Origin of the sequence: Phaeobacter sp. CAU 1743, assembly GCF_039839315.1 — a bacterium.
GTDB classification, from domain to species: domain Bacteria; phylum Pseudomonadota; class Alphaproteobacteria; order Rhodobacterales; family Rhodobacteraceae; genus Phycobacter; species Phycobacter gallaeciensis_A.
On the sequence record NZ_JBDOQR010000008.1, the window covers coordinates 57087 to 110601 of the forward strand.

Here is a 53515-nt window from a genome sequence, read left to right on the forward strand (position 1 = left end):
TTCCGGGTTCACATCGGCCATCAGCGCCGACAATCCACGTCCCAATCCGCGAGGTTTGTTCTTTTTTTCTGTCATGGTGCCCTCCCCTTTATGCTGCCAGTCTTTGATGATTGGCGACTATTTCTTCTGCCAGTGCCCGGTACGCCCGCGCCCCCAGCGAGTTCGTATCGTAGTTCAGGACTGGTAGCGCATAGGACGGCGCCTCGCTCACCCGTACATTCCGGGGAATCACAGTCCGGAAAACCAGCTCACCCAGGTTGTCACGCGCATCCTGTTCAACCTGTTGCGAAAGATTATTGCGACGGTCGTACATCGTCAGCACCACACCTTCGATCCTCAGATTCGGGTTTGCCGCTTGTCTCACCTCGCGGATCGTCAGCATTAACTGCGATACGCCCTCAAGCGCGAAGAACTCACTTTGCAGCGGGATAAGAACCGAATGCGCGGCGACCATGGCATTCACTGTAAGCAGGTTCAGCGAAGGCGGGCAATCGATCAGGATGTAATCCCATTCGTATTCGTCCATCGCCGTCTGTCGCAGGGCGTCATGCAATAGGAAGCTACGTTTTTCGTTGGACACCAGTTCGATATCGGCGGAACTCAGATCCACCGTCGCTGGAATAACGCAGAGATCCTCGATCTCAGTTGTCCGAATAACCTCGGACAGCGGCGCATCATCAACCAAAAGATCGTAGGTAGTGTAATCCCGATCATCGGCCTCAATTCCCAGGCCGGTGGATGCATTCCCCTGCGGGTCCAAATCAACGACCAAGACACGCAATCCGCCTTCGACCAGGGCCGCGGCGAGGTTTATTGCCGTCGTTGTCTTACCTACTCCACCCTTTTGATTAGCAACCGCGATGATACGTGGCCCATCCGGGCGGGATAAGTCAGACACGAGCAACTCCCTCTATTTTCAGTACGACCGCGTCGGGTTCAGTTAAACTTGTAATCGGTTCGAAATCGAATCGCCATCGTTGCCGCGCGTTATCCACTTCTTTTTTCCAGTTTGCACCTTTTGGGAACAAGGCGGTGCCTGTCGGGCTGAGGTGACGTTCAGAAAACTCAAGAAGAAGCGACAGATCCGCAAGCGCCCGCGCAGACAGAACATCCGCATTTTGCGGGTCCGCTTGCTCTATTCGCTTTGAAATTACGGTAAGTTTCGCCCCGCACTCCCGTGCCGCCGTACGCAGGAAGGCCGACTTTCGTTGATCCGATTCGATCAGCGTAACCTTGGTATTCGGAGATTCCTCTGCCGCCATAATAGCGACGATAACACCTGGAAGGCCACCGCCACTTCCTATATCAACCCAGTGGTTTGGCGGAGAAACACATCGGAAAACCTGGACCGAATCGATGATATGACGGGTCCAAAGGTCATCCAGGCTGTTCCGGGAAACTAGGTTGATCTTCGGATTCCATTTTAGCAAAACTTGTTCGAATATTTTCAGCCGGTCGAGTGTTTCACGTGAAACATTTAGCCGTTCCAACAAAGCTTCGGTTGTCATGCAGTACGGCTCCGTAGGGTGGAACTTTTCCGCAACCTTGCCAAAAGCAGGGCCAGTGCAGCCGGCGTCATCCCATCCAGACGTGCTGCCTGCGCCAGGTTTTCAGGCCGGGCTCGCTCCAGTTTTTGTTGCAACTCGTTGGAAAGACCTTCGATCCCGACGTATTCAAAATCCCTCGGGATTAGATAGCTCTCATCCCGCTTTAGCGCTGCGATCTCCCGCTCCTGCCGGTCGATGTAATTTGCATAAAGCGCGTCACGCTCCAACTGGCGTCGTGTTGCAGTATCGCTGTTCGCGAGTTCAGGTAGCAAAGGAAAAAGATCTTCGAACGACACATCGGGAAACGCCAGGACGTCCAAGCCGGTCCGTTTATTGCCATCCTGATTAACGCGGATACCAGCCTCGGAAACCTGTTTTGGAGTGAACACCGACTTAGTCAGAACACCACGCGCAGTATCCAGGCGCTCCATCTTCTTTTGGAACATTTCTTTGCGGGCCTGCCCCGCGCAACCAACATCAATCGCCAGAGGCGTGAGCCGTTGATCCGCATTGTCGGCCCGGAGGGACAAACGGAATTCCGCGCGGGAAGTAAACATCCGGTAGGGTTCCGTCACGCCATTCGTGGTTAGGTCATCGACCATAACCCCAATGTAGCTGCCGGAGCGACCAAAGACGATCGGGTCTTCCTCCCTGCTCCGCCGCGCAGCATTGAGGCCTGCGACCAGGCCCTGCGCAGCGGCCTCTTCATATCCGGTTGTACCGTTAATTTGTCCAGCCAAGAACAAGCCGGAAACTTCCTTGAGTTCCAAACCCAGTGTTAGCGCCCGCGGATCAATGTAATCGTACTCAATGGCATATCCGGGTTGAATGATCTTGGCGTCTTCCAGGCCAAAGATCGAATGCACGTAGTCCTCTTGCACATCCACCGGCAAGCTCGTCGAAATCCCGTTTGGATAAACGGTGTTGTCGTCGGCGCCCTCTGGTTCCAGAAAGATCTGGTGCGATGTTTTATCGGCAAACCTGACGACCTTATCTTCAATCGAGGGGCAATACCGCGGTCCGACCCCTTCGATATGACCGCCGTACATAGCAGATCGTTCAAGGTTTTCCCGAATGATCTCATGCGTCTTTTCGTTGGTGTGCGTGATTCCACAGGACACCTGTTTTGCGCTCACCTGGGTGGTTGAAAAGGAAAAGAACGTTGGATCATCATCCCCGGGCTGCGATTCCAATTCATCCCAACGAATCGTTGTTCCGTCCAACCGAGGCGGCGTACCGGTCTTGAGGCGTCCCAACGGTAATTCAAAGCTATCGAGACGCTCTGCCAGGCTGACCGACGGCTTATCGCCCATACGGCCGCCAGGTCGCGACACATCTCCGATATGAATAACACCACGCAGGAACGTCCCAGAGGTAAGAATGACAGCCTTCGCCGGGATTTGAGATCCATCAGCCAAGACGACGCCGGTTACCGTTTGGCCGGACATGATGAAATCGGTCGCTTCACCTTCGATAATGTCGAGACAGTCCTGCTGTTCGGTAAGCTTGAGCATCTCCCGACGATAGATTGCTCGGTCGGACTGGGCGCGAGGGCCTTGGACGGCCGGTCCCTTCCGCCGATTCAGGAGTCGGAACTGAATGCCGGCAAGGTCGGCAACACGCCCCATGACGCCGTCAAGAGCGTCAATTTCCCGCACGAGGTGACCTTTGCCCAAACCGCCAATAGCCGGGTTACAGGACATCACGCCAATGCCTTCGCGTTTCAACGTGATGAGGGCGGTGTTTACACCCATCCGAGCGGCCGCATGAGCAGCTTCGGTGCCGGCGTGGCCACCGCCGATTACAACAACGTCATAGGCTGAATGTTTCACGTGAAACACTCCTCATTTTCCAAGGCAGAAGCTCGAGAAAATCTCATCTAGGAGATTTTCAACTCCGACACGTCCAACCAACAGTTCAAGCGATCGGATTGCTGATCGCATATCCTCAGCCGCAAGATCATAATGCTCCGGTCCCAGCTCGAGAACCGATTGCGCCTGATGTAAGCTCTTCAACGCGGAAGACAAAGCCTCCCTGTGGCGATTTCGGGTGGAGATCCCTGGATGAGCCGAGCGCGACTTCAAAACCGTCGCAATGTGCTCAACTAGCCTATCGATCCCCTGCCCCGTTTTCCCGGAAATTGCATCTTCCGCATCATCCCGAGCATCCGCTTTTGGCAGCAGGCGAATATCTCCGTCCTGCATTTCCACGTCAGGCGTTTCGCTAGCTTCTGCCAGAAATACACGGATATCAGCATTCTCAGCCCTCTTCCGCGCCAAGGCAATACCAATGCTTTCGACGTGATCCTCGGTATCGCGCAGGCCGGCTGTATCCAGAAGTGTGACCGGAAGGCCAGCAAGATCCATCTTCACTTCGATAATATCCCGCGTGGTGCCAGCGTATTCCGACGTAATGGCTGCCTCACGTCCCGCAAGCGCATTCAGCAGTGTCGACTTCCCGACGTTTGGAGCACCAACGATGGCCACCTCAAACCCAGAACGGATGCGTTCGGCGATTTTGACGCCAGCGACCTCGGTTTCCAAATCCTTTTGAACGCCTGCGAGGAGGCTCGATACCTCGGGCGTAACATCCACCGGAACCTCTTCATCCGCGAAATCAATGGTGACTTCGATCAAAGAGGCTGCCCGGATCAGGTCGCTCCGCCACCGTTCGGCCAGTTGCCCAATTGCCCCAGACAGCACTACCTGGGCCTGTTTGCGCTGCGCCTTGGTTTCGGCATCGATCAAATCGGCAAGACCCTCGACCTGCGCCAGATCCAGCTGACCGTTCTCCAGCGCGCGACGCGTGAACTCACCCGGTTCTGCCTGACGCAATCCGTCGATTTCGCCAAGCGCATCCAACACAGCAGAAACCACTGCCGTACTACCATGCACCTGAAATTCAACGACATTTTCACCGGTAAAGCTATGCGGTGCGGCGAAACTCAGTACCAGCGCCTCATCCAGAGGATCACCTGCCGCATCCGTCAGCACCCGCAGTCCCCGTCCAGGAACCGGCACCGCAGTTACGCAAAGCGCGTTCATCGCCTCCAGCGCCTGTGGGCCAGAGACACGAATAACCGATACCCCGGCCTTCCCCTGAGCAGAGGCCAACGCAAAGATCGTATCCATGTGTGGCCGTCCTTTCCTGAGCCGCCGGGTCCTAGGTGTTCATCGAATCGAAGAATTCAGAGTTGGATTTGGTTTGTTTAAGTTTCGACAGCAGGAATTCAATGGCGTCCGTGGTACCCATCGGGTTGAGAATTCGCCGCAAAACAAAGGTCTTAGCCAGATCCCCCTTGTCGACCAGCAGGTCTTCCTTCCGGGTGCCCGACTTGAGAATGTCGATCGCCGGGAAGACGCGTTTGTCGGCAATTTTACGATCCAGGACCAGTTCGGAGTTACCGGTGCCTTTGAATTCTTCGAAGATGACCTCGTCCATGCGGCTGCCGGTATCGATCAGCGCGGTTGCGATAATGGTCAGCGATCCGCCTTCTTCGATGTTCCGGGCAGCACCGAAGAAGCGTTTCGGCCGCTGCAGGGCGTTGGCGTCGACACCGCCGGTCAGAACTTTCCCCGAGGACGGAACCACGGTGTTAAAGGCCCTACCAAGTCTTGTGATCGAGTCCAAAAGAATCACAACATCTCGTTTATGTTCCACCAGACGCTTAGCCTTTTCGATGACCATTTCCGACACCGCAACGTGGCGCGTGGCGGGCTCGTCAAAGGTGGAGGAAACGACCTCTCCCTTGACCGAGCGCTGCATGTCGGTGACTTCTTCGGGGCGTTCGTCGATCAGCAGAACGATCAGGTAACATTCCGGGTGGTTTTTCTCGATCGAGTTCGCAATGTTCTGCAAAATCACGGTCTTACCGGTCCGCGGCGGCGCCACGATCAGGGAGCGCTGACCCTTACCGATGGGCGCGACCAGGTCGATCACACGGGCGGATTTATCCTTGATCGTTGGATCTTCGACTTCCATTTTCAGCCGCTCATCCGGGTACAGCGGCGTCAGGTTATCGAATGCGATCTTGTGACGGGCCTTTTCGGGCTCTTCAAAGTTAATCTTGGTGACGTTGGTGAGCGCAAAATAGCGTTCATTTTCCAGCGGCGCCTTGATCTGCCCTTCGACGGTATCACCCGTGCGCAGGGAATACTGACGAATCATGTCAGGCGAGACGTAGATGTCATCGGGACCGGGCAGATAGTTCGCTTCGGGCGAGCGCAGGAAACCGAATCCGTCTTGCAGAACTTCCAGAACGCCGTCGCCGGCAATGTCCCATCCTTCATCTGCGCGTTCACGCAGGATCTGGAACATCATCTCGCCCTTGCGCATGGTCGAGGCGTTTTCGATCTCCAGATCTTCAGCCATGGACAAAAGGTCCTTGGGGCTTTTCGCTTTCAGATCGGAAAGATTCAGGGATTGGACGGTCATCTACATACAGCCTTTGCGTCCCCGGCATCGGGGAGAGGTGTCATTATCAAATCGGAAGACACGAATGCCCGGACGGGCCCGTTGAGGGCCATACATAGGGGCATGTCCACGATGAGTCAAATACCGCCTCAGAGGCCGCCTGAGGCAATGCTTGCAACTGTGGCACGCCCGACCCTGTCAGGGGCGTAAGATCGGCCTCAGAACTTGAAAATGACCGATATGACGATGACCACCATCAGGAGCGTCGGCACTTCGTTTGCCATCCTGAACTGTCTTCCCGTCAGGCGGTTCCGCCCGGCTTCGAAATCCTTGATGCGCCAGACAAGCCAGGTGTGAAACAGCGTCATACCGATTACACAGGCGCCTTTGGTCCAAGGCCATATATAGGACCAGTCGATCATCCCTGGCGTAAAGACGATGAAAAGGCCGGCGAGCCAGGCGGTGTGCATCGCAGGGCGCATGATCACCTTCATGAGCTTCTGTTCCATGGTCAGGAACACCGGACCCGTCTGTGGCACCTTCTCAGCCTGCTCCACGTGATACACGAACAGACGTGGGAGATAGAAGAGACCCGCCATCCAGCTGAGCACGGCCATGATATGGAGCGACTTTGCATAGGGGTACAGGGTGTACATCCAGTCTGTCAGGTCCATGCGTGTCTTCTCCGCCGTTCGTTTGGGTCACCCTAAAATAAATAAGAAAGATTTAAAGGATGATGTTTTTGTAGGGCCCCCTGTTTTCCGTGGATTACTGAGTGCTTCCTTCCCTTATCCCCAGCGTGGACAAGATTCCACCAGCTGGCGGCTTGAAAGGGTATAAGAATCCTTAACGGCCTTTGTTTTATGGATCGTTAAGTGTTTCTTAACCTTGAGCATCATGGGGATAACTAAGGGATCGATTGTGAAGTTCTGGGATATCCCCGGGTTTGAAGTTATCCCAATCCACGCGGGATGGATGCGGGTGAAACTGGGATGGAATCCGGGCTTTGCCTGTGGGCTTGCCAAAACCGGGGAAAACCATACAAAACGTCCTTAACTTCCGAACCGCTTTCCCACGGGGTTTTCCACATGACTGCCCACATCGTGCTCGCCTCCGGGTCCAGTATCAGGGCCCAGCTGCTGCGGCAGGCAGGCATTCCCTTTGAAACAGATGTGCCGCGTCTTGATGAAGATAGCATCAAGGCAGCCTTGCTGGCAGAGGGCGCGCCGCCCCGGGATATCGCCGATGCCCTGGCCGAGGCAAAAGCCCGCAAGATCAGCAGTAAACATCCCGGTCAGATGGTGATCGGCTGCGATCAGGTGCTTGATTTCAGGGGAAAACTTCTGTCCAAACCGCGTTCTGCCGAAGAGGCGCTGTCGCAGCTTTGTGAGATGCGCGGACAGCGGCATATGCTATTGTCCGCGGCGGTGATCTACCGCGATGGAGAACCATTGTGGCGCCACGTTGGTCAGGTCCGGTTGCTGATGCGCAAAGCCTCGGATGAGTATCTGCGTGATTATGTGGCCCGCAACTGGGACAGCATCCGCCACGCCGTTGGCGCCTACAAACTGGAAGAGGAAGGCGTGCGGCTGTTCGCCAGTATCGATGGTAGCTATTTTAATGTCTTGGGCCTGCCGCTGACTGAACTTATAAACTACCTTGGACTGCAGGGGATTATCGATCAATGAATGCCGTGAAGATACCTCTGGCCGGGGTCATTGGATGCCCGGTGGCCCATTCACGTTCGCCGCAGATCCAGAACCATTGGCTCCGCAAATACGGAATCGCCGGACATTATGTGCCGATGCACGTGGAACCGCAGGATCTTGAAACCGTGATCCGCGCGCTGCCAAAGGCCGGCTTTGTCGGGGCTAATGTGACCTTACCACACAAGGAAACGGTGATGGCAATCGCCGACAAGGTTACGGATCGTGCCACGCTGATGGGGGCGGCGAACACGCTGATCTTCCGCGAAGATGGATCGGTTCTGGCTGATAATACAGATGGGTATGGCTTTATCACCAATCTGCATCAGGGTGCACCGGATTGGAAACCGGACGCAGGTCCTGCGGTGGTTCTGGGCGCCGGCGGCGCCTGCCGCGCGGTGGTTGCCTCGCTGATCGAGGCTGGCGTGACCGAGATCATGCTGACCAACCGAACCCGAGAACGTGCGGACAAGCTGCACAAGGAATTCGGCAAACGTATCAAGGTTGTGGATTGGGTTCTGGCTGGCAATATCGTCGAAGAAGCCGCGCTGGTGGTGAATACCACCTCACTCGGGATGGAAGGGAAGCCGCGCCTGAGGGTGCCGATGGACGGTTTGCGCCCGGGCTGCGTTGTGACCGATCTGGTCTATACCCCGCTGAAAACAGATATGTTGCAAGCCGCAGAGGACGCAGGTTGCACCGTTGTCGACGGTCTCGGCATGCTGCTGCACCAGGCTGTTCCGGGCTTTGAACGCTGGTTTGGCAAACGGCCCGAAGTGGATGAGGAAACACGGGCGGCAGCACTGGCATGACGTTTAAACTGGGTCTCACCGGCTCCATCGGGATGGGCAAAAGCACCACGGCAAAGATCTTTGCCGAACTGGGCTGCGCGGTCTGGGATGCGGATGCGGCGGTGCATCGTCTTTATGCGCCAGGCGGCGCTGCTGTCGCACCGATGCAGGCGCAGTTCCCGGAGGCAATTGTCGACGGTGCGGTGGATCGGAGTGCGCTGAAGGACATCATTGCCCGTGACCCCTCTGCCCTGCCCCGGATCGAAAAGATCGTGCATCCGCTGGTCGGGGAAGATCGTGCCGAATTTCGCCGTACTGCTGCCAGCGATATCCTAGTCTTCGATATTCCGCTGTTGTTTGAAACCGGCGGTGAGGCTGCGATGGACGCGGTGGCCTGCGTCACCGTGGATGCGGAAACCCAGAAACAGCGGGTTCTGGACCGTGGCACAATGACGGTTGAGCAATTCGAGCAGATCCTGCAGAAACAGATGCCAATCGAAGAGAAACGCGCCCGCGCCGATTACGTGATCGAGACTGACACGCTGGAACACGCCCGCGCGCAGGTGGAACAGATCCTGGCCGAGATCAGGAGAAAGATGGCAGATGCGTGAGATCGTTCTGGATACCGAGACCACGGGGTTTGATCCGTTTTCCGGGGATCGGATCGTCGAAATCGGTGCGGTGGAACTCTATAATCACATGCCCACCGGCAGGACCTATCACGAATACATCAACCCCGAGCGCGACATGCCTGAAGAGGCTTTTGGCGTGCACGGCATCGGTCCGGACCTGCTGAGCCCGCCGCAGACGCCGGCACCGGGGGCGGTCACGCTGCGCGATAAACCGGTGTTCGCCAAGATCGGTCAGGGGTTTCTGGATTTCGTCGGTGATGCGCGGCTGGTGATCCACAATGCCAGCTTTGACATGAAGTTCCTGAACGCGGAACTGGGCTGGATGAACCTGCCGCAATTGCCGATGGAACAGGCGATCGACACGCTGGCCATGGCGCGCAAACGGTTTCCCGGCTCACCGGCAACACTGGATGCCCTGTGCCGCCGGTTCAGCATCGATAACTCCAACCGAACGCTGCACGGCGCGCTTCTCGACTCGGAAATCCTGGCCGAGGTCTATCTGGAGCTGATCGGCGGCCGCCAGCCTGATTTCGCTCTGTCCAGCAGCGGCAGCGGATCGGATACCGCAGCGGTAGACAGCAATTGGCGCCCGGAACCACGGCCCACTCCCCTGCCCTCGCGCCTGACGGCCGAGGAAAAAGCTGCCCATGATGACTTTGTGGAAAAACTGGGCGAAGACGCGCTTTGGGTTTCGGCACAGTCCTGAAATATTGTCCCGACAAATAAAAAACGCTGCCGGCCTGACCGACAGCGTTTTGAAATCTCAGAGCAATAAATTGCCTTATTGCGTCGGCTGGGTTTCGGCCTGACGGCGTGCCAGCTCGTTGCGGTAGATCGCAACGAAGTCGATGTTGTCGAGGTTCAGCGGCGGGAAGCCACCGTCGCGGGTCACGTCGGACACGATGCGGCGCAGGAACGGGAAGGTCATGCGCGGGCATTCGATCAGCAGGAAGGGGTGCAGCTGATCGTCCGGAACACCCTGAATGTTGAAGACGCCGACATATTCCAGCTCCAGAACGAACAGAACCTCGCCGCCGTCCTTGTTCTTGGACTCGACAGTCAGCTTGGTCATCACTTCGTACTGATGATCTGCTGCGCGTTTCTTGGCGTCCAGATTGACCTGAACGTTCACGTCGGGCTGAACTTCACCGGCAGCGCCCTTTTGCGCCATCACGTTTTCGAACGACATGTCGCGGATGAACTGACCCAGAATGTTCATCTGGACCTGGGGCTGCTGCGGGGCTGCTGCTGCGCCCTCGGGGGTGTCGTTTTCGGCCATGGAGATACTCCTGAAAATATATCTTTGCCGATTGCTTAGCAGCTTGGCGCGGGTATCTCAACGGTCTGTCCGACCGTGGCAAACAGCAGGATACAATGAGCTTTGACGGTGCCTTATTTGGGGCCGTCTTCCGGACCTTTGACCCAGCCGGATGGGCCGTCACCGGGGCGTCTGGGTGTCACATCTTCGTATTCGCCATCAATCACATCGCCGGGTTGTCCGGGCCGACGCTGCCCGGGATGCTGTGCATGGCCATGGGGGCCGTGGGGCCCACCGGGCCGGGCCTGTCCAGGTCCCATTCCGGCGCCCATTTCAAACTGTGCGACGGTCACCCGTTTGCTGATGTAGCGGAACACCGCGATCCGTACCGGCGGCATCAGCAGCGCAAAGCCCACCGCATCGGTGAAAAAACCGGGTGTCAGCAGCAAGGCGCCGGCGAATAGGATCATCGCCCCATGCGCCAGCGGTTCAGCCGGGTCCGACAGGGTCTGGAACGAGGACCGCAATTGGCCCATGGCCAGACGTCCCTGCGAGCGCACAAGCGAGGTTCCCAGAATGGCGGTCAGCACCACGATGGCCAGCGTCGGCCACAGGCCGATCATCCCGCCAACCTGTACAAACAGGGCGATTTCAACCAGTGGCACCATCAGAAAGGCCAGAAAAAGATACATTTTGGGGTCCTTGGATCTTGCGCTGAACGGTGGACTTGGCCCCACCCGTCACCTACATAAGAGCAGTCCGCTTTGGTTTCAAACAAGGCACCAATGCCTAGCACGAGGTTCACATGGAGTCGCCCTTGATTCAGATTTTGGTTTTGGCCGGCATCGCCGTCTTTCTGATCCTGCGCCTAAAAAACGTTCTGGGCACCCGTGAAGGGTTCGAAAAGCCCACCCAGCCGCAGCAGGCCCCGGCAGAGAAACGCCGCCCCGACTTCGAAGTGATCGAAGGTGGTCCGGATCTGGATATCACTGATTACGTCGCCGAAGGCTCGCCCCAGGCCGACGCGCTGGCCGCGATGAAGCGGGCCGAGCCGTCGTTCCAGGTGCAGGATTTCGTGCATGGCGCGCGTGGCGCCTATGAGATGATCCTGATGGGCTTTGAAAACGGCGATCTTGACGATCTGGAGCCGCTGCTGGCTGCCGACGTCTACGAAAGCTTTGTCGATGCAGTGGCGCAGCGCGAAGATCAGGGCCTGACTATCGAAGCCGAATTTATTGGCGTGCGTGAAACCACCCTGGCGGATGCCCAGTTTGATGAAAGCACCCGCACCGCCGAAATCACCATGCGGTTCGTGGCTGAATTGACCTCGGTCGTGCGCAACAGCGAAGGTGAGATCGTCGAAGGCGATCCGAAGGCCGTAAAACGCCAGAAGGACACCTGGGTCTTTGCCCGTTCGATGGGCGCCGACGATCCGAACTGGCAACTGGTGGCCACGGACGCATGATTGGGGCGCTACGGGCGGCATTCCGGGCAGCAGCCATTATTGGTGCTGCCATGACCGCTTCGGGCGCATCCGGCGAGACTGCCTATTCCATATTGAATTTCTCACAGTTGGACGGCTGGGACAGGGACAACCACGCAGAGGCGCTTGAGGTGTTTCTGGGGACCTGTCCCGACCTTGACGACCCCGATTGGCAAAGCCTTTGCGCGCTGGCGCAATCGCAGACGCCCGCCGGGGCCAAGCAATTCTTCGAGCTGTTCTTTCGCCCTGTCCTGATCGAGGACGGCGCAGATCCCCTGTTCACCGGCTATTTCGAACCGGAATTGCAGGGGTCGCGTTATCGGACGGACCGGTTTCGTTATCCTGTCTACAAAATGCCAAACGAAGCGCGTCAGACCAACCTGTGGCTGCCGCGCCGCGATATCCTGACAAGTGGTGTCATGGATGGGCGCGGGCTGGAAATCGCCTGGGTCGATGACCCGGTTGAGCTGTTCTTTCTGCAAATTCAGGGCTCAGGCCGGATCAAGATGCCCGATGGTGCTTCGGTTCGCGTCGGTTATGGGGGGGCCAATGGGCACCCTTATAAATCGGTTGGCGCTGAAATGGTCCGGCGCGGCATCTACAAGGCGCATCAGGTCAGCGCCCAGGTGATCAAGGCCTGGGTGCGGCGCAATCCCATGGCGGGACATGAGCTGCTGATGCACAACCCGTCTTATGTGTTCTTCCGCGAGGTGAAAAAAGTGCACCCGTCGAAGGGGCCATTGGGGGCGATGAACCGTTCGGTTACGGCGATGCGCAGTATCGCGGTGGATCCGAAGTATACGCCCCTGGGGGCGCCGGTCTGGGTGGAAAAGGACGGGGCGGAGCCGATGCGCCGCCTGATGATCGCGCAGGATACCGGATCGGCGATCAAGGGCGCGCAGCGGGCGGATATATTCTTTGGCACCGGGGATGGCGCCGGCGAGGCGGCTGGCCGTCTGCGGGATCCGGGGCGGATGATCGTTTTCCTGCCCATTCAACGCGCCTATGCGATGTTGCCGGAAGATTTCTGATGACCCGGCGCAAACTGACATCGGATGAAATCGACCTTTGGCACCAGGTCGTCAAACACGCGGAGCGTCTGCATCCGGGCAGTCATACGACGCCGCCTGATTTGCCGTTGCCCAAGCCAAAGCCGAAAAAGACGCCGCATCCGCACTCCGAACCCCAGATCGAAGCCTTCCGCCTGGGCAGCCGGGCGCCATCCAAGCCTGGCAAACACGATCTGAAGAAACCTGTGGCGCAATCGCTGTCTTCGGCGCCGGTGCAGATGGATGAAAAGGCGTTTCGGCGGATGAAACGCGGCAAGCTGCGTCCCGAGGGCAAGCTGGACCTGCATGGCATGCGGGTGGATACGGCGCACCCTGCCCTGACTCGGTTCATTCTGTCAGCGCAGGCCTCGGGGAAGCGGCTGGTGCTGGTCGTGACTGGCAAGGGCAAGGACCGGGACGAGCCGGGACCCATCCCCACCCCGCGCGGCGTGCTGCGTCACCGGGTGCCGCAGTGGCTGGCCTTGCCACCGCTGTCGCAGGCGGTGTTGCAGGTGACGCCGGCCCATATCAGCCACGGCGGTGAGGGTGCCTATTACGTCTATCTGCGGCGCGGACGCTGATCGTCGCGCGGTTATCGCTGGCTGTCCGTGATATCGATGAGCGACAGATCCTGAATCTGCTTTTTCTCCACCACCGGTGGCGGCAGCACCCCATCAAAGATCAACCCTTTGCGTGAAAACGCTTGCGAGGATTGCCGCGCCGAACTGAGGATCGCGAGGAGCGCGGGCGAAGTGCCAGCAACCAAATGACCAGAGCTGGCGGAATCGGCGAAATCGGTGGTGTCGATGATGCTGATCGGCAAATCTTCCAGACCATCGGTCGATCCCAGATTACCCAGCCGCCCGCGGCTGGACGTGCCCCGCAGCCGTTGCGACAGGGTCAAAATCTTGTCCTTGCGGGAAATGAAAACCAGAAATGGCTGCGGAACCGGGGTGAGGCGGCTCATCTGGCTGCGAAAGACGTCCAGATCCAGATCCGGCGACATCAGCACCACGCCGTCAAGGTTCCTGTCAGACCAGCCGGGTGTGCGGATTTCAATCTGGCGCAATGTCTCCATCGCCAGCATCGACCCCATGGAATGCGCCACCAGAACGATCCGCCGCGCGTTGCTTTTGCTGAGTTGTTTCAGCAGCCGTTCCAGCCCGTCGCGGGCAAACATCACGCTGTCGGCATCATAAGCATAGCCAAGCGGACTGCCGAGGCTGGGCCAGGAATAGACCACGGTGGCGCCGGGAACCTTGGTATCATGGGTCAGCTGCGCCGCGCGAAAGGCGGTTTCGGATTGGGTGGAATTGAACCCATGCACAAAGACGGTGATGTCACGCTCGTCCGGTTCAAATTTTGCCAGTTCACGGTTCAGTCGATCCATGAAAACTGCGGAAGTTTCGATCTTCCGCCGGGCGGCCATGGTGAACTCGGTCTTCGGGTCCGGTGTGTCATAGGCAAACAGCAGCTGCCCGGGCTGGTGGTTGGGCGGGATAGAAACGGTCAGTTCCAGCAGGTGATAGTCTTCGGTCCTTCCATTGCCAAACCCGCCTTCGGGCAGCGGGTCACGGATCGTGGCGGCAAAGATCGTCTTTGGCGTTCCGATCTCCAGCGCTTCGGGGATGGTCGGTGTCGACGGCCGAATGCCACAGGCGGCAGCGGCAAAAAGGGATAGAAACAAAACCTTCCGGAAAAACAACATGCCAAATATCCAACCTGTTTCACGCCTTGGATATACCGGAAACCGCCCGGTTCCAACTGGCAGAACCAGCCGCAACCGGGCGGTGTTGTTTACAGGACGTAGCGGCTCAGATCGTTGGAGCCGCCCAGCTCACCAAGGTTCTTGGAGACAAATTTAGCATCAACCACAACCGCCTCGCCGCCCCGGTCCGGCGCGGTAAAGGACAGCTCTTCGAACACCCGTTCCATCACCGTGTAAAGCCGCCGCGCGCCGATGTTTTCCACCGACTGGTTCACCTCGGCCGCGATTTTCGCCAGCGCCGCGATACCCTCTTCGGTAAAGGTGACCTCGACCTCCTCGGTGCCCATCAGGGCGGTGTACTGGCGGGTCAGCGCATTGTCTGTCTCGGTCAGGATGCGGATGAAATCCTGCTCGCTCAGCGCGCGCAGGTTCACCCGGATCGGCAGACGACCTTGCAATTCCGGCAGCAGGTCTGACGGTTTTGCAATGTGGAAAGCGCCGGAAGCGATGAACAGGATATGGTCGGTCTTGACCGGTCCGTGTTTGGTGCTGACGGTGGTGCCCTCGATCAGCGGCAGCAGATCGCGCTGCACGCCTTCGCGGCTGACGTCGCCACCACGGGCATCGGAGCGGGCGCAGACCTTGTCGATCTCATCCAGGAAGACGATGCCGTTCTGCTCCACCGATTCCAAGGCAACGCGGGTGACCGTCTCGTCGTCCAGCAGCTTGTCCGCCTCTTCGCCGATCAGCACATCATAGCTTTCGGCGACGGTGAGGCGCTTCTTCACGGTGCGCCCGCCCATGGCTTTGCCAAACAGATCGCCCAGGTTCATCATGCCGCCCATGGCCCCGCCGGGCTGGCCGGGAATATCGAACATGCCGCCCATCGGGTTCGAGGTATCGGTGACCTCCAGTTCGATGACGGTGTCGTCCAGCTCGCCGGATTTCAGTTTCTTGCGGAACACTTCGCGGGTGCTGTCGCGGGCCTCGGTGCCGGCGATGGCGGTGATGACGCGCTCCTCGGCGGCCTTGTGGGCCTTGGCCTTGACGTCTTCGCGCATGAATTCGCGGGTCTGCATGATCGCGGTGTCCACCAGATCGCGGATGATCTGTTCGACGTCACGGCCAACATAGCCGACCTCGGTGAATTTGGTGGCTTCGACCTTGATAAAGGGCGCGCGGGCGAGTTTCGCCAGACGGCGGCTGATCTCCGTCTTGCCGACGCCGGTGGGGCCGATCATCAGGATGTTCTTGGGGTAAACCTCGTCGCGCAGGTCATCGCCCAGCTGCTTGCGCCGCCAGCGGTTGCGCAGGGCGACGGCGACGGCGCGTTTGGCGTCTTTCTGGCCGATGATGAACCGGTCCAGTTCGGAAACGATTTCGCGGGGTGTCAGGTCTGTCATGGGATTTCCCGTATCAATGAGAGGGCGGCAGCCGGTGAAGCGGCACCAGCCCGGACAAGGGTGAAAGAAGCGCGGCGCGGATGCGGGTCCAGAAGGCCCCCAGCGCCACAAGGAACACGCCCAGAACCAGAATGGTCGATGCGGCGCCTTCGCCGTCGAACACCGTGCCGGCCAGGGTCACGCTATAGCCGATCGCTGCAATCAGAAAGGAACGTCGGTCGATCACGATGGCAACAAAGGCAAAGGCCAACAGCACGGCCAGCAGCAGCAGATGCGCGCCGCTGCTGCCGTTTTCCAGCAGGCTGAGCGCGATGGTATTGACCAGTGCCGGGGCGGCGACGACGTGCAGCCAGAACCCCTGAGCCGAGCGCCGGGTGACCCGGTGCGGATCGCTCATGTCGAAGACCATCGCCACGACAAAGACCGCAAGCCCCACCAACAGCGTGATCCAGGCGAAGGGACCGCTGGCCGACAGTAGGAAGAAATCGCCGATATCGGCTGGGGTGCCCATGCGGATCGCCCCCATCAGCAGCGCCAGTGCAAAAACGCCAAGCGCGATCAGGGCCATGGCAAAGGGCACCCGGAACCGCAGCCAGTAGATGGCGATGGCGACCGTGGTTAGCGCGAATGGCAGCTGCATGCTGGAATAATCGGTCTGGGCAATCATGAAGGGCTGGGAAAACTGCGCCGACAGCCCTGCCCCGGCATTCACCGCCCAGAGCACGGACAGGGCAATGGCCGGTGCCACCATGCGGCGGCGGCGGATGAAATATTCCGACAGTGCCCACAGAACCGCGGCGCCGATCACCGCGGCGGTGACCGTCTTGCTTTGATAGCCGCCCAGGCTGCCCGCCAGCATCGCCGCCGTGACCGCAGCCCATCCGGAGGCGAGGATCAGCAGCCCGATGACGATGAAGATCTCGTTGAAGCCCTTGAATAGCTCAAACGGTTCATCGCCTTCGGCTAGGTTTTCACGCGCGCCCCGGCGGCTGTCGGCCAGCGCCAGCAGCGAGGCAGCCTGCGCCTCGCTCAGCAGGCCCGATCCCACGGCGGCGCGCAGATCATCGCGGTCGATGCCGGACACCCTATTTCTCCGGGCTGATGGTTTCGACGGTCAGCCTGCCGTTGGTGTAAACGCAGATATCGGCGGCGATCGCCATGGATTCGCGGGCCACGGTTTCCGCCGATTTGTCACTGTCCATCATCGCGCGGGCCGCCGCGAGGGCGAAATTACCGCCCGAACCGATGGCGGCCACGTCATGTTCCGGCTCCAGCACATCGCCGGCGCCAGTGATGACCAGAAGGTCCGTTCCATCGCTGACGATCAGCATCGCTTCGAGCTTTTGCAGATATTTATCGGTGCGCCAGTCCTTGGCCAGTTCGACGCTGGCGCGCGCCAGTTGGCCCGGTGTGGCTTCCAGCTTGGCCTCAAGCCGCTCCAGCAGCGTAAAGGCATCGGCGGTGGAGCCGGCAAATCCCGCGACCACGTCATAGCCGCCGGGGGACAGGCGGCGAACCTTGCGGGCGCTGCCCTTGATCACGGTCTGGCCCAGCGACACCTGCCCATCACCGGCAATCACCACAAGCCCGTCTTTCTTGACACCGATGATGGTGGTCCCGTGCCAGCCGGGGAATTGATCGTCTGCCATGCATGCCTCCAGTGTTGTTGCAGCCATATATGGGCGTTGGGTCCTTATTGCTCAACCGGGTATCTGACCTGCGGCTGCCTTTGCCCAATCTATTGCCATGCCTAGCCTTCAACTTGCGTTGATCCATCTGGCGGGCAGGGGGCTGTTGACGGGGTTCCTGACCCGAAAACTATGAGAGATGCAGGGCAAAACCATGCGTTGTCAAATGATTGCAAGCCAGGCGATGAAACGGCAAAGCATGCCAAAGGATGGATCGGCGTTCGGCACCGGGCAAATGCGCCGATCGGCGGCCGTTATCAAACCCGCTGATGCGCCCCTTGCACTGTATTAGAAGAGCGGATCACGGCGTTAACAAACTGATCATTTGTTATGCAATAGGCGCAGATCGGGGCTGTCAAACGGGCAATTGTGAGACTCACCCGCCTCTCCTACATGGGCGTTAACACCGGCATGGGGCCGGTTGTTTTGTTACAGGACCCATAAAATGGCCACAACAGCAAATATCCATGCACCCCTCGGTGCGGTTGCCGTCCTCCGCATCGTCGACACCGTTCTGAACGCAAAAGCTGCCTTCGCAGAAGCCCGTGAAGCCCGCATCACCCGCCGTGCGCTGCACCGTCTGTCCGACGTCCAGCTGGCCGATATCGGTCTGACCCGCGAAGACATCTCGAAGATCTGATAGGCAGACCTTCACATGACCTTATACAGCTAGCAAAGCCGTCCGAACCCGGACGGCTTTGTGCATTTCAGGGGGCTTTTATTCCGACCACCTGTAGCGTCCGGCCAGATCGGGCAGCCAGGCCTCGATCGCAGCCGTTGCGATGACATGCGGCGCCTTGCCATCCACACCCGCCACATCCAGCCCCCCGAAGACGGCCCGCACTTTTGCCCGGCCACGCGGCAGATCGGCGGCCACCAGATCACAGTCCACCGCTTCGGGCTTTTGCACGGCAATAGTCACCTCAACCCGCATTTCGGAATGATCGATGCCCAGTTCGGAAAACAGGGTAATCGAGGAATGATGCAGCGCATCCTGCACCGCACGCCGGGCCGCCTTGGTGTAGTCCTGCCCATAAAGATCGTTGCCGGTGCCCATTTCCAGAATGATACGTTTCTCCGTCATCACACCGCCTCCATTTCAAAAGAGACAATGACGGCGGCATTGGCGATGACCGTCTTACCGCCACCCGGTTTGTCGATATCCAGACCACCTTTGGTGATGCGGATGTCGGGGCGGCCATAGGGAAAGATCTCTTTCAGCGCATCGGCATCCACGGAGTCCGGCTGCTGCACCCCGATTTCGGCGTCGATGATCATGGCTTCCTTCGGGAAATCGAACAGTTCGGCCATGTTGACCGAATTGTGCCACAGGGCATCCCTGATCGCGCGTTTTGCCGCTTCGGTGTAATCGGCGCGGCGCAGGGATGTGCCCATGCCGAATTCCACCAGTACCCGCGTTTTGGCCATGACGGTCCTCCTGTCTGTTTGCGGCCACTTTGACGGGGATCGGAGGCAAGGAAAAGGGGCGCCTTTCAGGGGCCGGTGCCTGCGGGAGCTGCAATTGCGACTCCATCCCGTCGCTGTGGCGCTAGAGCGAACCGCAGCATGCGGAGACAAGCTGGGCAACCGTCAGAGGAGGGCGCCGACATGACAGAACACACGCGTCTGAAAGATAGCCCCGAGTGGGATTATCTGCTGCGGGATTTCTATGAGTTCTACCGCCGCCTGCCTGCTGGTGGCAGCGTCAAGATCCGCAGCCATCAGCGCATGGTCCGTGAACGCATCAGCCGGGTTCTGAAATCCAATGCCGAGGTTCGCGCCGGTGCCAGCGTTGATAAACCCGTGACGGCGCATCTGCAGCGGGCGCTCGACAACGGCCGACAGGAACGCCACGGCGCCTTTATCCGCGCGATCGAGGCGGTGCGGCAGCATCTGGTCTGGCAATACGGCTATGAAAAGGTGCCGCGCGGGTTGGAGCGCAAATACGCCTATGCCGAACTGGCCGGTCCCACCGGCCCGGTGATGACCGACGAGGTGATCCTGGGTCTTGTCCTGTTCGCGCCGGGCTGCACCTATCCGGCCCATTCCCATGATGGCATCTCTGAAAGCTATATCTGTCTCTCTGGCGCCGTGTCGGAGAATGATCAGGGGGTCTATGCGCCGGGATCTCTGATCTTCAATCCGCCGGGGCAGCTGCACCGCATCACCGTGGCGGATCATAACCCGTCGCTGCTCTGCTACGCTTGGGTAGGCGATCAGGAGAAACTAGCCAACCAGAAGATGGTGTTCACGCGCGCACCCAAATAGGCGCAGATCACCGGACGGGTTTTATTGCGGGCCGACATGAAAAAGGGCGCCACCGGGGCGCCCTTCAAAAATTCTCGCTTCAGATCCAAGCGGATCAGATGCTTTCGTTGATCCAGCTTTGCAGCGCAGCCTTGGGTGCGGCGCCGGCGCGGTTGGAGACAACCTGACCGTCCTTGAAGATGAACAGCGCCGGAATACCGCGCACACCCATGGCGGCAGCAGCGTTCGGGTTGCTGTCAACGTCGACCTTGGCGATCTTCACCTTGTCGCCGTATTCGGCGGCCAGCTCTTCCAGAGCGGGGCCGATCTGCTTGCAGGGGCCGCACCATTCGGCCCAGAAGTCTACGACAACGGGAACGGAGGAGTTCTTGACTTCGGCGTCAAAGGTTTCGTCGGTGACGGCTACGGTGGACATGGAAATGTCTCCTGAGATGAGTGGCAACTGGATGCTGAACCTAGGTAGGGCTTAAGGACTCGTCAAGGTTCCCCGTGACGCTGGAAGGCCGGCGTCACAACTTCGTGCGGCAGGGGCATCAGGGCTGCGTTGCGGGTCCATATCAGCGCCGTTTCGATGGTTTTGCCGGGGTAGATGCGCCCAAGCACCAGCGCATAGGCGCCCATTTGCCGCAGCAGCCCGTCGGGACATTCGCTTACCGATTGCGGAACGGTTGCGTTTGATTTGAAATCCACCGCCAGAACCCGGTCAGATTCCACGATCAGCCGGTCGATCACCCCGTGCAGGCGGATGCCATCCAGATCGGCCGTCACGGCCACTTCGGACAGGGTGCCGGGGGCAAAGACATGTGCGAGATCGGGATTGCGCAATACAGCGCTTGCCTCCTCCAACAGTTCCCCTTGGTCCTCGCATCCCGCCAGCAGCGCCCGGGCCAGATCCGGCCAGCGGTACTCTGGCTGTGTGGGCAGATGTTCCAGCAGCAAGTGCAGGTTGGTGCCGCGCGCCTTGGCAGCCTCCTCGTCCAGACCCTGATCGCCAGGCAGCGCCTTGGCGCCGCCCAGATCCGATGGGCTGAGCGTCGGTTCCGGCGCGACATAGGCCGGGGCAGGCTGTGTAAAGACCTGTGGCAGTGTCACTTTCTTTGGCTCGGGGGCGTCGTGGGCGACAAACTCCAGCCCGTCCCAATCGCCGTGCTGCAGCCGCAGGCCCGGCCCACCGGGCAGGTCGGCTTCGGCAGCGCCGCCGTCATTCAGAGCCCGTTCGACCATCTGGTACCAGCTGTCACCCTCTTTCGACAGCTCCCCGGCACTGGCGACGATCAGCCACTTCTCTGCCCGCGTTAGTGCCACATACAATAGGCGCAGTCTTTCGTTCTGCTGTTTCTCCTGCGCGGCCTCGCGCGCGGTGAGCATGGCGGCGGGCATCTGGTCCTTGGGCACGCGCCACAGCGGCGCGCCTTCGGCCACGATGATCTCGGCATCGCTGGGCGGCTTGCGTTTGGCGGTATCTGGCAGGATCACGATCGGCGCCTCCAGCCCCTTGGAGCCATGCACCGACATCACCCGGATCATATCCCCGGCGGCGCCCATCTGGCGCTTGATCTCAAGATCGTCGGTCTGCATCCAGACCAGAAACCCGGTAAGGCTGGGAATATCGGTGCGTTCATAGGCCAGCGCTTGCGACAGGAGCGCGTTGATGCCGTCTTCTGCCTCTGGGCCAAGGCGGCCCAGCAGGCGCTGGCGGCCCCTGTGACGGGCCAGGATCCGCTCGATCAGATCATAGGGGCGCAGGAAATCGGTCTGGCTGCGCAGATCGTCGATCATTTCCATCGTTTCGGGATATTCCGTGGCCCGATCACGCAGCGCTGCCCACAGATGGCTGCCGCCTTTGCGCCGGTGGGCAAGGTCGAACAGCATCTGTTCCGACCAGCCAAAAAGCGGTGATTTCAGCGCGGCGGCCAGCGACAGGCTATCCTCGGGCGTCGCCAGAAAGGACAAGAGCGCGGCGATATCCTTGACCGCCAGTTCGGCACCGACCTTCAGCCGGTCGGCACCCGCGATAGGCAGGCGAGCGGCCTTGCAGGCCCGGATGATTTCGGAAAACAGCTCGGACCGGCGCTGCACCAGGATCAGGAAATCCCCGGCATGTACCGGGCGGCGCTGAAAGGTGCCGCGGGTCGGGCCGTCCTCGGGGATGGTGACCTTGTCGTCGATCATCCGCTTGATCTCGCGGGCGATACGTTCGGCCAGGATCACCGTATGATGACGGGCGCCGGGCCGGTCCACCGGATCGGTCCAGTCGCGGTCTTCCTCATCATCCAGCTTTTCCACCGCAGGCCAGAGGTCCACGCGCCCCGGCAGATCGGATTTGAAAGCGCGGTGCAACGCGTCCTTGTGAAAGCCGGCGCGGGGGCTGTCCTTGAAAACCAGATCGACCAGCCGCAAGATCGCCGCAGAGGAGCGGAAGGAAAACTCCAGCGCCGCATTCTGAAGCGCCGCGCCGGTTTCGGCCAGACGGCGACCGAATTCTTCCTGCATGCGGTCAAAGGCATCCGGGTCGGCGCCCTGAAAGGAATAGATCGATTGTTTCTTGTCGCCGACCACAAAGATCGTGCGCTCTACATCCGACCGCGCGCCGATCCCTGATGTGAATTCCTGCGCCAGTTTTTCGATCACGTCCCATTGCACCGGGCTTGTGTCCTGCGCTTCGTCCACCAGGATGTGATCGATGCCGCCATCCAGCCGATAGAGCACCCAGGCCGCCACCGCCGGATCGTTCAGCAGCAGCCGCGCCTTGAGGATCAGATCATCAAAGTCGAGCCAGCCGCGCAGCTGTTTGCGCCGCTCGTATTCCGGCAGGAACACGGAGGCAAAGGCGTGCAGGTCCTCGGATTTCTGCGCCGCTGCCAGCGCCAGCCGTTTGGCACGGGCGTCCTCGACCCGCAGCATGAAAGGCTCCAGCCGATCCATCAGATCGGGGTTGTCCTTTTGCAGCTTCTTGGTCGGAAAGCTGCCGACCTTGGCCGTAAAGGGCGCCTTGGCGCCGGCGCCGGTCAGAAAAACCGACTCTAACACGGGCAGATCGGCCATCTTCGGTGTGGCGATCCCGGCGAGTTTCGCGGCAGCTTTCTGATCGTTGGTGCCGCCGGTTGCCAGCATATCGCGGGTGCGGCTCAGCAGCTCATCTTCTCCACCAAGGAACACCAACGCCTCCAGCGCGGCAGCGTCAAACCCTTCGGGCAGGTCGAACAGTTTCAGCAGACCCGCGCGGTCCAGCGGCCGGGCAAATTCGGCGCGGCGCTGGCAGATGGCAGCGGTCAGATCATCAAAATCGCTGCCTGCAACATGCCGGGCCAGCGCCTCGACCAGATGCGCCTCGGGGCCGTTGGCGATATCCTCGACGATTTCAGCGCGCAAAAGGGTGGCGGCGCGGTCTTCCATTTCGGCGAATTGCGGGCTGACGCCAGCCTCCAGCGGGAAACGCCGTAACAGCGAGGAACAGAAGGAGTGGATCGTCTGGATCTTGAGCCCGCCGGGTGTTTCAATCGCGCGGGCAAAGAGCGTGCGCGCCTGCGCCAGTCCCTCGCCCCGGGCCACGTCGCCGGCGCCCAGATCCTCCAGCGCGGCGCTCAGGCTGTCATCGCCCAGCATCGCCCATTCACCCAGCCGCTGGAACAGCCGGTTCTGCATCTCGCTGGCGGCGGCCTTGGTATAGGTCAGGCAGAGGATGTGCTGCGGCTGTACGCCTTTCAGCAACAGCCGCGCCACCCGGTCGGTCAGCACCTTTGTCTTACCCGATCCGGCATTGGCCGCCAGCCATGTCGAGGAATCGGGCCGCGCGGCGCGAAACTGCGCCTCAGATGCTGCATCGCGGGGGGCGGTCATGTCAGATCCTCCGGCTTTGGCATGTCGCTGCGGTCCCATTCGCCAAAGCGCGCCAGATGATCGTAATCGCCGGCAAAATCGTCCCGGTGAACCATGCGACGGCTGCTATAGCCCTGTTCCGGGTCGAAATAGGCTTCGATCAGTTTCTTCAGCTCTGCCCAGACCTTGGCCGGGGGTTCATCCGCCAGCGGCGCGGGCACTTCCTTGATCGGGGATTTCAGACCGATAAAGGTCGCGCGCTCCACCTGTGCGGCGCCGAAGTTTTCAAAGGCGCCCTGTTCGGCCATGGCAGCCTCAATCAGCAGCTGTTTGTCAAAGGCGCGCTGTTGTTTGTCGGTCGGTGGATCGCCGGTCTTGTAGTCAAAGATATGCAGACAACCGCGTTCATCGACGTCGATCCGGTCGGCCTGTCCGGTGATCTGGAAATCGAGCGGCGCAAGGCGAACTCCTCCACTGATTTCGAACCCCGAAGGGCGCGCAGCGGCGCGACGGGTCTGCTCACCCGCGACAAAGCTTTCTGCGATGCGGGCAATGCGCGCCAGCCACAGGCTGCGGGCGACGGGCCAGGGGACCTCTGCCTGCAACTGGCTGCGGGTGCGCGCGATCAGCTCTTCCGGGGTCAGCAGCTCCGGGTTGTCGCGGCTATCGCGGATGTAATCCTCGAACACCTTGTGCACCACGATCCCGCGCAGCAGCGCATCCGGTTCCCGCATCAGCGGGTTCAGTGGTTTCAGGCGCAGCACATGTTTGGCGTAAACCGCATAGGGATCGCGGATCAGACGGGGGATTTCCGTGACTGACAGCTGTCGCGGACGGGCGGCAACTGGCGGGCGCGGGGCAGGACGGCTGGCAGGTTCGCTTGGCAGCGGGACCTCCAGCGCTGTTGACCAATCCAACCATGTCTGCCCGCGTGCGCGCATTGCTTCCAGCGCGGCTCGCCCGCCTTGTTCCGGCAGGCCGCGCAACAGGTTCATCATCCGGTTGAGCCAGCGCGAGGGCACGGTATCGGCCTCTTCCGAGCGTTTGGCACGGGTCAGCCAGACCTCTGGCGCGGCCACGGCCTGCTGGAAGTCATGCGCAGAGAGACCGATGCGGCGTTCGGGCAGCAACAGCCCGGCCTGATTGCGCAACTGGCGGTTCAGCCAGGGATCGGGGCTGGCGGCCTCGGGCCAGCTACCCTCGTTGAGACCGGCCAGAATGACCAGATCGGCGCCTTGAACACGGGCTTCCAGCGTACCCCAGATCATGATCGACCCATAGGGCGCATCGCGGTCGCGCACTTCTTCCTGCGCCAGCAGCGCGCCCAGAAGATCGGCAAAGTCGCGGGCGCTCATCTCGCCGCCGAATTGCGCGTTCTCTTCCAGATCGGTGATCACCTTCAGCGCCTTCTGGCCGGCTTTCTTGTCCCAGAGCGTGCCGCTGCCGCCCAGCTGACTGCCAGAGGCAATGCTTTCGGCGCGGGCGCGCAGGCGGGTGATCCAATCCGTCAGGGACAGGTTGCCCGGGGTGACCTGATCGGAAAATTGTGTCGTCAGCCAGTCGATCCAGCCGGGAATCAGATCGCGCGTGGCGCCAAAGGCGGCAAAACTGTCTGCATCGGGGAAGGGCGGGCCATTGCGGCGCAGATCGAGTTCGAAATCGCGGGTATGGCGCAGGTGTTCGCCGCGCACAGCCTCTAACCCGTCATGGGTCAGCGGGTGTTTCAGCAGCGTCAGCAGCATGTCCGGCGTCAGCACGTGGCAGAACAGCTCGGCCACGTGGCGCAGGAAACGGCCCGGCGGAGACAGTTGCAGCGGCTGACCGGCGGAATCATCCGGCAGGATGTCCCAGCGGTCCAGCGCCGCCGACACCTGCCGCGTCAGCATCCGGTCGGGGGTGATCAGCGCCGCGGTCTCGCCATCCTCGGCGGCCTGCCGCAGACGCAAAGCGATGGTGAGCGCCTCGGATCTGGGGCTTGGCGCTTCGACAAGGGTGATGGTCTCGGCAGCGCGATCGATATCGGTCAGCCGCGGTCCTTCGCTCATCCAGGCGTCGGTGACAGGGGCAGGCCGCAGCGCCAGCGACACCAGCCGGTTGCGGGCCGGAAACGGTGGGGTTTCATCTGTCCAGGGCTCCACGTCACGCGGCGTGAGCTCCAGATCCTTCATCAGCCGGTAGAACCGGTACTGCGGGTGGTCTTCGGAGATCAGCGGATCATCAAGGCCGGACCAGACGTGATCGGGTTGGTCAAAATCGAACCCCGGAAGGATCACCGCGCCCTGCGGCAGGCGGGCGATGGCTTCCATCAGCATCAGCGTGGTACCGCGCGAGCCGGTGGAGCCGGCCAGGATCACCGGGTGTTGCGGCGGTGCGCTCTGCCACTGGTCGATCAGGTTCAGAACCACCTGTCGCTGGCGGGCTTCCTTGTCCATGGCATCGTCGTGGCGGTCAACAAAATCATCTGCGATCCCGATGAAGGCCTGCGCGCGCGCCCAATGCCCGGACATGTCCGAGACATCAAGGTTGCGGATGGTGTCGGTGCTGACGCCTTCGCCCTGCATTTCGTCGATCAACGCCGCCAGACTGTCGGAGAGATCAAAAAGCGAGGCCCGCGCCGCGAGATCCGGCTGCGCGTCCAGCAGTTTCGCGATCAGCTGCGACAGCTCCAACCGGCGCCTGAGCGAGGGCAGGGCAGGCGGCAAGCCGTGCAGGGTGGCGCGCTGTGCCAGATCGGTCAGCAGCGACAGGCGTGGCAGCAGTAGGGTGGGGCCGGCGTCAAACAGGTCGCGCACCCGGCGCTGCATGCGGGCGGTGTTGACGATCACCTCGGCGCGGGCCAGCGCCTCGGGCGGGAGGCCAGCGCTGCGCGCGATTAGGCCGTTCACCAGCGCCCGAGGGAAATCGACACCGCAGGGCAGGGCGAACAGGCGCGGTTTGTCCTGTGGTTCAAACATCGTCATGTGTCAGCAATTGCTCCGCCAGGGTGATGCCTTCGGGATGGCCCACATCGCACCAGTGGCCGGGATATTCGAGGGCGTACAGCCGTTTTTCCTCGATCATAGGGTTCCACAGCAGGCGGGTGGAAAAGGCGGCCTCGTTGATGCTCTGCAATCCGTCTGTCTTGAGGATCTGCACACCGCCCCAGACCAGATCGCCGCCCCATGAAATGCGCCCCGCCGCGTCGGCCGAGAAATCACCGCCGCCCTTCCGCCCCACAGCGCGCGTCAGCGGTACGCAGAGCATGAGGCCGTCCATCTGCGCGGGATCCCAGGCCGCGCGCAGCATTTCAAAGGGGTTCGGCCCAGCCCAGATCGCATCGGAGTTTGAGGTGTAAACGGGACCATCACCCAGAAGGGGCAGCGCATGGCGCAGACCGCCGCCGGTATCCAGGATCTCCGGCTGTTCGTCGCTGATCAGAACGCCCTGCGGTTTCAGGTGCTCCTGCAGGATCTCTGCCTTGTAATGGGTGTTGACCACGATCCGCGCGGGCAGCATCGCACGGGCCAGATCCAGCGTGTGGTCGATCAGGGGCCGCCCGGCAACCGGGATCATCGGCTTCGGCAGATCCCGGGTCAGCGCCTTCATCCGGGTGCCAAAGCCGGCCGCGTAGATCATTACGGCTTCGGGGGATAGCGCCGCCATTATCGCAGCCTGTCCAGGTTTTCGGGGCTGGGTGGGGGTAGATCCTCCCGCAGCCAATCCGCCAGGGGCGCAAGGGCGGGGTGCTCCAACCCGCGCATGACATGGCCCCAGACGCGCGGGATCAGATCCAGATACTGCGGCTTGCCGCCTTCCTGCGACAGCCGCGCAAAAATGCCTAGGATACGCAGGTTTCGCTGCACGCCGATCACCGTATAGGCGGTGCGGAACCCGGAGGGATCGACACCGGTGACCTCAATGTAGTGATCGATCATCTGCATCTCGACCCCGGCGGGCACATCGCGGCGGGCGTCCTGCAGGAGCGAGACCAGATCATAGGCCGGATGACCGGTGCGGGCGTCCTGAAAATCGATGACGCCGACGCGGGCAATCCCGTCCCGATCCGGCAACCACAGCAGGTTCTGGGCATGAAAATCCCGGTGCACAAAGACGGCGTCGCCCTTGACGCTGTGGCGCAGAATGTCTTCGAACTGATCTTCGAACCGGCTGGTCAGCACGCTGTCCTCCTGCCCGGTGATGCCGCTTCGGTAGGTTGTCATCACAAGGCTGGCCATTTCAGCCATGACACGCGGACCAAGCGGCTCCAGATCGGGCAGCGGCGCCTGCTGCAGCGCAATCAGAAGATCGGTTGCGGCCCGGTAGAGGGACATTTCCTGACTGGGATCCTGTTCGATCACGCTGCTGAACAGCCCGTCGCCGAGGTCCTCAATCAGCAGGAAGCCGTGTTCTGCGTCCTCAGCCAGAATTTCGGGCGCGCTGACGCCCTGTTCGTGCAGGTATTCGGCGATCTGAACGAAGGGGCGGATATCCTCGCCCTTCTCTGCCGGGGCATCCATCAGCACCGCAGAGCCGCCGTGTGGGCCGATCAGCCGTTCATAGCGGCGCATCGAGGCATCGCCGGCCAACGGGCGGCGTTCCCAGCTGCCGTATCCGGCGCCCGACAAAAAGGCGGAGATCAGCTCTGTTCGGTCTGTCATGAAAAAACTTGCTCCATCAGGGGCTGCCATCTGTCATCGCTCCACCGCAGGGTCAGCAGACGAGCATCTTCGCTATCGGGGTCCAGTGCAAACGTCAGGTGCAATGCGTGCTGCGGCGCCAGCTCCTCCAGTCGGTCGGGCCATTCGACCAGGGTGATCGCGGTGTCAAAGGCGGCGAGCAGCCCCAGTTCTTCGACCTCATCAAGCGACGACAGGCGGTAAAGATCCGCATGCCACAGCTCACCCGCCGGGACCTCGTAGGTCTGGACCAACGTGAAGGTGGGAGAGGGGACATCTTCGGGGATGTCCTGCAACGACTGGATCAGGTGGCGGGCGAAATGCGTCTTGCCGGCGCCGATGGGACCTTCCAGAAGCAGGCAATCGCCCGGGCAGAGGGCCCCGGCGATTTTCTGTGCCAGATCGGCGGTATTTTCGGCCGAAGCCAGAGTGCAGGAATGAGGACTTTTGATCATGGCGCCACAATGGCGTCAGGCGTCATGCGCTGCAAGCGGGATTGCCCTTGGGGGTGCCCGGCTTGCAGCCCTGTTCAGCTGTGATCAGAGATGGCAAAGCGTTCCTGTTCTGCGCAGGGCAGGCTGGTCTGCGGATTGCAGAAGCTGACCATGGTGGCGCCGTTCTGGATGCCGGTGACCTTGCACATCAGCGGCGTGCCGTCGCGCAGTTTCACATTTGCCCACCAGGGGTCGCGCGCATCGCTGGCTGCGACGAAATCGCGGATCTCTCCCCAGGCCGGTGTCGGGGCGCAGGTGTCCTGCCAGACACGGCTGGCATCCATGATCGACACTTTGGCAAAGCTGGCGTCTGGGTCCATTTTCCACATCTGGTGATAGGCTGCGTTCGAGAAAGTCATGCTGCCATCATTTGCAAAGACGGCGATGGCTTCGTCCATCTGGTCCATGATCGACTGCCCCATTTCCAGCTCCGAGCGGAACTGACGCGTCAGGGTCACTTCGGCGGTGATGTCCTCGAACAGGAAGGCAATGGCACCATCGGGATGCGGGCGGCCAGAGACCGAATAGACCGAACCCGAGGGCAGCGACCATGTTTCCTTGTACCGGCCTTCAGCAGCGGCCTCGAGCAGGTCTTCGAACTGGTGGCGCCAGCTGGAGTAATTCTTGGGCTCGGGCATCATACGCTGGTCGCGCAGACGGTCGAAAAAGCTCATCAGGTTGGGACGGGAGCTGAGGAAATCGGGCGGCAGCGCGGTCAGGTCGATCAGCACCGGGTTGAACAGGACCAGCTGGCGGTTGCGATCAAAGATGGCCAGACCAATGGACAGCTGGGCAAAGGTTTTTGCCAGAGTCTGCACAAAGTTGCGCTGGGCGATTTCGGCATCCACCACCGCATTCACATCGACAGCATGACACAGCCAGCCGGCTTCGGTTTGAGTGGTCGAGATATTGTACCACAGCTGCTTGTTGCTGTCGGGCAGCGGGATGGAAATCCGTTCCGGTTTACCGCTGGATTTGGGTTCTTCAAGATCGGTGAACAGGGGCACCGACACATCCACGTCGCGACCGCGGATTTTATGGGTAAGGTTGTCATAGGCCAGGTTGGACCAGGTGATCGCGCCTTCATCCGATTGCAGCCAGACCGGATAAGGGGCCTGATGCACGGCTGCGCGCAGGGTGGTCAGTTCCTGATCCTGCGATCTGTTCTGCTCTTCCAGTGTCGAGCGGCGCAGTTGCACGCGGGTGATACCGTCGATCCATTCACAATGCGCTTCGCGGCTTTCGGCGGATTCGGTACCCGACAGGACAAGGGGACCGACATCTTTCAGAAATCCGGGCGATTGAGGCAGGCCGGGGTAATTGCGCGCCAGCTGGTCGCGCAGCATGTTCCAGCTGAACGCCTCGGCGTGTTCGCCAATGAATTTGCGTGCGCCCGAGGACCAGCCGATCAGGTTGGTGTCGTCAAACAGGAAGACCGCATCAGTACGCCCGTCGCTGGACAGCAGTTCCTGCTCCAGCGATTTGGAGCGCGCGCCGGGAGACAGCCACCACACAGCGGCCGCGGCTGTGGCGGCGCAGAGGGTTGCCAAGATTAGCCATTCGATTGAAACGATGTTCTGCATGTTGTCCTGCCTTGCTCGCGTATCGCTTTATCAATGGTTGCTTAAAAATGGTTAAATGAAGTTTAATTGGTTGCTAAAAAGTGAACAGTTAAATTTCAATTCTCTGGTTTTTCCCGGTTGGAACGGCATTTTCGCCCTTGAGCGCGTCGACTTTGTCACGCGGCCAGGAGACTTCAACGATGGCACCCCGGCGTTCTTTTGGCAGTATTAGTCCGGGAAGCGGGGCCGATCCATTGGTAAACCGCAGGTTGGCGCCGCTGCGTTCCAGCAGGGTTTTGGCGATGAAAAGGCCCAGCCCCATGCCTTCGTAACCGGGGCGTTTGCGCCGATCAGATCCACTGCGCCGCCGTTTCATGAAGGGATCGCCGATCCGGCCAAGCATCTGAGAGGGGAACCCGCGCCCGTCGTCGCTGATCCGAACCTCGATTTTTTCGTCGTCCCAGGCGGCGTCGATCCAGACGGTGCTGCCTGCGAAATCCACCGCGTTCTGAACCAGGTTGCGCAGACCGTGGATGATCTCGGGTTTGCGCAGGATGGTGGGTTGCTGCAGGCTCCCATCCTCAAGCGGGGCTTCGTGAAACACGACCGTCGTGCCGCGGTCCATATGAGGTTCGGCCGCCTCGTGGATGACGGTAGACAGCGGCGCCTGGCGCAGATGCAAGTCGTCCTTCCCGGCCCGGCCCATGCTGCGCAGGATGTCGCGGCAGCGGTCCGCCTGTTCCCGGATCAGGGCAGCGTCTTCGCGTAGGTCGGGGCGGTCGTCCAATTCATCCAACAATTCGGCGCTGGCCAGTTTTATGGTGGCCAGCGGCGTGCCAAGTTCATGCGCGGCGGCAGCGACCACGCCGCCAAGGTCGGTCAGCTTCTGCTCACGCGACAGGGCCAGCTGGGTGGCAGAAAGCGCGTCCGACATGCTGCGGATCTCGGTGCTGATCCGGAAAGAGTAGAACCCGATAAACAGGATGGCGATGACGATGGCGGTCCAGTTGCCAAAGACAAAGACATCCGGAACCCGCAGCAGGAACCCCTGTTCGGTGCGCAGGGGAATATGGAATTCGGCCATCAGAGTCACCAGCATGATGGCAGTACCGCCAATGATCAGGGTTGAGCGCAGCCCCATCATGGCAGCGGAAATTGTCACTGGCGCCAGAACCAGCAGGGCAAAGGGATTGTGCAGACCGCCGGTCAGGCTCAGCAAAAACGCCAGCTGCATCAGATCGAACAGAACCATCAGGAAATTTTCGAATTCCGATAGGCGCTTGTTCTCGGGGAACATCAGGGTGGCGACAAGATTTCCGGTGACCGCGATGCCGACCGCCAGAAAACACAGCGGCAGCACCAGTTGCAGATTGTACATGTACTGCGCCACCAGGATCGCAATGATCTGCCCGGCGATGGCCACCCAGCGCAGTAGGATCAGGGTCCGCAAACGGATCCAGTGGCTGCGTTCCTGGCCATGCATCAGGCCGAATTGGGTCTCGCTCATCTGGGCCTCCTGATCTGCGGCTCATTATCACGTTCCCGCGCCGATCGGCGGTGTGACGCCGTGTGCAGTTGCATCGGCTGAGTTTCTTGATAGGTCTCGCGCCCGAAACGATCAACAACCCTTCCCGTTCGCAAAGTGTGATCACATGACCCGCCTATATGCCCTCCTTGCCGCCCTGTTCATTGCTGCCCTTGCCGGCGGCACCTGGTTCCTGACCCGCCCCGGGGACAGCGATGACAAATTCGCCCAATGCCGCAGCAGCCAGATCGCCGGCGGAGCGGATACCATTGGCGGGCCGTTCGAACTGGTCAACTCCAAGGGTGAGACGGTCACCGACAAGGATGTCATCACCGAACCCTCGCTGCTGTATTTTGGCTACACCTTCTGCCCCGATGTCTGCCCGCTGGATGTGTCTCGCAACGCCGAGGCCATCGATGTGCTGGATGAACGCGGCTATAGCGTGACACCGGTGTTCATCTCGATCGACCCGGACCGCGACACCCCCGAGGTGGTCGGCGATTTTGCTTATAACATGCATGAAAAGATGATTGGTCTCACCGGATCGGCCGAGCAGGTCAAGGCGGCCAGCCAGGCCTACAAGACCTATTACAAGAAACAGGACGGGGATGAGGACTACTACCTGGTCGACCATTCCACCTTTGCCTATCTGGTGCTGCCCGAAGACGGGTTTGTCGAATTCTTCCGCCGCGATGAAACGCCCGAGCAGGTGGCCGACAAGATCGGTTGTTTCATCGACAACATGTAAGCGTCTCTGGCATTTGACCTTTGCCACCCGGCGTTTAATATTCAAAACAAGAATTTGCTGAACGAACGCGGAGGAGCGGGCATGGTCGAAGCGACGCAAAGGGACATCGGACCCGACAAATCGCTCTTGTTGGTCGATGATGATGAACCGTTTCTGCGGCGCCTGGCCAAAGCGATGGAAAAGCGCGGTTTCGAGATTGAAACCGCCGGATCCGTTGCCGCCGGCAGCGCCATCGCCACCGCCCGGCCCCCGGCCTATGCGGTGGTCGACCTGCGGCTGGAGGATGGCAACGGTCTGGATGTGGTCGAGGTGATCCGCGAAAAACGTCCCGACAGCCGGGTTGTGGTGCTGACCGGATATGGCGCCATCGCCACCGCCGTGGCCGCGGTGAAGATCGGCGCCACGGATTATCTGTCGAAACCGGCCGATGCGACCGATATCACCAATGCGCTCTTGGCCTTGGCGGATGAACTGCCGCCACCGCCGGAAAACCCGATGAGCGCGGACCGCGTGCGCTGGGAGCATATTCAGCGCATCTATGAACTCTGCGATCGCAACGTGTCTGAAACCGCCCGGCGGCTGAACATGCACCGGCGGACCTTGCAGCGGATCCTCGCCAAGCGCAGCCCCAAGTAAAGGCCACCCCAGGCGAGGACCACACATGACAGAGCAAGGCGCCGGACCCGAAGATCAGCCGTTGCCCGACGGGGGCTGGTCCGAGGAGATTGAGACCCTGCGCGATGCCTGCGTGATCCCGCCGGTCGACAGTGCGCTGGTGCAAAAGGCCGGTGTTCTGACCGCTTCTGGTGATTACTGTGGCAAGGCCGCGCTTTGGCGCAAATACCGCCCGATCACTGTGCAGCCCGACCCGCCGAGTGAGGTCAGTGCAACCCTTCCGGGGCGCTGGCTCTGGGGCGGGGTGCTCTGGGTGCATTTTGGGCATTTTCTGGTGGAAAGCTCCTCTCGGCTCTGGGCGTTGCCACATCTGGATCAGCCGGTGGATGGTATCCTGTTCATCCCGAAACGCCCCGCCGTGGGCGATGAAACGCGCGGCTTTCAGCGCGAGTTCATCAATCTTTTTGCGCCGGGCCTGCCAATCCGGGTCGCAGCTGAACCGACCCGGGTTGAGGAACTGGTGGTGCCCGGGCAGGGGTTTGGCCTTGGCCATATCACCCGGGGCACCCGCAAGTTCCGCAATGCGGTGCACAGCCGCTTTGCCCGCGATGTGAAGCCTGAAGGCCCGGAAAAGATCTACATCTCCCGCTCGAAACTCGGCCTCAGCAAGGGCGGACTTCTGGGCGAAGAGCAGATGGAAGAGCTGCTTCAGGCCGAAGGCTATGAGATCTTTCATCCGCAGGACCACAGCCTGACCGAGCAGCTGGCCCGCTACAAGGCGGCGCGGCAGGTGATCGCGGCGGATGGTTCGGCACTGCATCTTTTTGCCATGGTGGGGCGCCCCGATCAGAAGGTTGCGATGATCCTGCGGCGCCAGTCCGGCGCCAACAATCTGCTGGCGATGAATGTGGCGCATTTCTGCAAATGCAATCCGCTGGTGATCGGCGCGCTGCGCGCCGAATGGGTGCCGGTCAACAAGCCAAAGTCGAGCCGCAACAGCTTTGGCGAGATCGACCATTCGGTGATCGGCCGGGCTCTTGCCACGCATGGTTTCATCTCTGCTGATGCGCAATGGCCGGTGCTGAGCGACGATCAGCGGCAAGAGATCCTTGCCGAAAAGGGGCTTGGCGGTAGCGACCGTTTCGTGGAATCGCCCGAGTTCAAACAGCAGCGGATCCGCGAAATGCGCCGTGCCCGTCGTGCCCGGCGGGCGGCAAAGACCGCCAATGCCTGAAGTCCGGGTCTAAAGCTGCGCCAGCAGCTCTGCATGGCGGCTGACAAAATCTCGGCGCACCTCGACCGGCGGGCGCAGGTCGATCGACAGATCGTGGATGATCTGGGGGTCGATGCGGCCAAAGAACTTGTTGGCCTCGGCCTCCGAAAACCCGGCGATCTGCACCGCCTCCATCCAGGCGCTGATCTTGTCGGCGCGTTTGATTTTTGACTTGATGGTCTTTGGCAGGGCGGCGGGCAGGCCGAAACGGACATGGATGGCCGTTGTCAGCCGCTGATCCAGATCCTCATACCCGGGACCGACCGCCGCCTTCACCGGGGAGATCATGTCGCCAATCACATATTCCGGGGCATCATGCAGCAGGGCGGCCAGGCGCCATTTCACCGGCACCTTGGGATAAAGACGGGTGAACAAGCTCTCGACCAGCAGCGAATGTTCGGCCACCGAATAGGCGAAATCACCCTTGGTTTGCCCGTTCCAGCGCGCCACAAAGGCCAGCCCATGGGCGATATCCTCGATTTCAATGTCGACGGGCGTGGGATCCAGAAGATCCAGTCGGCGCCCTGACAGCATGCGTTGCCAGGCGCGGGCAGGTTTTGGAGGCATCGGTCGGGTCCGGCTCTTACAGAGGTTTTGCCTGTGCCTAGCCGCTTGGCACCCAGCGTGCAAATCCTGAATTGCGTGGCATTTGGTCCGGGGCAACCCTCTGCTCTGGTTGGTTTCATTGCTTGTAAAGCGTTGCGGTGTTAAGTGCGTGGCCAAGTTGAGGCTGAGCCAGAATGGAGTTGCCAATGGGCACGGATTACATCGTCAAAGACATCGCATTGGCCGGGTTTGGCCGCAAGGAACTGGATATCGCGGAAACCGAAATGCCGGGGCTGATGTCCCTGCGCGCGGAATATGGGGACAGCAAGCCGCTGAAAGGTGCCCGCATCGTCGGCTCCCTGCATATGACCATCCAGACCGCGGTTCTGATCGAAACCCTGGTGGCGCTTGGCGCCGATGTCCGCTGGGCATCCTGCAACATCTTCTCGACCCAGGATCACGCCGCTGCGGCGATTGCCGAGGCAGGCATTCCCGTCTTCGCCATCAAGGGCCAGACCTTGGAAGAGCATTGGGATTACCTCGACCGCTCCTTCCAGTTCGCCGAAGGTGCCAACATGATCCTCGACGATGGCGGCGATGCGACGCTCTACGTGCTGCTGGGCGCCCGCGCCGAAGCAGGTGAGGACATCATCCCGGTGCCCGGCTCTGAGGAAGAAGCCGCGATCAAGGCGCAGATCCAGAAGCGCATGAAGGAAAGCCCCGGCTGGTTCACCAAGACCCGCGACGCGATCAAGGGCGTTTCCGAAGAGACCACCACCGGCGTGCACCGTCTTTATGAGCTGGTGAAACAGGGTCAGCTGCCCTTCCCGGCGATCAACGTCAATGACTCGGTCACCAAGTCGAAGTTCGACAACAAATACGGCTGCAAGGAAAGCCTGGTCGACGGCATTCGCCGCGCCACCGACACCATGATGGCCGGCAAGGTCGCGGTGGTCTGCGGCTACGGTGACGTGGGCAAAGGCTCGGCGGCCTCTCTGCGCGGCGCGGGGGCCCGCGTGAAGGTCACCGAAGCGGACCCGATCTGCGCTCTGCAGGCGGCGATGGACGGCTTTGAGGTGGTGCTGCTGGAAGACGTGGTCTCCAGCGCCGATATCTTCATCACCACCACCGGCAACAAGGACGTGATCCGCATCGAGCATATGCGCGCGATGAAGGACATGGCCATCGTCGGCAACATCGGCCACTTCGACAATGAGATCCAGGTGGCGAACCTCAAGAACCACAAGTGGACCAACATCAAGGAACAGGTGGACATGATCGAGATGCCCTCGGGCAACCGCATCATCCTTCTGTCCGAAGGGCGCCTGTTGAACCTCGGCAATGCCACCGGCCACCCGTCCTTTGTGATGTCGGCCTCCTTCACCAACCAGGTTCTGGCGCAGATCGAGCTGTGGACCCGCGGTGAGGAGTACAAAAACGAGGTCTACATCCTGCCCAAGCATCTGGACGAGAAGGTCGCTCGCCTGCATCTGGAGCGTATCGGCGTCAAGCTGACCACGCTCAGCCCCGAGCAGGCCGCCTATATCGGCGTCACCCCCGAAGGCCCCTTCAAGCCGGAACACTACCGTTACTGACCGGCCCTACAGCAGAACACCACAAAGCCCCCGCAAATCATGCGGGGGCTTTTTTGTTTTGGCTTCAATAGGGCGCAGAAACTGCGAGATGACGTTTGGTCGAAACCGGAAAGACGCGGGATAAGGCTCTGACAAGGTGACGACGGCTGGTCTAGGCTGATCCTGGTCCCTGTGGCTTTGCACGCCGCTGGACCGGGAGGAACAGGGGAGGCAGCCATGAGCGACCAAAAGACACAATTCCGGACCTGCAATATCTGCGAAGCCATGTGCGGGTTGATCGTCACGCATACCGACACCGAGGTCGTGTCGATCAAACCCAACCCGGATGACCCCCTGTCGCGGGGGCATATCTGTCCCAAGGCGATTGCCCTGCAGGATTTCCGCACCGACCCGGACCGGGTGACCACGCCGTTGAAAAAGGTGGACGGTCAGTTCGTGCCAGTGTCCTGGGAGGAGGCGCTGGAATATGCCGCAATCCGGATCGAAGAGGTGCAGGATGCCCACGGGAAGGACGCCGTGGGGACCTATCTGGGCAACCCCAACGCGCATAAGTTCGGCAACCTCCTGACCCTGCCGCGACTGGTCAAGGCGCTGGGGACGCAGAACCGCTATTCCTCGGCCACGGCGGATCAGATCCCGCATCACGTTGCCTCGATCCACATGCTGGGCCATCCGATGCTGATCCCGGTGCCGGATGTGGACCGCACCGACTTCATGCTGATCATCGGCGGCAATCCCCTGGTGTCGAATGGGTCGATGATGACCGCGCCGGGATTCGGCAAGCGGATGGAGGAGCTGCACGCGCGCGGTGGGCGCAGCGTTGTGGTGGACCCCAGACGCACCGAAACCGCCGAAAAGGCCAGCACACATCTGTTCATCCGCCCTGAGACCGATGCCTTTTTCCTGCTTGCCCTGATCCATGAGGTTTTTGCGACTGGTCTGGACAGCCCCGGTGCGCTGGATCCGGTGGTGCGGGGACGCGATGCGCTGAAACAGGCGGTGCAGCCGTTCACTCCAGACCTTGCGGCAAAAATGACCGGTATCGACGCAGATACTATCCGCTCTCTAGCCCATGATTTTGCCCGCGCCGGTTCGGCGGTATGCTATGCGCGCATGGGGGCCTCGACACAAAGCTTTGGTGCCCTGTGCCAATGGGCCAGCAATGCCCTCAATATTATCACCGGCAATTTTGACAGCCCGGGCGGCGCCATGTTCACCACCCCAGCGCTGGATTACGTGGGTATGACCAGCCGCAAGGGGCGCGTGCGCAGCTATCCCGAGAAACGCTCGCGGGTGTCCGGCCAGCCGCTGTATAACGGGGAGTTCCCTGTCTCGGTCCTGGCCGAGGAGATGGAAACACCGGGCGAGGGGCAGATCCGAGCCATGGTCACCGTGGCAGGCAATCCTGTGCTGACTGCGCCCAACGGGCTGCGCATCGGGGCGGCGATGGAGCAGCTGGATTTCATGATGTCGATTGATCTGCACATCAATGACACCACCCGCCATGCCGATCTGATCCTGCCCGCCACCGTGGCGCTTGAAGAGCACGTTTATGATATGGTGTTCCACAGTTTTGCCGTGCGCAATACCGCTGCCTTTGCCGAGCCGGTGTTTACGCCGCCCAATGACAACCCGCAGGAGTGGGAGGTCATCGCCCGGCTGGCCGCGAGGTTGAGTGGGAGCAACAGCATCGGCCCTTCGCCGGTTGAGACGCTGACGGCGCTTTTGCCGCGCGGATACCACGGCGATCGGGTGACGAAAGACGCGATGCTGGGCGCTGAGACCGGAGCGATTGATCTGGGTCCGCTTGTTGAAAGCCTTGCCGATCGGCTGGAAACACCGGATGGCAAGCTGGATCTGGCGCCAGAGGTGTTCCTTGCTGACTTGCCGCGACTGCTGGCCTTTGAGCCGCCGGTCAGCGATGATTACCCGCTGCTGATGATCGGGCGCCGACAGGTGCGCAGCCACAACAGCTGGACACAGAACAGCCAGCGGCTGGTGAAGGGGCGCAACCGCTGCACGGTGCAGATGCACCCTGCCGATGCGGACCGGCTGAGCATCGAGGACGGGATGGACGTTGCGGTGCACAGCCGCGTCGGGCAGGTCACCATGCCGGCCGAGGTGACGGATGAGATTGCACCGGGGGTGGTGTCTATCCCGCAGGGCTGGGGACAGCGACAGGGGAAACTGACCACGGCGACCCGGGTTCAGACCGTCTCGATCAATGATCTGACGGATGACACCCGGATTGATCCCATCAGCGGCAATGCGGCCTTTAACGGGGTTCCGGTGGCGGTGAAGGCTATCGCATAGGCGACAGAGCAGGCGATATCCGGGGCCTTTTCTCGGGGCTGGACCCGGTCCCGGCCCGCAGGCCAATCTGATTGAGGATACCTCGAGAAAAGGGCTGTCAAATGCACAAAAGGATAGGTGCTGCTCCCTTTCTGGCCCTTTGTATCCGTTCAGTACATGTCGCCGCCAAAAGGGGAGTGCTGGCTGAACGATTGCCCATAGCCCCCTAGATTGACTCAAACCCGCTCAAAATAAAGATTGGTTTATATCGAAATCGAACGGTTTTTTAACCGGTTTTTATTCAAGCGGAAGGACGGTCTGCAATGATACAGAACCTGCTCGGACGGAAGAAAAAGGCAACGCGGCAAGAAAAAATTCTGTCCGAAATCGACCGGCTGATCTCATGGAAGAAATTGGCAGCCTGCGCTGAAACTTGCCTGGATGAAGCGCCCGACTGCATCAGGGTAAACCGGAATTCGTTGGAAAGCCTGGTTCGTATCGAAGTTCTGCACCGGTGCTTTGGCATTTCCCGCAGCGACCTGATGGTAACCGGGTCCGAGACACCAGAACAAGACGGCGCGACCGCTTTGTGCGATTCCCGGCCCGTGCTGAACGAAGACGACGTCGAAAACTTTTACAAGATTATCGCGGATTGCAGCAAACAGGACGAAATCATCAACGAGCTTGGCGCCCAGTTGGCCAAGGTTGGCGTGAGCCTGAAACAGCCGGTGTCCCTGTCACCGTCCTGAAAAACGTCAACAATCTGCCCCCTGCCGTCAGCCGCAACAGAATGTGGGCACGGCGGGTGATCGGCGTAGCGCGGTTGACGCCAAGCTCGGCTTATCGCTGCCCCGCGCTGGCCGCATACCGGCCAGATCACAAGATAGCTATACATTCGGGTCTGAATGCCCTATACGCGGCCAATTGTCGGCACCGGCGCAGCATTTTGCGCCACCTCCCGAGCCGCCTCCGCTCCTATAGAAAAAAGCAGACCTTCCTTTGAAACAGACACTCGCTATGGCGCTGGAGCGCCGTGGATATGACAAACTTACTCCCGTTCAGGAGGCCGTGACCGATCCGGCCCTGGGCAGCGCGGACCTGTTGGTTTCGGCGCAGACCGGTTCGGGAAAGACCGTCGGATTTGGCCTCGCCATCGCCGGGGCCATTCTGGGCGATGAAGACCGTTTTGGCTCGGCAGCTTTGCCGCTGGCGCTGGTGATTGCTCCGACCCGCGAACTGGCCCTGCAGGTGAAACGCGAACTCAGCTGGCTCTATGGTGAGGCCGGTGCAACTGTCGCCTCCTGTGTGGGCGGCATGGACATGCGGGATGAGCGCCGGGCGCTGGACCGGGGCGCTCATATCGTTGTCGCCACCCCGGGCCGTCTGCGCGACCATATCATGCGCGGGTCCATCGACCTGTCCGAGCTGCGCGCCGTAGTGCTCGACGAAGCCGATGAAATGCTTGATCTCGGTTTCCGCGAAGATCTGGAGTTCATTCTGGGTGAGGCACCGGAAGAACGCCAGACGCTGCTGTTCTCTGCCACGGTTCCCCCGGCAATTGCCCAGCTTGCAAAAAGCTATCAGCGCGATGCCATGCGGATCACCACCGTCGCCGAGAAATCGCAGCACAGCGATATCGAATACCACGCTATGGCAGTGGCGCCGCGCGACGATGAAAACGCCATCATCAACGTGCTGCGGTTCTACGAGGCCCCCAACGCCATCGTGTTCTGCAACACCCGCGCCATGGTGAACCGTCTGGTGACCCGCCTGTCGAACCGCGGCTTTTCCGTCGTGGCCCTGTCGGGTGAATTGTCCCAGTCCGAACGCAGCCACGCCCTGCAGGCCATGCGCGACGGGCGGGCCCGCGTCTGCGTCGCAACCGATGTGGCGGCGCGCGGCATCGACCTGCCGAACCTTGATCTGGTGGTGCACGCCGAGCTGCCCTCAAGCCATGAAACGCTGCTGCACCGCTCGGGCCGGACCGGTCGCGCCGGCCGCAAGGGCGTCAGCGCGCTGATCGTGCCGCCAAAGGCGCGCAAAAAGGCCGAGCGCCTGTTGAAGATGGCCAAGCTGCAGGCCGAATGGGGCAACGCACCCTCGGCCGAGGCCGTGTCAGAGCGCGATGGCGAACGTATGCTGGCCGACCCCGCCTGGCACGAAGCGGTCAGCGACAGCGAACAGCCCATGGTGACACAGCTAAGCGAAGCCTTCTCGGCAGAACAACTGGCCGCAGCCTATCTGCGGCTGTGGCGCAGCGCACGCTCTGCCCCGGAAGAGCTGTCCGAAGCAAACGCCAAGCCTGAGCCGCGCGAACCCTTTGGTCCCAGCGTCTGGTTCTCGATCGCCGCAGGGCGCAACGAAGGCGCCGATCCGCGCCGGTTGCTGCCGATGCTGTGCCGGGCTGGTAATATCACCAAATCCGATATCGGTGCCATCCGCATCCAGCAGGACGAGACCTTTGCTGAGATTCGCGAAAGCAGCGCAGCCGGATTTCTGGCGGCGCTTGGCACCGAGATGGTGCTGGACGATGGCACCAAGCTGACGCAACTGGACAGCCCGCCGAACATCCCCGCCGGACGTCCCGCAGGCCGCCCCGGTGGCCCCAGAAAGTTCGACGGACCGAAGCCGGGCGGAAAACGTCCGCATCGTGGTCAGGATTCCCGCCCGGATGACCGGCGTGGTGAACGGTCCTATGACAAGCCAGGCTTCGACAAATCCGATGGTCCGCGCAAACCTCGCGCCAACAAATCGGACCGGGACGAGCGTCCCCGTCACAAGAAGCACGAGGCCGCCGCCCCGCGCGAGCCGAACGCTGTGGTGACCCCGCGCAGCAAGCCTGCAAGTAAACCAGCAGGCAAGCCCGGCGCGGGCGATGCCAGCAAGAGCCTGCGCAAGAAGGACGGCGGCAAACCGCATTTCGCGACCCGCGGCCCCAAGGGACCGCCGCCGCCAAAGGGTAAGCCGAACAGCAAGAAGAACAAGGCCCGTGCGGCCCTGGCCAAGGCGGGAAAAGGCGGTTCCGCAAAACCCCGTCGGCCTAAAAGCTGATCTGTGATGACATCAGGGCAAAGCGCAGTCTTTGCCCTGATTTACAGGCTCAACGCATCTGGTGTTTGCGCAGGGCGCGGAACAGGAACATCAGGATCAGTGACAAGAAGAACAATCCAAAGAAGTCACCGATCAGGTAAACGAAGTAATCCTGGGGCGGGCTTTGGAAGGCCAGATTGCTGAGCACCGAAGACACCACGGAAACCAGAAATCCGGCAAACATGATGCTGGCCCAGCGTGGCCTGCGGCCGGAATAAGGCGACAGATCCCATCCGGCCAGTTTGATCAGGTGAAAGACGGCCGACGGAACAAGAACCGCAATCGCCATTGCCGCGATCCGGGGCGGTTCAAGAACACTGGCCCCTGAGAAGTACAGAAAAACCAGAAAGACGCCGGGAAACAGGGCAATGGTTGCCCGCCACCCAAGCAGCCAGGCGGCAAGCACCTTCACCCCATGCGGAAGGAAAAGAAGGCTGGAATCGCTTTCAACGCCGGGAAAGACCCTCAATTGGATCGGCATCAGCAGTTCGAAGGCGACCAGGCAAGCCAGCAGGTAGCACAGTGTAACCACTGTTGTTTCTGTCGCCAGAGCTTTCAAATCCCGTCCCCGCCTTCATCTGTGTGACGCCCCCTGTTCCTATTTGGGTGCCTTCACCAGATATCGCCCCCGGCTCGCGCTGCCGCTTTGCTCCAGATATCCCTTGCCGACAAGCGACTTCAAGGCCCGGAAAAATGTCGGACGCGACATGCTGGCCACGATGGCATGCGCCCGGATGGTGTTGGTGCGCACGCCGTCGGAGGTGTCCGGAAAGTCGCTCGCGGCGTAGTACACATCACGTTCAACCGTAGACAGCTCCTGAAGCCCCATCGAGCTTTCCATATCGAGCATCAGTTTTCGCAACTCTGTCAGTTTGGAAATGTCAGACATAGCGTCCTGTATTAATTTTTAATGCCAAGTGTGTGTCACAAGAGTGTAATACACGAACAGCCTAAAACAGCAAATGGTATCATGTTGACACGTTATTATTGTACGGTAGTATAACTTTCGTCCGGCCGCTTTTGTTAAACCGTGAGTGGTGGCAGCCGAACACTATTTTAGAACCGAAAAATTTTCAGGCGCGGTGCCTTCGGGTTCCGCGCCGCCTTAGTTTTTTGAAACGCTGGCGAGCGTCGGGACCCAACTATGCCACCTTGCCGTCACAGCCGTCCCTGCCCTCTGGTGCCTGTTCTGCTTTGAGATTTTACCTTGCGCGGTGGGCAGTGAAGAGCTAAATGATCAGCCGCGTAGCCCCAATAGCTCAGTCGGTAGAGCAACTGTTTCGTAAATAGTAGGTCGGCGGTTCAAGTCCGTCTTGGGGCACCACCTCTCCATCTAAGGCATTGTTTTGCATCAGTTTTTGGGCTGATCAAGACGAGGCGTAGAACAAATTGGAGAACATTTCGCGCAGCTATGTCTTCGTGAAGGAAGGCATCTACTACTTCACCCGCCGTATCCCGGTGGACCTCCGACAGCATTACTCGTCGGGCAAGATCTCCTACTCGCTGCGGACTAGATCCCGTTCCATCGCTCTATCGCGGGCAAACAGGGCTGCCTGCAAGCTGGATGAGTACTGGTACCATCTTCGCACTCAGGATGCGGAACTCCCTGGCAAACACCTTCTCCGGCATGGTCTGACCCGGCAGGCTCCTCTCTCGCCGGAAGACGCCTCTGTCACGTCTGATGTTCTGACGCTGTCGGAGGCTGTCTTGACGTACCTGCGCCTGAAAGGTCAGGGACGCCCTGAGACCTTCCAGCGTGCGGCACATAGGTCTTGCGGCTACGTGATCGACGTCTGCGGAGACAAACCCCTGACAGGCTACACCAAGGCAGACGCGAACAAGTTCCGTGACGCCCTGATCAAGCGGGGGTTGGCTGGCAGCAGCATTACCCGGATCTTCGGCACCGTCCGGGCGGTCTTCAACTTCGCCGTGGCAGAGGAAGGGCTGTCCACCACCTCGCCCTTCGCCAACGTCTACTATGATCGCAACGCCGGGGTGTCAGGTCGTAGCTCCATCCCCGTGCAGGACATCCGAACCGTTCAGGAAAAGTGCAAAGAGATCGACGACGAAATGCGATGGTTGGTGGCCATGGTGGCAGATACCGGCATGCGTTTGGCCGAAGCTGCAGGCCTTTTGAGGGAAGACATCTACCGAGATGAGAGCGGCGGCTGGGTCGCTCGGATTGTCCCTCACCCCTGGAGAAGCCTCAAGACCGACAGCAGCAAACGGATCGTTCCCCTAGTCGGCTCCGCAGAATGGGCAGCAGAAAGGATCCACGCGCAGGAAACAGATAGCAGGTTCGCCTTCCCCCGGTACAACACCACGGGGACGACCAACGCCAACTCTGCCAGTGCAGGTCTGAACAAGTGGCTCAAGGCCTACGTGCCGAAGGGAGCCACGATGCACGGTTTCCGGCACTCGGTGCGGGACAGGCTAAGGGCCGTGGAATGCCCTTCTGACATCGCGGATCAGATCGGGGGATGGCACACGGATGGCGTGGGGCATGGATACGGGAAAGGCTACCCGATAGAGGTACTGAGAAGGTGGCTAAATACAGCATGTTAAGCTGTTGACAGTTCCCTTAACTGGGGCAGGCTTGTTACCGCGGAAGTTGCCCTAAGTACTTGATTTGATTCATTTTTAGAATCACCTTATGGTCACGGGATCTACTCTTCTTGGAGAAACATCCCTATGCCGAACCTTTCCTACCTAACCGCACCTCACATGGTGTATTGGGGCTACCTACCATCCTTCGACGATCCATTTCGTGAGGGATACATTGGTGTAACCATGCTGAAGCTGCAGTCTCGCGTGGCTCACCATATGTCACGCGCGTACTCCCCTGCGCTAGAAAAGGCCCTTGCCGAACATGGTGACGAGATAGAGTGGCGACCCCTGCATACCGATTTGCCATGGTACGTTGCTTACGAGATCGAGCGGATCTACAGGCCTAAAAGGCACATCGGTTGGAATGCAGCCTTTGGTGGCAGCAGGCACAAGAAGCGTCGCGAAGGATGGCTAGTAACCCCCTCTTGGGTCCATTCTTCTCAGAGTGACTACCGAACTCCCTCAGTCATCGCACCAAGGCCCAATTTGTTCTACGCCTCGTCTTGATCAGCCCAAAAACTGATGCAAAACAATGCCTTATTTTACTGATGCTTGCCGTGCCAACGGTGCCTGTAACGGGAATAGAACAACCGTCTTGGGGCACCACTTTCCAGCCAGTTCGAATTTTCCGACCAGCCTCAGTTTTGCATGTTCAGAGCCTCTTGGGGCTCTTTCAGGCGAAAGGTCTATGCCGTCTCACCCCACTGAACACGAGAGACGGCAGATCATGGGGCAGATCCGACTGTGCGGCGCCGGGCCGCACAGTCCAGCGGTTACTTGGCGTCTTTTTCGGCCACGTCTTCATCGCGCTCCGTGTCGCCGTTTTCCGGCTCAGCGTTCTGATCGTCCTCGGCCCGGTCATCCGCTGCGCTGACATCGGCGGAATTGTCAGGCGCATCCGCATCGATCAATTCCGCTTCGGGGATATTCCCGGCCTCCGGGGCTACGGCAGGTTTCGCCGCGCCGGTGATCAGCGGCAGCATGTGGGCGCCTGTTGCGCTGGCGAATTCAGCGGTTTCGGGGCGCTTCCAGCTGAGCGTGTCAAAGCTGGTGCAATGTTCGCAGACCGGCGCCCATTCCGCGTGAATGTGGTTGCAGTTCTCGCAGACCCATTGTGGACCCCGCGGCGCGGTCAGCGCGCGGGTCAGCCAGCCCTGAACCACCGCATCCGGGGCACCTTCGCCGCGCTCAATCGCAGCCATCAGAGTGAGGGCGCGTGCATCCGGCGCCCGTTCTGCCAGATCGCCCAGGGCTCGGCGCGCCTCGGGATAATCTTCGGCCACGATGTTCAGCTCGGCCATCACCAGACGGGTTTCGTCGTCATGCGGTTTCAGGCGCGCCAGCTGGCCAAAACGTTTGACCCGCTCGGCGGCGGTTTCTGTCGGTTCGATTTCGGCAAAGGCATGCGCCAGGTCGGGGTGCGGCTGTGCCTCCCAAGCCTTTTTCAGAACCCGGACAGCATTACGGGTCTTGCCCTTGGCGATATAGGCGCGCGCGGCCATGGCGGCGGCAGGCACGAGATCGGGCGACAGGCGGTTGGCCTCGATGGCCTGTTCGCGCTGCTCCACGGTTGCGCCTTCCTCAATCACCCCTTGGGAGGCGGAAAGTGCCAGAACCGCATCGCGCCGTTTGAACACATCGCGGGGCAGGGTGCCGGTCTTCAACTTGGTCGCAAGGGTCTTGCGCGCCCCGGCCCAATCCTCGGCGCGGGCCTGCAGTTGCAGCAGCGTATCCTGTACCTCTTCATGTTTCGGGCGTAGAGCCAATGCCTTTTCGGCCAGTTGCCGGGCGGTGTCGGTATCACCGTCGGACAGCTTCTGCTTCATGATGCCGCGAATGCCGACAAACCGGGTGTTCTGATTGCCCAGAAGCCGTTTATAGGCGGCAGCGGCCTTTTTGGTATCGCCAGCCATTTCGGCCGCTTGGGCGGTCAGAAGATCGGTGAGTTCGGGTTTCTCCAGATAGCGCTCGGCGCGCGATGCCTTGGCCAGCGCCAGACGCCCCTCGCCCGAGGCCAGCGCCATCAGCCCGTCAGACAGCGCCTGATATCCCTTTGCCTCACGTCCCTTGTCGAAATAGCGCGACAGGGCGGTTTCATCGCCATTCAGGAATTTCAGCGTGGCGATCAGCAGCGACAGCAGTTTGAAGAACAGCCAGACGATCAGGACCAGCGCCACCAGCGCCATCACGGATTGCAGCGCGCCAAGGGTATATTCAGTGCCTGCAACGGTGATCTGCACACCCCCGGCGGTTTCCATCAGGATCCCCGCACCCAGAGCCAGCAGCGCGACGATTGCAACAAAGACGAGGATTTTCAGCAATGACCAGAGCATGGCAGGGTCCTTATTTCGCGTTCAGGCTTTGGGCCAGTTCATCCGCTGCGGCAACCGCAGCGACCCGGCTGCGGGCAGCCGATTCCCAGTCCGCCATGGCGGTCCGGGCGGTTTCGGGCAGTGCGTCCAGTTCGGCCAGCGCATCGGCAATCTTGCCCTGATCCACCAACGCCCCGACGCGGGACAGGACCGCATCCGGATCATCGCCTTCGCGCGGCGCAACCGAGCGCGCGCCGAGGTGACGTTTAAGATAATCCATCACGCCGCCGGTGCCCTTGGTCTCTTCCCGCGCAGCAGCAAGGGCGCTGCGGGCGGCCGGGGTGAAGCTATCGGCCAAGCCGGTGAGCGTTGCCACACCGCTGTCGGCAGGGGAGGTCAGCGCCTCTGGCACGGTAACATCAAGAGTGGTCAATTCGTCGACAAGCCCCGCGTAGCTGGCACCGCTGTCGAGGCTGGAGCGCAGACGGGCCAGCACGGTCTGGGCACTGGCGATACGGGCGGCCTCGGCGCTGGCCTCATCCATCTGGCGGGCCTCGGCAAGCATCTGTTCAACCTCGGCGCGTTGCGCGGCCAGGCTGTCCTGCAATTTGGCAAGCTGGGCATCCACTGCGGCAATGGCCTCGGGCGATCCGGCATCGGCCACCGGGCGTTGCTCTAGCGCAGTCAAACGCTCCACAAGCGCGGCAATCTCGGTCTCAAGCGTGTCGCTTTGTGGTGCGGAGAGATCACCAACGGTGCCTTCAACAGCGTCGATGCGTTGCGAGAGCGGGGCGAGATCGGGAATAGAGATCCCCTCGACCTGCGTTTTCAGCGCCGACAGATCCGACCGCAAAGCGGCCTGCTCTGCTTCGATCGCGGTGACATCGACACTGGCCGGGCGCAGGCTGGGCGGCAGGATGCTGTTCAAAACGCCGCCTTGCCCCAGGGCAAATCCGATGACAGCAGCGACAGCCCCACCAAGGACGGCTGAGCCAAAGCCACCGCGTTTTTCGACAACGCGTTCGATCACCTGTTGCGGTTCGGCGGGCGCCGGTTCAGGGGTTTCTGCGTCTGCGTCCGTCTCGCTCGATGCTTCGGCTTCGGCTTCGGCTTCGGCTTCGGCTTCGGCTTCGGCTTCGGCTTCGGCTTCGGCTTCGGCTTCGGCTTCGGCTTCGGCTTCGGCTTCGGAAGTGTCCGCCGGGCTTTCCTCTTGCGAGTCAACCGGTTCCGGGGTTTCGACCTCAGTCACCTCTGATGCCGTCACATCATTGGCGTCCGACCCGGTCACATCATCCGAAGTTTTCTTGTCAGCCACGTCGGCATCTCCCTCAATTCTCACCGCTGCGACTCATGCTTGAATCCTGCGGTGCTGGCGCTCAACCCCAAGCGCGACATTACTTCCCGTGCGCGGGACCCTCAACCCGCGCCAAAGCATCTGCGGCATCACGGACCAGTGTACTCATCGCATCTGCATCGGGCGTGTTACATACCTGCAAGTCCCTGCAATTCAAGACTTTCAGTGGTTTCGCAACGGCTTCGCTCAGCGCAATCAGATGCAAATTCGACGCATCGGGACAAATCTGGGCGAAATGCCGCGCAGTTCGTGGCGAAAAAACCGGCACGATTAGCGACTGTTGCGACGTTATTGCCCGCAGCGCGTCTTCATTCAGTGGCAGCAGCTCCTGATCATAGATCACCTTCTCGCGGCAGGACAGCCCGGCATCCGTCAGGCGCTGCGCCACATCACCCCGCGTATGACGCCCGTGCAGATGCAACAAGGGCGCGGGTGGGCGCATATCCACAAGGCGGGATACCAGTTCATCGGCGGTCTGGCCCAAACATTGCGCGGACCAGCCCGCGCCGATAGCCTCCGCCGTGGTGCGCTGCCCGACACAATAGGCAGGCAGATCCGTGGAAACCTGTCCGGTCGCCGTGGCAACCGCATTGGCAGAGGTAAAGATCAATCCGCGGACGCCCTGCGTATCCGTTGCCTCCAAGGCGCCAGATAATGGCTGAACCCGCATCAGCGGCGTATAGATCACGGTAAGCCCTGCGCGTGTCTCAGCAGACAGGTCCTCCACGAACCGGCGGGCCGAGGGCAGCGGCCGCGTCATCAGCAAACCCACGGCAGGGCCGGTCTTCGGATCCGTCACATCGCGCTCCCGGGATTGTTTGCACCTGTCATAGGTGGTAGCCCCGGCGCCAACCTGATGCAATGGTAGCACGATGACACAAACCCTGACGATCCTTGGGCTGGAAAGCAGCTGCGACGATACAGCAGCGGCTGTGGTGCGCCAGACCGGAGATACCCCGGCCGAGGTCCTGTCATCGGTGGTTTTTGGCCAGACCGAGCTGCACAGCGCCTATGGCGGCGTGGTGCCGGAAATCGCCGCGCGGGCGCATGCGGAAAAGCTGGATATCTGCGTGATTGAAGCCTTGAAAGAGGCCGGTGTCACCCTGAAGGATCTGGATGCGGTGGCCGTCACCGCCGGGCCGGGGCTGATTGGTGGGGTGATGTCCGGCGTGATGTGCGCCAAGGGGATTGCCGCCGCCACCGGCCTGCCGCTGATCGGGGTGAACCATCTGGCGGGCCATGCGCTGACGCCAAGGCTGACCGATGGCATTGCCTTTCCCTATCTGATGCTGCTGGTGTCCGGCGGGCATTGCCAGTATCTGATCGTGCGCGGGCCTGAGGATTTCACCCGTCTGGGCGGCACCATCGACGATGCACCGGGCGAGGCCTTTGACAAGACCGCGCGCCTGTTGGGCCTGCCACAGCCCGGCGGCCCCTCGGTACAGGCAGAGGCGGAAAATGGCGATCCCAAACGGTTCCGCTTTCCGCGCCCGCTGCTGGACCGGCCCGATTGCAACCTGTCCTTTTCGGGGCTGAAAACCGCGCTGATGCGGATGCGCGATCAGATCGTTGCGGAAAAAGGCGGGCTGACCCGGCAGGACCGCGCCGACCTTTGCGCCGGGTTTCAGGCCGCCGTGGTCGATACCCTGGCCGAGAAGACCCGACGCGCCTTGCGCCTTTATCTGGATGAAAACCCGGCGTCCCCAACCGTTGCCGTGGCCGGCGGGGTCGCCGCCAATACTGCCATTCGCGCCGCCTTACTGGATGTCTGCGCCGAGGCAGGCGCCGAGTTCACCGCGCCGCCCCTGCGCCTGTGCACCGATAACGCCGCGATGATCGCCTATGCCGGGCTGGAACGGTTTCGATCTGGTGCGCGCGACGGGCTGGACCTGACCGCCCGGCCGCGCTGGCCGCTGGATCAGAGCAGCCCCGCGTTGCTTGGCTCGGGCAAGAAAGGTGCCAAGGCATGAGTGTTTCGGTCCTGGGCGCGGGCGCCTTTGGAACGGCGCTGGCGATTTCGCTGGCTGGCAATGGGCCCGTCACACTTTGGGCACGCAGCCAGCCCCATGCCGAGCAGATGCAGACCAGCCGCCGAAACGAGACCCGCCTGCCCGGCGTGGACCTGCCGACAGAGCTGACCGCCACCTCGGATTTGGCCGAAGCGGCGGAAAGCGACACCATCCTGTTGTCTGTTCCGATGCAGCAATTGCGCGGGCTGCTGATGGCCGAAGGCGATGCGTTGGCGGGCAAGGCTCTGGTGGCTTGCTGCAAGGGGATCGAGCTCAGCACCGGGATGGGCCCGGTTTCGGTGATCCGGGATTGCCTGCCACAGGCACAAGCCGCCCTGCTGACCGGCCCCAGCTTTGCCGCCGATATCGCGCGGGGGCTGCCCACGGCACTGACGCTGGCCTGCGAAGACCCTGCGCTTGGGTTGTCCCTGCAGGAGCAGCTGACCACGGCCAACCTGCGGCTTTATCGCACCACGGATACGGTGGGCGCCGAGTTGGGCGGCGCCCTGAAGAACGTGATCGCCATCGCCTGCGGTGCGGTGATCGGTGCAGGCCTTGGCGAAAGCGCCCGCGCGGCGCTGATGACCCGCGGTTATGCCGAGATGCAGCGCATGGCCCTGGCCTGCGGTGCCCGTGCCGAAACGCTGGCCGGATTGTCGGGCTTTGGCGATCTGACCCTCACCTGCAGTTCGGACCTGTCGCGCAACTACCGGCTGGGGCTTGCCATTGGCCGGGGAGAGCGTTTCGACCCCTCTATCACCGTTGAAGGCGCCGCCACCGCCCGGGCCACCGCCGCCAAGGCCAAGGACATGCGGCTGGACATGCCGATCACACAAACCGTGGTCGCTTTGCTGGATGGCCGCTTGACGATTCATGACGCAACCGCTCAACTGCTGTCACGACCATTAAAAGAGGAATAAAATGCTTATAGCATTGATTGCACGCGATAAACCCGGGCATTTGGAAACCCGGATGGCGAATCGCACCGCGCATCTCGCCTATATTGAAGAGACTGGCGCCGTGGCGCAGGCAGGGCCGTTGCTGGATCAGAACGGCGAAATGGTCGGATCGCTGATCATTCTGGATGTCGAAGACATGGCCGCGGGCGAGGCCTGGGCGGAAAATGATCCCTACAACAAGGCAGGCCTGTTTGAGGCGGTCGAGCTGATCACCTGGAAAAAGGTCGTCGGCTGATGGCCTACTGGCTGTTCAAATCCGAACCTTCGACCTGGGGCTGGCAGGACCAGCAGGCCAAGGGCGACGCGGGTGAGGAATGGGACGGCGTGCGAAACTATCAGGCGCGTAATTTCATGCGCCAGATGAAACTGGGCGACCGCGGATTCTTCTATCACTCACAGAAAGAAAAATCCGTGGTCGGCATCGTCGAGGTCTGCGCCGAGGCGCACCCCGACAGCACCACGGATGATCCCCGCTGGGAGTGCGTGGATATCAAGGCGGTGCGCGCCTTCACGACGCCGGTATCGCTGGAGCAGATCAAATCCGATCCCCGGCTGGAAGAGATGGTGCTGGTAAAAAGCTCCCGCCTGTCGGTGCAGCCTGTGACCGAGGAAGAGTGGCGTATCATCTGCGATCTGGGCGGGACGGATCCGGACTGACCCTTGGCCGGTCGACTATGCTGATGCGGATATATCGCAACATCTCAATCGAACCGTTGGTATGATACAGCTCAAGACAGGCGATAGACCACATCCAACACGCGGATGCTGGATCCAAAAACCTGCTCTAAAACCGAAAAAGGGAAGGCCCGGCGAACGCAGGACCTTCCCTTCACCCCGCGTGCTCCTAAGCCACCACACGCGTATGAGAAATTCGGTTCCTGCCTTCCTGGCGGGTTGATCTATACCTACCCCAAGAACGACGCGTTCCGCAATTCACTAGCGTGGACAATACCTTTAAAATGCGAAACGCCCCAGGTGGGGCGTTTGCAAACTGTGTATTTTCAAAGTTTTAAATGGCTTTGGCGGGGTTAGCCGTAAACCGCTTCCTTGCCGAAATGCTTGGTCAGCATGTAGTAGAAAACCGCCCGGTATTTGTTGCGCTCAGATTTGCCATAGATCTCGACGACCTTGTTGATCGCCTCCATCAGTTCAGGCCCGTCAGCAAGACCCAGTTTCTTGATCAGGAAGTTCTGTTTGACGGTTTCCAGCTCGCTCTCCTGGCTGGAGGCAACGGTGGAGGCATCCGCATCGTAGATCGCGGGGCCGCAGCCGATGGTCACCTTGGTCAGCAGGTCCATATCCGGATCCATACCGCATTTGTTTTTCAGATCATCTGCATATTGTGCAATCAGGTCGTCACGTTTTCCCAAAGTCTTTTCTCCCTTCTGGGGCGGACCCGGCTCCGGATCCTTCCGGTCACATAATGGCCAGGATCAGCTTAAGGGCAGAACGCGACAGGGCAACGGGAATTTTTGCAATCCTGCCTCAAAGCCAGGCCTTTGCTGTCCGGGGGCAGGGAACCGGCACCGATCCGGTCTCTGCCTTGTAACAAAAAAGCCCCCGCATGATTTGCGGGGGCTTTGTGGTGTTCTGCTGTGAGGCCGGTCAGTAGCGGTAGTGCTCCGGCTTGAAGGGACCTTCGGGGGTGACGCCGATATAGGCGGCCTGCTCGGGGCTGAGCGTGGTCAGCTTGACGCCGATACGCTCCAGATGCAGGCGGGCGACCTTCTCGTCCAGATGCTTGGGCAGGATGTAGACCTCGTTTTTATATTCCTCACCGCGGGTCCACAGCTCGATCTGCGCCAGAACCTGGTTGGTGAAAGAGGCCGACATCACAAACGACGGGTGGCCGGTGGCATTGCCGAGGTTCAACAGGCGCCCTTCGGACAGAAGGATGATGCGGTTGCCCGAGGGCATCTCGATCATGTCCACCTGTTCCTTGATGTTGGTCCACTTGTGGTTCTTGAGGTTCGCCACCTGGATCTCGTTGTCGAAGTGGCCGATGTTGCCGACGATGGCCATGTCCTTCATCGCGCGCATATGCTCGATGCGGATCACGTCCTTGTTGCCGGTGGTGGTGATGAAGATATCGGCGCTGGAGACCACGTCTTCCA

52 protein-coding genes and 1 tRNA gene (1 of these 53 running past the window's edge) are annotated in these 53515 nt (G+C 60.7%); 22 read left to right on the top strand and 31 right to left on the bottom strand.

All coding sequences use genetic code 11. The features are described from left to right. The 7 genes from AAFO90_RS05105 to AAFO90_RS05135 form a co-directional block, all read right to left on the bottom strand. Positions 1-75, bottom strand: partial view of a ParB/RepB/Spo0J family partition protein gene (locus AAFO90_RS05105; protein ID WP_065271997.1) — the 5' end (the start) only. It extends 822 nt beyond the left edge of the window; 75 of the gene's 897 nt are visible here — the first part of the coding sequence; the start codon lies at positions 73-75; its stop codon lies beyond the left edge, outside the window. Between the two features lie 13 nt (positions 76-88). Next, complete coding sequence (locus tag AAFO90_RS05110) at positions 89-898, bottom strand: AAA family ATPase (protein ID WP_347508727.1); 810 nt, start codon at positions 896-898, stop codon at positions 89-91. After that, the gene (gene rsmG / locus AAFO90_RS05115) at positions 891-1508 is read right to left on the bottom strand and encodes a 16S rRNA (guanine(527)-N(7))-methyltransferase RsmG (protein WP_347508728.1); all 618 of its coding nucleotides are present in this window, start codon (positions 1506-1508) and stop codon (positions 891-893) included. Before rsmG ends, AAFO90_RS05110 begins: the two co-directional genes overlap by 8 nt. Further along, positions 1505-3379, bottom strand: a complete 1875-nt coding sequence (mnmG, locus tag AAFO90_RS05120) for a tRNA uridine-5-carboxymethylaminomethyl(34) synthesis enzyme MnmG (RefSeq protein ID WP_347508729.1) — start codon at positions 3377-3379, stop codon at positions 1505-1507. The genes rsmG and mnmG overlap by 4 nt, the downstream gene beginning before the upstream one ends. 12 nt (positions 3380-3391) lie before the next feature. Beyond that, positions 3392-4678: a tRNA uridine-5-carboxymethylaminomethyl(34) synthesis GTPase MnmE gene (gene mnmE / locus AAFO90_RS05125; RefSeq protein WP_347508730.1), complete on the bottom strand. Its 1287-nt coding sequence runs from the start codon at positions 4676-4678 to the stop codon at positions 3392-3394. 31 nt (positions 4679-4709) lie between these two features. Further along, positions 4710-5981: a transcription termination factor Rho gene (gene rho, locus AAFO90_RS05130; RefSeq protein WP_347508731.1), complete on the bottom strand. Its 1272-nt coding sequence runs from the start codon at positions 5979-5981 to the stop codon at positions 4710-4712. 197 nt (positions 5982-6178) lie between these two features. After that, positions 6179-6634 carry a CopD family protein gene (locus AAFO90_RS05135; protein ID WP_347508732.1) on the bottom strand — a complete coding sequence of 152 codons (456 nt, stop codon included), beginning with the start codon at positions 6632-6634 and terminating at the stop codon, positions 6179-6181. Between the two features lie 414 nt (positions 6635-7048). On the opposite strand from AAFO90_RS05135, the gene AAFO90_RS05140 reads away from it, so the two are divergent. The 4 genes from AAFO90_RS05140 to dnaQ are packed head-to-tail and all read left to right on the top strand — an operon-like array spanning position 7049 to position 9795. Next, positions 7049-7648, top strand: a complete 600-nt coding sequence (locus tag AAFO90_RS05140; RefSeq protein WP_274867854.1) for a nucleoside triphosphate pyrophosphatase — start codon at positions 7049-7051, stop codon at positions 7646-7648. Next, positions 7645-8478: a shikimate dehydrogenase gene (locus AAFO90_RS05145; RefSeq protein ID WP_347508733.1), complete on the top strand. Its 834-nt coding sequence runs from the start codon at positions 7645-7647 to the stop codon at positions 8476-8478. Before AAFO90_RS05140 ends, AAFO90_RS05145 begins: the two co-directional genes overlap by 4 nt. Then, positions 8475-9068 carry a dephospho-CoA kinase gene (gene coaE, locus AAFO90_RS05150; protein WP_274835161.1) on the top strand — a complete coding sequence of 198 codons (594 nt, stop codon included), beginning with the start codon at positions 8475-8477 and terminating at the stop codon, positions 9066-9068. Before AAFO90_RS05145 ends, coaE begins: the two co-directional genes overlap by 4 nt. Beyond that, the gene (gene dnaQ, locus AAFO90_RS05155) at positions 9061-9795 is read left to right on the top strand and encodes a DNA polymerase III subunit epsilon (protein ID WP_347508734.1); all 735 of its coding nucleotides are present in this window, start codon (positions 9061-9063) and stop codon (positions 9793-9795) included. The genes coaE and dnaQ overlap by 8 nt, the downstream gene beginning before the upstream one ends. A 75-nt stretch (positions 9796-9870) precedes the next feature. Here dnaQ and secB read toward each other — a convergent pair whose 3' ends face one another. Further along, positions 9871-10368, bottom strand: coding sequence for a protein-export chaperone SecB (secB, locus tag AAFO90_RS05160; RefSeq protein ID WP_065272006.1), 498 nt, complete (start codon positions 10366-10368; stop codon positions 9871-9873). A gap of 113 nt (positions 10369-10481) precedes the next feature. After that, positions 10482-11039, bottom strand: coding sequence for an FxsA family protein (locus AAFO90_RS05165; protein ID WP_347508735.1), 558 nt, complete (start codon positions 11037-11039; stop codon positions 10482-10484). A 113-nt stretch (positions 11040-11152) separates the two neighbouring features. Between AAFO90_RS05165 and AAFO90_RS05170 the strand changes: the two genes are divergently transcribed. The 3 genes from AAFO90_RS05170 to AAFO90_RS05180 are packed head-to-tail and all read left to right on the top strand — an operon-like array spanning position 11153 to position 13460. Then, the gene (locus tag AAFO90_RS05170; RefSeq protein WP_347508736.1) at positions 11153-11812 is read left to right on the top strand and encodes a Tim44/TimA family putative adaptor protein; all 660 of its coding nucleotides are present in this window, start codon (positions 11153-11155) and stop codon (positions 11810-11812) included. After that, positions 11809-12861: an MltA domain-containing protein gene (locus AAFO90_RS05175; RefSeq protein WP_065272009.1), complete on the top strand. Its 1053-nt coding sequence runs from the start codon at positions 11809-11811 to the stop codon at positions 12859-12861. Before AAFO90_RS05170 ends, AAFO90_RS05175 begins: the two co-directional genes overlap by 4 nt. Next, positions 12861-13460, top strand: a complete 600-nt coding sequence (locus tag AAFO90_RS05180) for a Smr/MutS family protein (protein WP_347508737.1) — start codon at positions 12861-12863, stop codon at positions 13458-13460. Before AAFO90_RS05175 ends, AAFO90_RS05180 begins: the two co-directional genes overlap by 1 nt. An 11-nt stretch (positions 13461-13471) precedes the next feature. On the opposite strand, the gene AAFO90_RS05185 is transcribed toward AAFO90_RS05180, so the two are convergent. The 4 genes from AAFO90_RS05185 to hslV all read right to left on the bottom strand — a co-directional run bounded on the left by AAFO90_RS05185 (position 13472) and on the right by hslV (position 17639). Continuing rightward, positions 13472-14587 carry an alpha/beta fold hydrolase gene (locus tag AAFO90_RS05185; protein WP_347508739.1) on the bottom strand — a complete coding sequence of 372 codons (1116 nt, stop codon included), beginning with the start codon at positions 14585-14587 and terminating at the stop codon, positions 13472-13474. A gap of 89 nt (positions 14588-14676) precedes the next feature. After that, on the bottom strand, positions 14677-15990 hold the full coding sequence (hslU, locus tag AAFO90_RS05190) for an ATP-dependent protease ATPase subunit HslU (protein ID WP_065272012.1): 1314 nt from the start codon (positions 15988-15990) through the stop codon (positions 14677-14679). A 13-nt stretch (positions 15991-16003) separates the two neighbouring features. Next, complete coding sequence (locus AAFO90_RS05195; protein WP_347508740.1) at positions 16004-17074, bottom strand: hypothetical protein; 1071 nt, start codon at positions 17072-17074, stop codon at positions 16004-16006. 1 nt (position 17075) lies between these two features. Then, positions 17076-17639: an ATP-dependent protease subunit HslV gene (gene hslV, locus AAFO90_RS05200; protein WP_065272014.1), complete on the bottom strand. Its 564-nt coding sequence runs from the start codon at positions 17637-17639 to the stop codon at positions 17076-17078. A gap of 484 nt (positions 17640-18123) precedes the next feature. Here hslV and AAFO90_RS05205 point away from each other — a divergent pair, with 484 nt between their 5' ends. Further along, positions 18124-18318, top strand: a complete 195-nt coding sequence (locus AAFO90_RS05205) for a DUF1127 domain-containing protein (protein WP_347508742.1) — start codon at positions 18124-18126, stop codon at positions 18316-18318. Between the two features lie 78 nt (positions 18319-18396). On the opposite strand, the gene AAFO90_RS05210 is transcribed toward AAFO90_RS05205, so the two are convergent. Next, the gene (locus tag AAFO90_RS05210; RefSeq protein WP_065272016.1) at positions 18397-18762 is read right to left on the bottom strand and encodes a Lin0512 family protein; all 366 of its coding nucleotides are present in this window, start codon (positions 18760-18762) and stop codon (positions 18397-18399) included. Continuing rightward, complete coding sequence (locus AAFO90_RS05215) at positions 18762-19106, bottom strand: Lin0512 family protein (RefSeq protein ID WP_065272017.1); 345 nt, start codon at positions 19104-19106, stop codon at positions 18762-18764. Before AAFO90_RS05215 ends, AAFO90_RS05210 begins: the two co-directional genes overlap by 1 nt. A gap of 180 nt (positions 19107-19286) precedes the next feature. Here AAFO90_RS05215 and AAFO90_RS05220 point away from each other — a divergent pair, with 180 nt between their 5' ends. Further along, positions 19287-19946, top strand: coding sequence for a dimethylsulfonioproprionate lyase family protein (locus AAFO90_RS05220; RefSeq protein ID WP_274830006.1), 660 nt, complete (start codon positions 19287-19289; stop codon positions 19944-19946). Positions 19947-20040: 94 nt separating this feature from the next. Here AAFO90_RS05220 and trxA read toward each other — a convergent pair whose 3' ends face one another. The 8 genes from trxA to AAFO90_RS05260 all read right to left on the bottom strand — a co-directional run bounded on the left by trxA (position 20041) and on the right by AAFO90_RS05260 (position 31983). Further along, positions 20041-20361: a thioredoxin gene (gene trxA / locus AAFO90_RS05225; RefSeq protein ID WP_065272019.1), complete on the bottom strand. Its 321-nt coding sequence runs from the start codon at positions 20359-20361 to the stop codon at positions 20041-20043. 62 nt (positions 20362-20423) lie between these two features. Beyond that, on the bottom strand, positions 20424-23786 hold the full coding sequence (gene addA / locus AAFO90_RS05230) for a double-strand break repair helicase AddA (RefSeq protein ID WP_347508743.1): 3363 nt from the start codon (positions 23784-23786) through the stop codon (positions 20424-20426). Further along, the gene (gene addB, locus AAFO90_RS05235; RefSeq protein ID WP_347508769.1) at positions 23783-26719 is read right to left on the bottom strand and encodes a double-strand break repair protein AddB; all 2937 of its coding nucleotides are present in this window, start codon (positions 26717-26719) and stop codon (positions 23783-23785) included. The genes addA and addB overlap by 4 nt, the downstream gene beginning before the upstream one ends. Beyond that, positions 26712-27407 (bottom strand): nucleotidyltransferase family protein, encoded by a 696-nt coding sequence (locus AAFO90_RS05240; protein WP_347508744.1) that lies wholly within the window; start codon positions 27405-27407, stop codon positions 26712-26714. Before AAFO90_RS05240 ends, addB begins: the two co-directional genes overlap by 8 nt. Continuing rightward, on the bottom strand, positions 27407-28402 hold the full coding sequence (locus AAFO90_RS05245) for a phosphotransferase (protein ID WP_347508745.1): 996 nt from the start codon (positions 28400-28402) through the stop codon (positions 27407-27409). The genes AAFO90_RS05240 and AAFO90_RS05245 overlap by 1 nt, the downstream gene beginning before the upstream one ends. Next, a complete protein-coding gene (gene tsaE, locus AAFO90_RS05250; protein WP_065272024.1) occupies positions 28399-28875 on the bottom strand; it encodes a tRNA (adenosine(37)-N6)-threonylcarbamoyltransferase complex ATPase subunit type 1 TsaE in 477 nt (158 codons plus the stop codon). The genes AAFO90_RS05245 and tsaE overlap by 4 nt, the downstream gene beginning before the upstream one ends. A gap of 74 nt (positions 28876-28949) precedes the next feature. Next, positions 28950-30497, bottom strand: a complete 1548-nt coding sequence (locus AAFO90_RS05255; RefSeq protein WP_347508746.1) for a PAS-domain containing protein — start codon at positions 30495-30497, stop codon at positions 28950-28952. Positions 30498-30585: 88 nt separating this feature from the next. Continuing rightward, on the bottom strand, positions 30586-31983 hold the full coding sequence (locus tag AAFO90_RS05260; RefSeq protein ID WP_065272026.1) for a sensor histidine kinase RegB: 1398 nt from the start codon (positions 31981-31983) through the stop codon (positions 30586-30588). Positions 31984-32128: 145 nt separating this feature from the next. Here AAFO90_RS05260 and AAFO90_RS05265 point away from each other — a divergent pair, with 145 nt between their 5' ends. The 3 genes from AAFO90_RS05265 (at position 32129) to AAFO90_RS05275 (ending at position 34598) form a co-directional block, all read left to right on the top strand. Continuing rightward, positions 32129-32749 (top strand): SCO family protein, encoded by a 621-nt coding sequence (locus tag AAFO90_RS05265; protein ID WP_347508747.1) that lies wholly within the window; start codon positions 32129-32131, stop codon positions 32747-32749. An 81-nt stretch (positions 32750-32830) separates the two neighbouring features. Beyond that, entirely contained in the window at positions 32831-33385 is a 555-nt protein-coding gene (locus AAFO90_RS05270) for an ActR/PrrA/RegA family redox response regulator transcription factor (RefSeq protein WP_347508748.1), read from the top strand. A gap of 25 nt (positions 33386-33410) precedes the next feature. Then, positions 33411-34598, top strand: a complete 1188-nt coding sequence (locus AAFO90_RS05275) for a glycosyltransferase 61 family protein (protein ID WP_347508749.1) — start codon at positions 33411-33413, stop codon at positions 34596-34598. A 9-nt stretch (positions 34599-34607) separates the two neighbouring features. Here AAFO90_RS05275 and AAFO90_RS05280 read toward each other — a convergent pair whose 3' ends face one another. Then, on the bottom strand, positions 34608-35204 hold the full coding sequence (locus AAFO90_RS05280; RefSeq protein WP_347508750.1) for an HD family hydrolase: 597 nt from the start codon (positions 35202-35204) through the stop codon (positions 34608-34610). A gap of 185 nt (positions 35205-35389) precedes the next feature. Between AAFO90_RS05280 and ahcY the strand changes: the two genes are divergently transcribed. The 4 genes from ahcY to AAFO90_RS05300 all read left to right on the top strand — a co-directional run bounded on the left by ahcY (position 35390) and on the right by AAFO90_RS05300 (position 42121). Further along, on the top strand, positions 35390-36778 hold the full coding sequence (ahcY, locus tag AAFO90_RS05285) for an adenosylhomocysteinase (protein ID WP_065272031.1): 1389 nt from the start codon (positions 35390-35392) through the stop codon (positions 36776-36778). A gap of 216 nt (positions 36779-36994) precedes the next feature. Next, positions 36995-39091, top strand: a complete 2097-nt coding sequence (locus AAFO90_RS05290) for a molybdopterin oxidoreductase family protein (protein ID WP_347508751.1) — start codon at positions 36995-36997, stop codon at positions 39089-39091. A 302-nt stretch (positions 39092-39393) separates the two neighbouring features. Further along, positions 39394-39819, top strand: coding sequence for a hypothetical protein (locus AAFO90_RS05295; protein WP_347508752.1), 426 nt, complete (start codon positions 39394-39396; stop codon positions 39817-39819). Between the two features lie 250 nt (positions 39820-40069). Next, positions 40070-42121 (top strand): DEAD/DEAH box helicase, encoded by a 2052-nt coding sequence (locus AAFO90_RS05300; RefSeq protein WP_347508753.1) that lies wholly within the window; start codon positions 40070-40072, stop codon positions 42119-42121. 49 nt (positions 42122-42170) lie between these two features. Here AAFO90_RS05300 and AAFO90_RS05305 read toward each other — a convergent pair whose 3' ends face one another. After that, entirely contained in the window at positions 42171-42692 is a 522-nt protein-coding gene (locus tag AAFO90_RS05305) for a hypothetical protein (RefSeq protein ID WP_237028359.1), read from the bottom strand. Positions 42693-42758: 66 nt separating this feature from the next. Then, positions 42759-43049, bottom strand: coding sequence for a hypothetical protein (locus AAFO90_RS05310; protein WP_065272040.1), 291 nt, complete (start codon positions 43047-43049; stop codon positions 42759-42761). 359 nt (positions 43050-43408) lie between these two features. On the opposite strand from AAFO90_RS05310, the gene AAFO90_RS05315 reads away from it, so the two are divergent. Continuing rightward, positions 43409-43484: transfer RNA gene (locus AAFO90_RS05315), tRNA-Thr, on the top strand. Between the two features lie 65 nt (positions 43485-43549). Then, on the top strand, positions 43550-44725 hold the full coding sequence (locus tag AAFO90_RS05320; protein WP_347508754.1) for a DUF6538 domain-containing protein: 1176 nt from the start codon (positions 43550-43552) through the stop codon (positions 44723-44725). 815 nt (positions 44726-45540) lie between these two features. On the opposite strand, the gene AAFO90_RS05325 is transcribed toward AAFO90_RS05320, so the two are convergent. From AAFO90_RS05325 to AAFO90_RS05335, 3 genes are all read right to left on the bottom strand, one after another. Next, positions 45541-47100 carry a heme biosynthesis HemY N-terminal domain-containing protein gene (locus AAFO90_RS05325; RefSeq protein WP_347508755.1) on the bottom strand — a complete coding sequence of 520 codons (1560 nt, stop codon included), beginning with the start codon at positions 47098-47100 and terminating at the stop codon, positions 45541-45543. Positions 47101-47110: 10 nt separating this feature from the next. Then, positions 47111-48394 carry a hypothetical protein gene (locus tag AAFO90_RS05330; RefSeq protein WP_347508756.1) on the bottom strand — a complete coding sequence of 428 codons (1284 nt, stop codon included), beginning with the start codon at positions 48392-48394 and terminating at the stop codon, positions 47111-47113. 79 nt (positions 48395-48473) lie between these two features. Further along, the gene (locus tag AAFO90_RS05335) at positions 48474-49232 is read right to left on the bottom strand and encodes a uroporphyrinogen-III synthase (RefSeq protein WP_347508757.1); all 759 of its coding nucleotides are present in this window, start codon (positions 49230-49232) and stop codon (positions 48474-48476) included. Between the two features lie 73 nt (positions 49233-49305). On the opposite strand from AAFO90_RS05335, the gene tsaD reads away from it, so the two are divergent. From tsaD to AAFO90_RS05355, 4 genes are read left to right on the top strand one after another with little or no spacing between them, the layout of a single operon-like run. Next, positions 49306-50403, top strand: a complete 1098-nt coding sequence (gene tsaD / locus AAFO90_RS05340; protein ID WP_347508758.1) for a tRNA (adenosine(37)-N6)-threonylcarbamoyltransferase complex transferase subunit TsaD — start codon at positions 49306-49308, stop codon at positions 50401-50403. After that, the gene (locus AAFO90_RS05345) at positions 50400-51362 is read left to right on the top strand and encodes an NAD(P)H-dependent glycerol-3-phosphate dehydrogenase (RefSeq protein WP_347508759.1); all 963 of its coding nucleotides are present in this window, start codon (positions 50400-50402) and stop codon (positions 51360-51362) included. The genes tsaD and AAFO90_RS05345 overlap by 4 nt, the downstream gene beginning before the upstream one ends. A gap of 1 nt (position 51363) precedes the next feature. Further along, on the top strand, positions 51364-51636 hold the full coding sequence (locus tag AAFO90_RS05350) for a YciI family protein (RefSeq protein ID WP_347508760.1): 273 nt from the start codon (positions 51364-51366) through the stop codon (positions 51634-51636). Next, positions 51636-52058 carry an EVE domain-containing protein gene (locus tag AAFO90_RS05355; protein ID WP_347508761.1) on the top strand — a complete coding sequence of 141 codons (423 nt, stop codon included), beginning with the start codon at positions 51636-51638 and terminating at the stop codon, positions 52056-52058. Before AAFO90_RS05350 ends, AAFO90_RS05355 begins: the two co-directional genes overlap by 1 nt. Positions 52059-52429: 371 nt before the next feature. Here AAFO90_RS05355 and AAFO90_RS05360 read toward each other — a convergent pair whose 3' ends face one another. Together AAFO90_RS05360 and AAFO90_RS05365 are read right to left on the bottom strand one after the other, a co-directional pair. Beyond that, positions 52430-52771, bottom strand: a complete 342-nt coding sequence (locus AAFO90_RS05360; RefSeq protein WP_065272032.1) for a DUF2853 family protein — start codon at positions 52769-52771, stop codon at positions 52430-52432. Between the two features lie 235 nt (positions 52772-53006). Further along, positions 53007-53515: adenosylhomocysteinase (locus tag AAFO90_RS05365; RefSeq protein ID WP_347508762.1), on the bottom strand; the 509-nt coding region annotated here is incomplete at its 5' end.

What these genes read in the sequence shown, in the direction of transcription:
- rsmG (WP_347508728.1), bottom strand. Translation starts at nt 1,508, where the DNA reads ATGACAACCGAAGCTTTGTTGGAACGGCTAAATGTTTCACGTGAAACA.
- mnmE (WP_347508730.1), bottom strand. Translation starts at nt 4,678, where the DNA reads ATGGATACGATCTTTGCGTTGGCCTCTGCTCAGGGGAAGGCCGGGGTA.
- rho (WP_347508731.1), bottom strand. Translation starts at nt 5,981, where the DNA reads ATGACCGTCCAATCCCTGAATCTTTCCGATCTGAAAGCGAAAAGCCCC.
- AAFO90_RS05135 (WP_347508732.1), bottom strand. Translation starts at nt 6,634, where the DNA reads ATGGACCTGACAGACTGGATGTACACCCTGTACCCCTATGCAAAGTCG.
- AAFO90_RS05140 (WP_274867854.1), top strand. Translation starts at nt 7,049, where the DNA reads ATGACTGCCCACATCGTGCTCGCCTCCGGGTCCAGTATCAGGGCCCAG.
- AAFO90_RS05145 (WP_347508733.1), top strand. Translation starts at nt 7,645, where the DNA reads ATGAATGCCGTGAAGATACCTCTGGCCGGGGTCATTGGATGCCCGGTG.
- coaE (WP_274835161.1), top strand. Translation starts at nt 8,475, where the DNA reads ATGACGTTTAAACTGGGTCTCACCGGCTCCATCGGGATGGGCAAAAGC.
- dnaQ (WP_347508734.1), top strand. Translation starts at nt 9,061, where the DNA reads ATGCGTGAGATCGTTCTGGATACCGAGACCACGGGGTTTGATCCGTTT.
- secB (WP_065272006.1), bottom strand. Translation starts at nt 10,368, where the DNA reads ATGGCCGAAAACGACACCCCCGAGGGCGCAGCAGCAGCCCCGCAGCAG.
- AAFO90_RS05165 (WP_347508735.1), bottom strand. Translation starts at nt 11,039, where the DNA reads ATGTATCTTTTTCTGGCCTTTCTGATGGTGCCACTGGTTGAAATCGCC.
- AAFO90_RS05170 (WP_347508736.1), top strand. Translation starts at nt 11,153, where the DNA reads ATGGAGTCGCCCTTGATTCAGATTTTGGTTTTGGCCGGCATCGCCGTC.
- AAFO90_RS05175 (WP_065272009.1), top strand. Translation starts at nt 11,809, where the DNA reads ATGATTGGGGCGCTACGGGCGGCATTCCGGGCAGCAGCCATTATTGGT.
- AAFO90_RS05180 (WP_347508737.1), top strand. Translation starts at nt 12,861, where the DNA reads ATGACCCGGCGCAAACTGACATCGGATGAAATCGACCTTTGGCACCAG.
- AAFO90_RS05185 (WP_347508739.1), bottom strand. Translation starts at nt 14,587, where the DNA reads ATGTTGTTTTTCCGGAAGGTTTTGTTTCTATCCCTTTTTGCCGCTGCC.
- hslU (WP_065272012.1), bottom strand. Translation starts at nt 15,990, where the DNA reads ATGACAGACCTGACACCCCGCGAAATCGTTTCCGAACTGGACCGGTTC.
- hslV (WP_065272014.1), bottom strand. Translation starts at nt 17,639, where the DNA reads ATGGCAGACGATCAATTCCCCGGCTGGCACGGGACCACCATCATCGGT.
- AAFO90_RS05205 (WP_347508742.1), top strand. Translation starts at nt 18,124, where the DNA reads ATGGCCACAACAGCAAATATCCATGCACCCCTCGGTGCGGTTGCCGTC.
- AAFO90_RS05210 (WP_065272016.1), bottom strand. Translation starts at nt 18,762, where the DNA reads ATGACGGAGAAACGTATCATTCTGGAAATGGGCACCGGCAACGATCTT.
- AAFO90_RS05215 (WP_065272017.1), bottom strand. Translation starts at nt 19,106, where the DNA reads ATGGCCAAAACGCGGGTACTGGTGGAATTCGGCATGGGCACATCCCTG.
- AAFO90_RS05220 (WP_274830006.1), top strand. Translation starts at nt 19,287, where the DNA reads ATGACAGAACACACGCGTCTGAAAGATAGCCCCGAGTGGGATTATCTG.
- trxA (WP_065272019.1), bottom strand. Translation starts at nt 20,361, where the DNA reads ATGTCCACCGTAGCCGTCACCGACGAAACCTTTGACGCCGAAGTCAAG.
- addA (WP_347508743.1), bottom strand. Translation starts at nt 23,786, where the DNA reads ATGACCGCCCCCCGCGATGCAGCATCTGAGGCGCAGTTTCGCGCCGCG.
- addB (WP_347508769.1), bottom strand. Translation starts at nt 26,719, where the DNA reads ATGTTTGAACCACAGGACAAACCGCGCCTGTTCGCCCTGCCCTGCGGT.
- AAFO90_RS05240 (WP_347508744.1), bottom strand. Translation starts at nt 27,407, where the DNA reads ATGGCGGCGCTATCCCCCGAAGCCGTAATGATCTACGCGGCCGGCTTT.
- AAFO90_RS05245 (WP_347508745.1), bottom strand. Translation starts at nt 28,402, where the DNA reads ATGACAGACCGAACAGAGCTGATCTCCGCCTTTTTGTCGGGCGCCGGA.
- tsaE (WP_065272024.1), bottom strand. Translation starts at nt 28,875, where the DNA reads ATGATCAAAAGTCCTCATTCCTGCACTCTGGCTTCGGCCGAAAATACC.
- AAFO90_RS05255 (WP_347508746.1), bottom strand. Translation starts at nt 30,497, where the DNA reads ATGCAGAACATCGTTTCAATCGAATGGCTAATCTTGGCAACCCTCTGC.
- AAFO90_RS05260 (WP_065272026.1), bottom strand. Translation starts at nt 31,983, where the DNA reads ATGAGCGAGACCCAATTCGGCCTGATGCATGGCCAGGAACGCAGCCAC.
- AAFO90_RS05265 (WP_347508747.1), top strand. Translation starts at nt 32,129, where the DNA reads ATGACCCGCCTATATGCCCTCCTTGCCGCCCTGTTCATTGCTGCCCTT.
- AAFO90_RS05270 (WP_347508748.1), top strand. Translation starts at nt 32,831, where the DNA reads ATGGTCGAAGCGACGCAAAGGGACATCGGACCCGACAAATCGCTCTTG.
- AAFO90_RS05275 (WP_347508749.1), top strand. Translation starts at nt 33,411, where the DNA reads ATGACAGAGCAAGGCGCCGGACCCGAAGATCAGCCGTTGCCCGACGGG.
- AAFO90_RS05280 (WP_347508750.1), bottom strand. Translation starts at nt 35,204, where the DNA reads ATGCCTCCAAAACCTGCCCGCGCCTGGCAACGCATGCTGTCAGGGCGC.
- ahcY (WP_065272031.1), top strand. Translation starts at nt 35,390, where the DNA reads ATGGGCACGGATTACATCGTCAAAGACATCGCATTGGCCGGGTTTGGC.
- AAFO90_RS05290 (WP_347508751.1), top strand. Translation starts at nt 36,995, where the DNA reads ATGAGCGACCAAAAGACACAATTCCGGACCTGCAATATCTGCGAAGCC.
- AAFO90_RS05295 (WP_347508752.1), top strand. Translation starts at nt 39,394, where the DNA reads ATGATACAGAACCTGCTCGGACGGAAGAAAAAGGCAACGCGGCAAGAA.
- AAFO90_RS05310 (WP_065272040.1), bottom strand. Translation starts at nt 43,049, where the DNA reads ATGTCTGACATTTCCAAACTGACAGAGTTGCGAAAACTGATGCTCGAT.
- AAFO90_RS05325 (WP_347508755.1), bottom strand. Translation starts at nt 47,100, where the DNA reads ATGCTCTGGTCATTGCTGAAAATCCTCGTCTTTGTTGCAATCGTCGCG.
- tsaD (WP_347508758.1), top strand. Translation starts at nt 49,306, where the DNA reads ATGACACAAACCCTGACGATCCTTGGGCTGGAAAGCAGCTGCGACGAT.
- AAFO90_RS05345 (WP_347508759.1), top strand. Translation starts at nt 50,400, where the DNA reads ATGAGTGTTTCGGTCCTGGGCGCGGGCGCCTTTGGAACGGCGCTGGCG.
- AAFO90_RS05350 (WP_347508760.1), top strand. Translation starts at nt 51,364, where the DNA reads ATGCTTATAGCATTGATTGCACGCGATAAACCCGGGCATTTGGAAACC.
- AAFO90_RS05355 (WP_347508761.1), top strand. Translation starts at nt 51,636, where the DNA reads ATGGCCTACTGGCTGTTCAAATCCGAACCTTCGACCTGGGGCTGGCAG.